This window comes from Pseudomonas sp. BGA-UO-ETr-WB11 (genome assembly GCF_059567785.1).
Genome location: NZ_JCAQOS010000004.1, coordinates 398,426 through 456,096, shown reverse-complemented (window position 1 = coordinate 456,096; position 57,671 = coordinate 398,426). Strand labels below are relative to the sequence as shown.

The following is a 57,671-nucleotide window of genomic DNA, read 5'->3' as shown; positions in this document are numbered from 1 at the left end:
TTCGGCAGGTGTCGCACGTCCAGCAAGCCGTCTAGGCCATTGGGGTGCAGCTGTCCTGTTTCGATCTGCTCAACGTTGAGATAGATGCGTTCTTCGAACTCACCTCGAGTCATCGGTTGCTGCATGGTCGTCAGTTTTGGAAACATGGTTAGTGCGCCTTATTCAGCTTTGCTTGGATACTTCCATTGACTCTCAGTATCCATTGCATGCGCCAGCCTGGAGGTAGTGTCAGCGCTTCGCGTTGGATGGCAAGCACCGAGATCTCGTGAGGGCGGCTCGCCCCAGGCGTTCGGACGGTGCTCCCATCTCTCCAGTGATATCTGACTGTTGCAGAGGCGGGGGCGTGCAGGAGCTCATGGAACTGCGGGTTGGCGATAGAAGGTGTGAGAGATCCGAAGTGCGCCAGTCCCGACTTCACACGACTGCAAACCGCGACTTGATCGCGTGGGACCGGTCGCGGCAGCTCGGTCGGCCTGAAGGTACCCAGCTCTACTGGATAAGGATCCCTCTGCCCGGGCGATAGCAGATGCGACGTAAGGTCTACCCTGACTATCTGTCGTCTGTGTTCGAGGTAGCCTTGGACGTCCAAGAACACTAAGTCAGCAGCCGAAGGGAGGAAGCGGGTGAAATCTCCTGAGGCAATGGCTTCGATCAGGCTAGCGATGAGCTGCCGTCCATCTGGCGGTTCGATGAGGGATTCTGGGTTGTGAATGCGCAGCACAGCTTCAATCTTGACCAACTGCTCGATCGACGCAGGTCCGAAGAGCGCGATATTGAGTGCAAACCGAAGCCTCGCAGCCCAACGATCCGGGATGATATTTGCATTCGCTTTGAATCTTGCTGCGGCCAAGGACTCCAGTTGCTGGACCTCATCGAAGGAGTGTTGTCCGCACAACTCTCTGAGAACCGATACGACCCTAATCCGAGCTGCCTCGTCCAAAACCCCAAAGCTCTGCAGTTCCCTCCAAGCCGCAGCCAGGCTTGAATGGACATGGGCAGCATGCAAGGTGTCTTCCGGCTGGACGATTGGGCTCTCACTTCTCAGTGCCTTGGCTCGAAGAGTCTTAACTGCGTCGGTGGCTGAAGCAATGCCTTTGGAGCTGGCGCGGTTAGCAATCCGTAGAAGCGTTACATATCTGCTTGCGTGTGCGCACCCCTGCGTTACTTCGCTAATGTCGATGAAGCGAAGGACACGCTCCCATAGAGTTGCTGCGTTCTCACGCGAAAGGACGTCCAAGACTGCCGCTGCAATATCAGCGCGGTTGCCGCTCTCCATTGAGAAGGCGAGGGGGGCTACTTTCTCCATCCATGTGTCATCGCTTCGCAGGAGCCAGAGCACCATTGCTGCGGCTGAGTCTCGTCGCTCCCAGCTCGGATGATCAAGTGCCCAAAGTAGGAGTTCCAAGAGGGCGTCTGACGCCGTTGCAGACGTTTTAGCACCGATGTAAGCGAATGCGTCCGAAGGCGCAGCCCCCACCATCTCGCGGACATGGTCGGTAGCCACTGAAAGCAGCTGTGTCCGCTGGGTGGCGTCGAGGTTCGGGCCGACAAGTTCCATGAGCTGGTAGGCTACCGACCAACTCTGGGCGTGCTGTTCACGTAGGGCTAATGGCCCGTAGAGGCGTGCTAGTTCATCTGCAGAGCGGACGTTATCTTGGATGAGGAGGTCCGCCATCCTGGCGGGGTGACCCTTTGACCAAATCGACCAGCCACCGTCTTGCACCGCCCTCAGAGCTGACATTGCATGCTCGACTGCCGCCGACGTGTTCCGGCGCTTCAGGTGCTTGCGTGCCTCTTCCATAGACTGCTCAGCCGCTCGCACCGAAACTCTCGTGCCAAAGGTGCCTCGCATCACCACGCGGTCCTCCAGGCTCTCCTCTTCTGTTGGGCTTGCGGTGGCTTCCGTCTTGGGCTCAGCGGCCGCTTGGGCCTTTGCTGGACTTGGCCCCATTGGTATTCCGGACCTGCGGCTCAATGTTTCGAGGTCATCCGGTTCGAAGGCATCGCGATAGCGCTCGAACAACGCCGAGAAGCTATCACGTGTGGTATCTGGCAACGCCTCGTTCAAGCAGCTAAGAAGCATCCACGCTCGTTCGTCGTTCATCGCTTGCGCGATGCTGCTGATTCGTTTTACGGCCCATTCCAAGTCGACGGAGCTAGGTGCAATTTCCTGAATAAGCTTTGCGTAGGCCCGACCCCAGTCCCTGAGATATCGCTCGTCTCCATGCTGGTAAACCTCTAAAAGCGCCCAGCGGACCCGCCAGTTTGCGGCGGTGCCAATATGCTCAAGCAGACTCACTAGGGATGCTTGCTCCTCCAAAGCTCCCCCCGGGAAACGCATGCCCACGAGCGGTGCGACGCGGTCTAGGCCACCGTGCGACGCCTGTGCGCACATCTCGTCAATGCTGCCGCAGGCCTGGTGCTGGAAGTAGCGAGCGGCGTCCGAGTACATGCCGCGTCGGCTCAGTTCGCCTATGAAGGTTGCCTTTTCCGAACGGACATACCGCTGGAACGTCATCTCCCCACTAGCGTGCTCTAGGTATGCAGCAATTTGCGCAAGCGCCGCGGGGGCGATCTCCGCAGTGGCCGGAAGTACCTCAAGCGTCTTAGACATGACGGCTAACTGGTCCTCTTTGTACCAACTGGGGCCCATCGAAACTGCGAGGACAGTTTGGTACGTTTGAAGGGCTTCTTCTTCCGACTCCATCCGGGCAAGTAGTGGCACTATGGACAAGAGCTCGGGAACAAGCTCATGCCTGTTCTCCACGTTGTCCCGGACGTAGTTCCTCCAACGGATCAACAAGTCGAACACCCTATCGGCGACATCTTCGGATACTTCGGTGTTGACGAGCCTCGGCACAACAGCTTGCATCACGTGTCGGAAGCCTTCGTTGTAAAGGCCGAGCTGCCCGTCGAAGGAGTCCTCAAGGATGGCAAGAAGGTCGGTAAGCGCTTCTGGCATGCAGTCGAGGTAAAGATTCGCCAAGTAGCCGTAGAGAAGCGGCACGATGTTCTCGGGGATAAAGTACGCCCCCTGCCAAGAAATGCGTGAAGCGAGGTCAAGCTGCAGACAAGGGAGCAGGTCCTCTTTCAGATACGTGCGCGCATCTGAAAGTGCCGTGTCATCGCTGGATGCACTGGCATGACGTGCCTTTGCGTCCACCCAGGCAACCGATGCGGCGAGCGTTTCAAGGTTGTCCTCCCAGTCGTAGGCCAGCAGAGCTTCTGGGGCGGGTTGGTATTCGTCTCGCCCCAGAAAGTACGCCGCTCTCAGCCGGTCGTAAGCTTCAAAAAATGCAGAGCTATCGGCGAGGGAGCGATGCTGTGTGAACAAGTGGAGGGCGCCTGCCTCCCATTCCAACCCGCTAGCGTAGGTCTCGACCAAGCTCGGGCTCGCGCCTGTCTCGATCAACAGGTCGACAAAGTCAAACTGCCTCTCTTCCGTATCTAGGGATGCATCGAGCTTGCTGCTAATGTCCTCAAGCAGCATTCCGACCTTGTCTCTTGGGAGTCGAACCTTGTAGCTCTGCGCATGGTTGTAGGCATGGCCAAGTATTGAAAGGAGCGAAAGCACCTGGAACTTGTTGGGTACGCCAGGAGACAGGGGAATCTGAGCGATAGGCTTGTAGGCATGGACTATGCACAAACTCGTGCCAAGCATGTTGCCGACCAGGTCTCTGAGGATGCGCTGAGCATTCTGCGGCGAAATTCTGTTCCTCGAGGCGGTCACGAGCCCCACCACATACTCAAGAAAATCTGCAGTGGGAGGTTCGGCTCCAGCCTGGTCGGCTAGAACCCAGCCCTGCAGTCTTATAGCTGCCGCGTTCAGAAACTCGCCGATCTTTACACCATTGCGTGTGAGGGTTGGCTGCAGGAGGTTATCGACCTTCTGAAGAACCTCAATTGCTTCTTTGGGGTGACCAGCTTCGATGAGCAGCCTGACGATGGAGAATGCCGAGCTGTGCTCCACGATGAGGTGCCCATGGCGGAGGATGTGGCGCAGCGCCTGGTCAGTCTTCCCGAGCGCGATGAGCGCCTCTGCAGCGAGGCTTGCCGACTGCGCAAAAAGCGTGTCGTATCGGAATTTGAGTCGCTGTGAAAGAAGCAGCAAACGAACAATCTCGGTCGCGGTTGCCAGGCGAGTGGCAGCCTCAAGCGAGTCCTCAATGTCGCCAAGTAGGACGTCTGGCTCAGCTCCAAGCAGAACGGATTGGTCTACCCATTGTTGCTGACAGTCGTTTATTGCGGCCAGCTGTCTTGTCTTGTCGGCAAGAAGGCCGTGGAAAACTCTGTTGAGTTCTCCGTAATTCCCGCTATCGGGAAGCTGGCAGTAGTCGGCGAGTCGACCTTGCACCCAAACGCTTTGGGCTGAAGTCTTGTGAACCACAAAGTCAGAGAACGAAGAGTGGTAGACCTCGGTGGTGTCTGGTGCAGTCAGCAGATGCCGGATGCGTGTAATGGTCGGAACGAAGGCAGCCGACTCAGGGGGGGTTAGCATGACCAGCAGGTCAGAGGTCGGGATCCCCCAACGCAGCCGTGCAATGATCCCAAGCAGATTGACAGCATCTGCATCCGTCAGAAGCTGTGCCCAAATGGTCTCGTAGTAGTCCTCGATTGCTCCGCTGAACGGCGGCAGCGATTCAAGGTCTTCCTCACCGGCCCCACCATTGACTATGTCGACGAGATAGCGGAGGTACAGAGGGTGGCCCTTCGCCCTCTCACAAAGGGCGGCGACCAGCGCCGGTGATACCTTGTCCTGGTCTAGCGTCGAAGTGCAGAGGCTGTACTGGATGCTGTCATCTAAGACAGGCAGGGTCAGGCGCTGCACGGGTTGGAAAATGGGAGCGAGCTTGCCTGCGATGGCATCCAGTCCAGCTCCCACAATCACGACTCGCAGTCCTTGCGGAATGGTTGTCGGTAAGAGCCCGATGAAGCGCTGCAGAGCGTCACCGCCGATGGTTGCAGCCTCATTCACGCCATCTATGAACAACACTCCAACCTTGCCGTCGTTTGCGCAGTGTTGAGCCAACGATTGGAGTGTCTGGTGCGTAGTCTGGACGAGCTGCGCATAGGTCGCTTGCGACAGCCGAGCCGGTCGGCCAGTGGCCAGTACCGACAGCAGCGATGTCAACCAATCAACGAATACCTCCGGTTGGGCCTGGAGGGCTGCTGTCGAGCCTCGACTGCGCTCGGAGAAGGCGTAGACACCCAGGACTTCGATGTCATTGGAGTCCGGCCTGAAGCTCTTGCAGTAAGTCGACTTGCCGATGCCATGGGAACCGTCCAGAAACAGGTACCTGCCACCTGTCTTGGAGAGGCTTGATTCAAATGTCTCGTCGAATGTGGGGCGCTCGGCAAATGGGGACGTGTCGTCCTCGGATGCACCTTCATTTGGGATGAGGTTGTTGTCGGAAAGGAAGCCGCGCAGAGCGGCCATGCTCACGGCTCCAAGAGAGTTGTCGACGCTGACGCGTAGCAAGCCTTGGCAGCCATCTGCAGTCATGAGCGCGGCACCGGACATGCCGCGGTAGTCCGACAGGGCTGTCTCTGCGCTTACCGACAGGTCGAGATCGATGCCATTGGCTAGCTCGCTCAATGCCTGCTGTACCGTTCCATCAAGAACTTGGCCTATCTGCAGCTTGGCAACAGGGTATCCGAAGGCGTTCCATCGTGTGCCTGGTCGAGGAGCGGAGACCGCAAGTGGCAGAGGTGCGGTGTCAGGAGATGCTGGAAGCCGTAGCACGCAAACGTCGAGGTTCGCGTCAAAGACTTCCAGTTTTGCCTTGTGCTTGACGGCAGACGGGCCGGCACCAAAGCTGACCTCAACTTCCGTTCCTAGGGTGACCGCCTCGCCGAGACAATGGTAGGCCGACAAAATTTGGTCGACCGAAATGAGCCAGCCTGTGCCTGCTTCGCTAGTGCCTATGACTTGGCAGGTTGCCTGCTTCACTTCACCTTCAGTCATTGTTCGTCTCCCTAGACATGGATCCAGCCGTCTTGAACGACTTCCACGTTGAACTTGGCGCCAGACCTTGACGCGTGTGCCCGAAGGCGAGTCGATGCAGGGGTCTCGTAGTTGAAGTAAAGCGTTCGCTCAAACGTCGCAGGCCTGTCGACGATTTCGGCGAGCACTTCAAAGTCTGGGTGGTTGTGCGCCGACCCATTCGACGAGACCAGGAAAACAGGAGCGTCGATGAGCGACAGGAGATCCACGCTTGTGTTGTGAATGCTGCCGTGATGGGACACCTTGATGGCGTCGAACATCTGTAGAGCATCGCTCTTGTGTATCCGTTTGAGCTCTGCAGCAACGTCCTGGGCCCAAGCATCGCCGAGGAAGAGCAGTCGCTTGCCTTCCGCCACGATGACGGCGGCGATGGAGCTGCCATTGGTAGGTGATACGTCAGGGACGTACAGTTCAGCGAGCCTTTTGGACCCTCCGGCCGAGATGGTCTTGACCGTCGCCGGCATTGGTTCGCGAGTGGACGCGCATAGCATCTCGTAGGCGTCTTCCAGCAGAGCATCGACCGCTGCTCCGCCTCTGTAGGAGAGCTTTCGCATCTGCGCAAGCCACCAAGAGCGCAATTCCTGCAGCCTGGTCACCGGCGGCCCGATCAACTGGATCTGAATGCCGTTTGGCAATGTATGCGTCGGCCGTCCGCTGGTCATGCACGTGGTGCCATCACCAGAGTTCCAGAGGTAGCCTTGTTCCTTGAGAAGCTTTGCTAGCGAGCTTCCTTGCTTAGCGCTGATGGGGTTGACCACCGGCCCCGGGGGCGGCGGCAGGAGAAATCCTCGCCTCTGTACCGCCTCCAAAAGCTGGCAGTCTGACAAGGTGTCGGGGGCGCCGGGCGTTGAGGGTAGCGATCTGAGGCTGTTGTGCCAGACCTCTGTGACCTCAATGATGCTTCGAGCTCCTTGAGGGCCGTTCGAGGAGAGAAACTCGAGAAGCCCGCCGATGTGATCTTTGTCAATGTGTGTGCAGATGAGCAGATCTAGCGCGTCACCGGCGCTGGCCACCTGTCGAAGGTCGTCCAGAATGTAGTCGTTGAAGGTGCTCGCGTAGCCTGCGTCTATAAGGATGTGTGTACTTGAGGCTTGGACGAGAAAGGCATCGCCGTTCTTTGCAGCGTACATCTTCAGTTTTGGCATGCGCTGTTTTGTCCTTAGTGGAAGTCGCACGCTAGTCCTGACCTGCTGTGCGTTCTCAGCCGAGCTAACCATAGCGCTCGAGTATTTGCATCAACACGGCATTCGTACGCCTGAAGTTCTCGCGCCGGTCTCGAAGCTAGTGGGCCCACTTTGCGTCATAGAGGTGATTGCTGCGCATGGGAAAAGGGGACCGATTTATTTATTGGCTGATTGTCCGCTTCTGGCCGGTTGTCGCCATTGTTGCTCATCCTCCAGGTATCAGTCGCGAGTTCGTCAACCACGCCGTAACGCACCCTGGATACCTACCCACATCGGGTATTTGTCGCTACAGTGCTGGCGGCCGCAGTCTGTGGCAACAATCACCGGCCTAAGGGCCTGCATCCGTCCCGAAAAGTTAGTTCTCGGTTGATCTGATCAAACAGGTGCGGCCCGTGTCCATAGCTGTTTTTGGCTCTGTCTGCCCTTCACTGGAGAGCTACTCGTCGTAACGACGCACTAATCACCAACTCGTAGTAACAAAGAAAACGCATGGAAGCCATCGCCGACAAAATTCGCCATTACCGCAAAACGTTTCGCCCTCCAGTCTTTTACGCACTCGGCTCGTTGGCCCTATGGCTGTCTCTTGGGCTAGCAACGCTCATTCTGGGGCTGTTGTTCTTGGACCTGTACCTGCGTATCGCCCAAAACACATACCTGTTGGGCACGTCTGATCAGGCATGGCTGATGGTGTACGAAGTGCCCATGTTGTTCGGCCTGATGCAGGTCTATTTTCAAGGCGTCGAGCGCCGATTTCGCATGCTTTATCCAACCCTCAGGCGTGTCCACTTCAGGACACCGCATGACACCTTGGCGAAAGAAAAGCACGCCTATCTCCGTGCTACCTTCGCTCACGAGGGTGATCTACGCACATTGGCCAAGCACCTCATTGAGGAGTGGGAGTGGCGGCGTGAGCTTAAGGTCAGGGCCCAGGAGCCTTTGCTACACCTCGCCGCAGGTTTCTTCAAGCTACCGTCACCTGGTAACTTCGCAGCGTATCTGACAGGCCTTATGGCGGTCTTGGCCGGCATCGTCATCACTACGCTTTCCAGAGAGGCACTCTTTGCCGATCTGGAGCAATTTCTAGTGGATGCTTGGGATTTGATCGTTCAAATGTGGCTCGCTATCGTGCTGCCATTCGCCGTTTGCGTGCTACCTGGCGCTGTGATCCTCGTTGGGATCAAGCAGATTGGTGAGACGCTCCTTGAGCGGGTGAACGACCAGTTCCTCAGCCACACGGCGTTCTACCGCTTCATCTCGGAACTGCTGGAGTTGCATGATAGGGACGAGCGCCTACTGTTGCGCAAGACAAGAGCATGGGCATATTGGACGGTCCGGCTGACCATGGCGCCGCTCAAGGACGTTCCACTAGTATGGCGGCGTATCAGACGGGCCAAGGCCTTGGCACGACGTAACGCCAGATCTCGGCATTCTGTCTTGCAACGATGAGGCTACATAGGGGCTTGGCTCTCCTCCCGCAGGTGCTCTAGTGTTTAGGTACTGGCCTGGATGGCCGCTCTCAGAAGGGACTCTACATGCACTACTTCAACTACCTACTCATCGCCATCACCTCGGCCTTGTGCGCCAGTTACTCCGTACTGTGGCTGACCAAGCCTTGGTCTTTTGAAAACACCACAATTCCTCCGCTTATCATCAATGAACAGCAGGGGGAAATTGCGGTGTGGGGCGGATGGAAGACGGTTGAGGGCTATCAAAGTCCAGGCACTAATGCGGTAGAAATTCGCTGCAGTCGTAAGCTAGATACCTGTAATGAGGCCTTCGCTACGATCCTGCACCACACGACCGGTGAAGACTTAGAGGCTCAAGTCTTCAGTTATCAGATCACTCACTGGGACGAAGCCCGTATTGAAGCTGTCGCCGCGCACTTTACGGGACTTTGCTTGGAGCGGCGTATCGTGATCCACCTACAGGATAAAACCGCAGTTTTGAGCTGGTCCCCCCCGGCTGGGTGCGAGGCTGATAAAGGTCGGGCGGTTCTGGTAGGTGACCCACTGTAAAACTACCGCAACCAAAGAGCGTGCCCATGAATTTCTGCAAAGCTCGAATGTTCCGATTTTGCTTGGCTGCTTTAGCAGCGTTAGCACTTTTCCCACAGATGGCTATGGCTGCGAATACTCCTTGCTCAGGCAGTAAAGGGGGAATCTCTGGCTGTGATGGTGATTTATTCCTATGCAATGACGGGTCTATTAGTGGTTCAAAGAGAAGCTGCTTGGCTTACATGGGCAAGGGCGCAACTCCATCGGATGCACGTCCGCAGCAGATCCTCGACGACAGAAACGGTTGCCTATGTGGTAGCAGCACCTTCTGCACCGGCCCACGCGATGGTGTGTACTGCGTGACACCTGCCGGGAAGAAGAGCTATAGCAGGCAGTGATGTTTATTCCGCATACGGCCAAAGCAGACCATGGACATGCTGCGGTCCCGTCAGTAATTGGCCGAAAGCGGGCACCTCACTCAAGCCTATCGTTCAGATCAACCAACGGCTGGGACGGGGCACTTTACGCATTGGACGAGTGCCGGCGAAGCCTGCTTGGACGATGTGTCGGGAGATGATGAGCCAGAGATAGACCTACTGCTTTGAACTCGGTTGTCAGTTCTGATGCTCTTGCTAGGTGCATCGCTTCGACAGCAAATTTGTCGGATAGAACCCCAGTTAGCAGCGTGCCTGCGCCACCACCGATGACGTTGGCGAAGAAGTACAAGGCGGCCATAGCAAGTCCTCTCTGTGAAGCACCCACAACATCCGGAATGGTTGGGTAAACCGTTACGAAGTTTATGAAATAGAGCGATCAGCCGGTTCAGAAGAGGCTGTTGCTCCTGCCGTATCTCACCTGCCGCTATCAAGTGGACAACACAGCTGTTCGGGGCTGTTGATGTCGTCGACGTGAACTACGGAAGCTGAAATCATGAACCAGAATCTCACGGCCGCAGGAGAACCACGATGAGGAAAAAAGGGGAAGCGACGAGGGCGCGCATTCGCCTGGTACACAAGCAGCGTGTGGATGCCGATATGGCGGCGCACCTGTGCATCACCATGTTCTATGCGAAAGAAATGGGGATGGAGTTGGGGTGGAGCGTGGAACAACGCTACATGCAGATACTCAAGACGAAAATGATGATCGCGGGAGGACACTCAAAGATGTATGTCGCCGATGATCCGAGCGGGATTCCAATCGGCATGATCATTGTGACCAAGACGAGCAAGCCGAAAATTCGGCGTATGGAGGCAATTACTGTTTTCTCGCCGCACCGCAGAATGGGGGTGGCGAGAAGCCTTATGGCGGAGGGCCGAGCAGGCGGAGAGCTTCACTCATACGCAGCGCCCAGTGCAGTGCAATGGCACTTGGCCAATGGGTTCCGGCAGCTGGGAGAGCAAGACGAAGAGGGAACAATTGAGATGTTCACGGGAAACTATAAGCCCGAGTACAAATTTGATTTCGCGGCGCCCATTCCTACACCACAGCACATGCGTGCGATGAGAGAACTAGGGGCTATGGAAGAGCAACACAGGCCTTGGTAGGCGATGCGCTGGAAGGAGCAAAGGAGACAGGGATTTGAGTTGCCCACACCGGTGCTACTCACGGGCTGCTAACGGCCGAAGCAGCCGTTGGTTTAGCTCCCCGTATTAGGGCAACAAATAGGCTAAACAGTTTCCAGGAAAACCGGGGCGATTCATAGGTTACGGTCGAGCATGATCTAGTCTGCGCACTTGCCGATACTGAGGCTGCCGATGCAGTCATCACGCTAGGCCGCGTGGGCGGCATCAATGGTGTAGCTAACACAAAGGCCACGACATTGGTCGTGGCCTTTGTGTTTACACAGTGTGGTTTAGAAAACCCCGCGCACCTTGAGCGAAGCACCCTGGCCGGTGAGTAGTCGTCCTTGTACTCCGGTTCAAAGAGTGTGAACAGACTCTTAGAACAACCACTGTGCGGCAACTTGACCGCTAAAGCCGCTGCGAGCAGTGGCTTGTTCAGTGTCCAGCTGCAGGCTGAAGGAGCTGCCGCTGGCTTGCTGCAGGGTGAGGCCGACACCGGCAATGTAGCTATCTTCAGCCAGTTTCTGGCCGGTGCTAACAAAGCTGCCACCGCCGCCAATAAAGGCTGCTGTGGTATCGATACCGTCGTTGTCGAATTGATGAACCCAGCGAGCATGAGTCGACGGGTAGAGTGTGGCGCCATGCTCAAGGTCAACGGCCATTTCCAGGCGTGCGCCGAGGTTGCTGGCAGTGCGCTCGGTATGTTCGCCTTTGATTTGCAGGGCTTGTGCGCCGGCGTCTTTCTCGTGGTAGCTGTCAAGTTCTAGACGGTTCCATTCCAGGCCAGCCAGCGGAGTCAAGGTCAGTTGTTGGGTCAGGGCAATCGGATAGCCCGCTTCGACCTTGGCCAGCAATTGCTCGCCGTCAAATTCCCCTTTGGCGATGCCGGCGCCTGTCGTGTTGCGCTTGGTGTCGTACTGCTGCTGGGCATAACCGAGCATGCCATCTAGGTACCACAGGCCAAAGTCACGGCTGGTGTAGGCGGTCAGTTGGTAGGTGTCGATATCGCTGCTGTCGCCATCGAGATAGTCCTGCTGGTTGACATCGGTGCGACCGTAGCTGAAGGCACTCCCTACTACCCAGTCGCTGGCCACCAGGGCGTCCGCGCCAATGGTCATGCCGTTGGTGTCGGCATCAAAGCCGGCGTAGTTGGCATGCAGGTCTTGTTTGTTTTTGCTGCCGAAGGCTTGCACCCAGAGACCGTATTGTCCGCTACCCGCCAGTTCGCCAAGGCCAGCGCCAGCATTGGGGCTGTTATCGGCCAGCATCAGGCTGGTATCAAGTGACTGTTGTGCAAGGGCCGGCCCCAGGCCACGCTGGTTCTGCGTGCGGTGCAGGCGATTTCCGATGCTGTTGTACACGTTGCGGTTGAAATCGTTAACCGCAGTCTCGTTGGCGCTGTTGGTTTGTAACTGCTGTTGCTCTTGGGGGGCAGAGCAGGCTGACAAGACTGAACTGAGCACGAAACAAGACAGCACCATCTGGCTGCCGGCGCCATTATCCGCGGTCAAGGTGAAAACGCTCGTGCCATTGGGCGCCGTGGCGGTGGCTTTGAACAGGTTGAAGTCCTGAAGTCCGGCCTGGCCTACTAAATTCTGACTGAAGTCCAGTGCGGAACTGGAGTTGAAATATATGTTGTTGAAGTCAGCCAAGGTAAAATTGCCATTGCCCGCAGACGCGCCGCTGACCGTGACATTAAGGACCGAGAGATTGGCAAAGCTGGCGTTAAACGCGCCGGCTAGGCTGCCGGTGGCGCTATCACTGGTGGTAAACGAGCCGACAGCAGTTGCTGCGCCTGGCAGGCCGAAGCGGAAGTTGAAGGTGTCGGCGATGGCGCTTTGTCCGCACGCGAGGCTGAAAGCTATCGCTAAGGGTAGGCGAGCGAGTTTGCAGTGTTTCATCTGGCGTCCGGTTTTAGAAATGATCGCAAGATGCTAACCGAGGAGACCGCCTCTGAAACTGAGCAAATCTGAGCGCGGAGCTGGCCGTCATGCCTGAATGCGGGCATCTGCGAAGAAGCAGTAACCAGCATTGCGCAGGGTCTTGATCGGCAGGGGCTGGCCGCTGGCGGCCTCGATGTTGCGGCGCAGTCGGCGCATCTGAGTGTCGAGGCGGCGTTGGTCGTAGTCGAGGAAGTCTTCGCCCAGAGCCTCGACGATGCGCTGTCGGCTGACGCTGGTGCCGGCCTCTTGCATCAGGCAGTGCAGCACCAGCAGATCCTGTTGTGACAGGCGCACCGGCCCGGCGCCGGGCACCAGCAGGCGCCTCGGGCCGAGTTCGAGCAGCCAGGGATGTTCGGTGCGGACCAGGTCTAGGCGGCGCTTGAGGGCATCCAGTACCGCCGCCAGCTCATCCAGGTCGCAGCCTTTACCCAGGTAGTGGTCGGCACCTTCGCCGAGGCCAGCGATCTTGTCGGGCGTGGTATCGCGGGCGGTGAGCACCACGATACCCAGGCTATGACCGGCCTGGCGCAGGCGGCGGATCAGTTGCAAGCCATCGCCGTCGGGCAGGCCCAGATCGATCACCGCCAGATGATGCTGCTGTGGGGCAAACTGCTGTTCGAAGGCAGCGATACTGCCCGTGGTGATGGTACGGTAACCGCACTCGTCAAGGAACTCGCCGAGTTCTTGGGCTAGGATGGGTTCGTCTTCAAGCAGGATCAGATTGGTCATGGTGGGCAAGCTTAACCAATTGCTGAGGAGCCTTCACTGAGCGTTTCTGAGCACTAGCAGCCGGGGCTGAACGGACGTGCTAAGGTGCGCCGCCATGAAAAAGCCCATCCTCATTTTGCTAACGATGCTGTGCTGCGTGTTCATCACCCAAGGGCAGGCGGACGTGCTGAAGCTTGTTGTGCAGGCACAGCCGCTCAGCGGCAAAGGCTATCTGCAACGCCTAGATGATCCGGCCGCTGCGCTGAGCCCACAGCAGGCCGCGCAGGCGTCGGCTTGGTATCCGCTGCCGGCCAGCCTGAGTGCCGGTTACACCGCCGATACCACCTGGCTACAGGTACAGGTAGTGACGCAGGGCGGGGGTGAACAGGATTGGCTGCTGCGCCTGAGTAATGCCCTGCTCGACGATGTGCGTCTGTATCAGCGTGATGCCCTGGGCACCTGGCAGGAGCAGCGCGCCGGTGAGGATCTGCCACGCAGCCAGTGGCCGAGTGACTACCGCGCGGCGCTGTTCCCTCTGCACTTGCCTGCGGGCGAGCCGCAGCTGCTGTTGCTGCGCTTGCAGACCAAGAATGCCATGTCGGTTAGCCTGGACTTTGCCCCGCGCCAGGCCTTTACCGAGTCGATTCGTCGCGAGTACCTGTTCTACGGCCTGTACTTCGGCATCTATCTGATGCTTATCGGCTTTCACACGGTGTTCTGGCGGATGACCAGCAGCCCGGAAAGTGGCTGGTACCTGGGTTATGTCAGCGGCTGTATGTGGATCGAGGCCCTGACTATCGGTCTGCCGCAGCAACTGCTCAATATTCCGGTGAACTTCAGCGATCCCTTGCTGGGGGTAGCGCTGGCCCTGAGTGTCCCTGTTGGGGTGATTTTTGCCGGGCGACAGCTGGGTCTGCCGCAGGTCTATCCACGGCTACTGCGTGGCCTGGCGCAAGGCTGTTGGCTGGTCGGTGGTGCAGCGGCGTTGATGACCCTGGCCGGGCACTATAGCGATGCCATGCTGCTGGTGCAGGGTTGCATCCTGTTGCTGGTGCCTTTGTTTATCGGCCTGGCGCTATGGCTCCTGGTGCGGGGGCATCGCCCGGCGCGCTTCTACCTGCTGGCTTTCGGCATTTACTACGGCGGGGTGATTGTCAGTTTCCTGCGCAATTTAGGCTACCTGCCGGCCAATATGTGGACCGATAACGCTGCGGCGCTCGGCACTATGATTCATATGGGCCTGATGAGCTTGCGCATCATCACCCACTACAACCTCCTCAAGCGAGACAAGGAACAGGCGCAAGCCGTGGCGGCTGCGCTGACTTTGCAGCAGAAGGCAAGCCTGGAGTCGCTGGTGGTGATCCGCACCCGTGAACTGAGTGCGGAAATCCAGCGCCGGGCGCAACTCGAACAGGAGCTACGCGTTGCACTTGAGCAGGAGCAGCGGATCCGGGCCGAGCAGAACGACTTCGTGGCAATGGTCTCCCATGAGTTCCGCACGCCGCTGGCGATTATCAACACCTCGGCGCAGCAGCTGGCCAAGCACCTCGATGCACCTGTGGAGAAGAGCCAGCGTCGCTGTCAGAACATCCGCGACGCGGGCTCCCGCCTGCTGGCGCTGGTGGACGACTACCTGACACATGACCGCATGGCTGATCGGCACCCGATGTCCCGATTCGGCGCTTGTGACCTGGCAGTACTGCTGGGCGCGCTGGTCACGGAGTTCGCCCCAGGACGCATTGTTTTCGACTATCGCCTGCCTGAGCAGTCCTGGCTCTGCGATGCCGGCCTGCTGCATGTGGCCGTGCGCAATCTGTTGGCCAATGCCGATAGGCATGCGCCTGCCGAGGTCTGCATCTTCTTCGAGGTGATGATGGTGAAGGGTTATATCTACCTGAGCATTCGCCATCCCGGTCCCCTGATCGCCGAGGATGAGCGCCTGCGGCTGTTCCACAAATACTACCGGGGCCGTCAGGCACAACTGAGTGCTGGTGCCGGCCTGGGGCTCTATATGGTGCGGCGGATTAGCCAATTGCATGACGGCGACGTGCAACTGCTGGGGTTCGGTGGGCAGGAGGATGTCTGCTTCCGTATGCAATTGCAGCTGCACCGAGCGCATCCTGCTCTGGCGGTTAGCATTTCATGTGCTCCTTTGGTCGAGAACTAGCGGGCCAATTTAGGGTTTTGGCCTTCGTAGGTTGTTGCTGGGCGCAAACCGCTTCGCCAGGCGATCCAGCGGATTAATCGGGTGGATTTGCCGGGACAGGGGAGTGTCAGGCATCCGCTGATGGGACACTGGTGGCGAGCTCTGCAAGGTGTTTTCAGCGAGTGGTCAACTATGTTCTGGCTCTGATTATCCTGAGTCAGATCGCGGTACGTATGCCAAAGAGTGGTCGTATCGCGCGGTTGTTCCTGCATATCCATGATCGTCGGGATTACTACGCAAAACGTTGATGGCAGGTGCTGGGGATTTTTCAAGCCAGGGGTGTGGAGCAGTGGCTGATGACGCGAAACCTCTGATAACTGCAAACGGCCCGGCTGCACCTATCGGTCAGTTCGAACACGGCAGTGACGGGCGGTTAATCTCCCCTGAAAGCCTGACAGGCACCGGTGTTGATTGGAGCAACAAGGGCCTGCTGGCCAGAGAGGGGGCGACAGGCTGCTTTGGGGTATGAATTCAAACCGGTCGCGACCTGCTGCAACCGGACATAAGGCGATCGGTTGAATCCACAACCAGAAGACGCCCCTCAGATGTGTTGACCTGAAACAGAGCGATTCAGATCACCCTATGTCTGGTAGCGAAAATATCAAAAATCAATGATTAATCATTCATGGTATTTATCGGCAAGCCGCAAAGCTATACCCACTCGTTGATTGTGGATATTGTAAATATGTATAACTTTCCGAAAAAAAATTTAATAGTGAGTTTTATGGCGAACAAAAAAAAATCCGCGAGCTCACTGGAGGTCCATGCGTTAGGTTATTTCTCATTAAGTTTGGCGCCGCTTACAGAAAAAATTCAGGCCATAAACATCAAGATGCATCAGTATTCTGATGCTGAACTGTTGCCTCGATTGGAAAGCAGCGATTTATTGCTATGCACTCTGGACTGGCTGGAGACGCTTACAGAGGTGCAGCAAACATTCGTGTTGAACAAAGTTAACGACTGTAAAGACTGGATCGTTATCACGGACGATCAAAACAGCCTCAATCAGCAGTTCTACTGGCTTGGGCGTGGTGTCCGCCAGTTCATCCACCGCAGCAGTTCGATTGAGCAACTGATCGAAACGTTTAGTCGCAATAAAGCACAAGTAACTGCCGCGCCTCGCGTGCTGCTTCTTTCGGATGCACCGCATGCAAATCAGCTGAGTGAGGCACTGCGTGGTGAGGAGCTAGAAGTTATTTTGAGTGGTGAAGCTGACCATTCGCTAAAAATATTGGAGCAGACAAAGCCTGACATATTAGTTGTCGAACTGGAAGATGCTTTCGAGCAGGTATTTAATATTATTCAGATTGCAAGACAATGGCCAGCGACAAAGAGCCTTCCAGTACTTGCACTGCTCAGTGAAAATTGTGCACATCAACTTCGCCAAGCCAATGTACTTAATGCGATTGACTGGATCCCCATGCCTCTCGCAGCCGATCTAATCGCAGGAATTGTTAAACAGCGTATTAATTCGATGCAGATTAGAGAGCAAAGCATTCTAGCACTGGTACAAGAAAGAGATAGATCTAGAGACCGGTTGAAATCTTTTCGCAGCGCAATTGATCAACACGCAATCGTAAGTGTGGCCGACGTTCAAGGGAAAATTCTTCATGTAAACCAGCTCTTCTGCAAAATCAGTGGTTATAGCCGCAGCGAATTGATTGGTAATAATCATCGAATTTTAAAGTCGGATGTACACCCGCCTGAGTTCTATAAAAAATTATGGACGAGCATTCGAAATGGTGAACCTTGGCGCGGTGAAGTGTGTAATCGCCGAAAAGACGGGGATTTGTATTGGGTTGATGCCAGTATTGTGCCGTTTCTAGATGAGCGGGGTAACCCTCATCAGTACATTTCAATACGTACCGATATAACCCAACACAAAGCCAGTGAAAGAGCTTTACGCATCAGCCATAAGCGCCTTCAGTTAAGCCAAATTGCCGGTCGAGTGGGAACTTGGGAGTTTGACTTTGATACGCGCACGGTACAACTCTCGGAGTCGATTGCAGGCTTACTTGGCTACGCAGAACCGCTTTCCAATGCCAGTTATGAATTTTTTCTGACTCTTATACATCCCAATGATTTACCACTAGTACCAAGCAGCACTGAGGGCTTGCTCTCGCTGGGCACAAGTTTTGAAGTCGAGCATCGGGTGATTTGGCCAGACGGGACGTCACACTGGCTCTTACAGCGAGGACTATCGGAGTGCGACGCCAGTGGGCGAGTTGTTCGCATACTCGGAATTACTCAGGATATTCACTCGCGGAAAATTTCCGAGCAAAAACTGGAGGAAAGTGAAGAGCGCTTTCGTAGCGCGTTCGATACCTCTGGAATTGGTATGGCTTTGATAGGTCTTGATGGCCACTGGTTGCGTGTCAACCACGCCTTATGCGAGACACTCGGATTTAGTAACGAAGAGCTACTAGGGCTCAACTTCCAGGCGATGACTCACCCTGATGATTTGGCGAATGATATAAATTTAATTAACCAATTTCTTCGCAATGAGTTTAGCAGTCAGCAGTTCGAGAAACGCTATATATCAAAAGATGGCCGCACAATTATCGCATCGCTGAACGTATCCCTGGTACGTAATATCGACCTGCAACCATTACACTTCGTCTGCCAAATCCAAGACATCACGCAGCGCAAAACTACGGAGCAGCGACTAACACTTTTCGGTAAAATTTTCGAATCTAGTGAGCAGTGCATCAGTGTTGCAGACGAACAAGGCCACCTGATTTATCAAAATACCGCTCAGCGCAATGAGCTTGGCTATACCGATACCGATTGCATTGGTAAAGCGTTTAACATGCTGATGGCAGACGATGATGCAAAATACTCAACCATGCTCTGGCAAAACATTGCTCAAGGTAAAAACTGGCAAGGCTATCTACCATTAAGGCGCAAGAATGGCACGGAGTTTATTTCCAGTAGCTTCGTCGGGCTAGTAAAAAATGAGCACAGCCAAGCGCAATATCTCTTCAATATTTTTACCGACTTCAGTACAGAGATAGCCCGTCGTAGTGAGCTTGATCGAGCCAGGGCGGCTGCTGATTTGGCCAATCAAGCTAAATCTGACTTTATCTCAAGCATGAGCCATGAGTTGCGCACACCAATGAATGCCATTCTGGGCTTCGCCCAAATACTTGAGTGCGACGATGGTCTGGATGCAGATCAACTCGATAATGTGAAGGAGATCCTCAAGGGAGGGCAGCACCTGCTAGAGCTGATCAATGAAATTCTTGATTTGGCCACAATTGAATCTGGCAGACTTAGCCTATCTATAGAGCCCGTGTCCTTAGAGGGGATTCTCGCGGAGTGCTGGAAATTAGTTCAACCCTTGGCACAGACTCGACACCTGTCGAGTATTTTTTCCGTGCCAGACAATGCCATTGTTCAAGCTGACCGTATGCGCTTGAAGCAGGTGCTGCTCAACCTACTATCTAATGCAGTTAAATATAACCAAGATGGTGGGCGTATAAGCGTAACGGTTAATTGTCACGAAATTGGTAAATGGCGTATTGAAGTTACTGATAACGGAATGGGGATACCTAGCGCACGCATTGATGAGCTTTTCCAGCCTTTTAGTCGACTTGATGCGAAATACAGTGATATTGAAGGAACCGGCATTGGCTTAACTATCGCTCGACGGCTAGCAGGATTAATGGGCGGTAGCATTGGTGTCAGAAGCACAGAAGGTCAAGGCAGTACTTTCTGGCTTGATTTATCGGCCATTAAAGTAAACGCACCTACCATCGAAGCGCCGACAGAAAAAATCATACACACCGGCAATCTTGCTGCACAGTGTGTACTGTGCGTAGATGACAACCCAATAAATCTAAAGCTGATCAATAACTATCTAGAAAAAAACTCTAACATTAAATTGATCACTGCTAGTTCGGCAGAACTCGGGTTGGAAAGCGCTATGGCCCAGCATCCCGATGTGATCCTGCTTGATATAAATATGCCGGGCATGGATGGTTATCAATTACTGAATATTCTTAAAGCCGACCCGCGAACTTGCAAAGTTCCAATTATTGCCGTTACGGCTAATGCGATGCCGGCAGACCTTGAGCGAGCGCAGCGGGCAGGATTCAATGACTACATCACTAAGCCTATAGATTTTCACCGGCTTTTTGTAATCTTAGATAACTACCTTAACCCGACAGCCAAGGAGTTTTAATGGTACATCCACATTTTTCGCAGGCGCGTATTTTGGTCGTGGATGACGAGCCTGCCAATCTCAAGTTATTGAAGAAAATACTAGCTCAACAGGGCTACGCCACCCCAGTACTAATCCAGGATTCACGACAAGTTATTTCCAGCTACCTAGAGATGCGCCCAGATCTAATTTTACTGGATCTCAACATGCCGCATCTCGACGGCTATCAAGTGCTCGAACAACTAAAGATGCTTAATGACCCGTTACTGCCGCCAGTAGTCATTCTTACGGCGCAGAATGGTAAAGATGAGATGTTACAGGCCCTTGCCGCAGGTGCGCGCGACTTCGTGAGTAAACCATTCTCCCGCGCAGAGCTATTGATGCGCGTCCGCAACTTGCTTGATGCACAAATAGCCCTTCGACTTCTATATGATAATCACGCAATGCTTGAGCAGTTAGTTCAAGAGCGTACGCAGAAGCTTAATGAGGCGCATATTCAGGCAGTACAATGTTTGGGGCGCGCAGCCGAATATCGTGACAATGAAACTGGGCTGCATATTGTGCGAATGAGCCAATACAGCGCCTTAATAGCTAAGTATTTAGGCTGGCCTCACAGCCAGTGCGATCTTCTACTCTATGCTAGCCCTATGCACGACATTGGCAAGATCGGTATCCCCGACTCCATTTTATTAAAGCCTGGAAAGTTGAATTCCGATGAGTGGGCTATTATGCAAGCGCACCCAAGCATTGGCGGTAAAATTCTTGAGCATGGAGATTCGCCACTAATTTGCATGGCGCGAACTATTGCCCTGACCCACCATGAAAAGTGGGATGGCAGTGGCTATCCGCAGTCACTAGCTGGGGAGGACATACCCATCGAGGGGCGTATTGTAGCGGTAGCGGATGTATTTGATGCGCTCACTTCTAGCCGTCCCTACAAGGCAGCATGGAAATTCGATGATGCTGTACAGTTAATCAGAGAGAGTGCAGGCACTCATTTTGATCCGGTAGTAGTTAGTATTTTTTTAGGGCACCTAGATGAAATTCTAGACATTCACGTTAAGAACTCCTAGTTATATCTTAAAATAAATAAAATAAAACCCCCAATAACTCAAAAAATAATATCGAGACTAGATAAAATCCATGCGGCATAACTCACCCGTAACCGGAATAAATATTGAACTGCCTCAAGGGGCAAATATTCTTTCCACCACAGACGCGCAAAGCTTTATCACTTATGTTAATCCAGACTTCATTAAAATAAGTGGATTTAGTGAGGCTGAGCTAATCGGGCAACCCCATAATATTGTCAGGCACCCTGATATCCCGCCGGCTGCTTTCGAACATATGTGGTCGACCTTGAAGTCTGGAAAATCATGGATGGGGCTTATCAAAAATCGGTGTAAGAACGGGGATCATTACTGGGTCAACGCATATGTCACTCCTATAAGAAAAAATGGCAATATTAGCGAATATCAGTCAGTTCGAACCAAGCCTGAGCATGATCAGATCAAAGCGGCTGAAAAGCTATATACCCACCTACGCGCCGGCCATCCCCCAAGAACACAGTCTAATTTAGGACTAGCCACGAAGTTGTCTGCTTTTGTTTGCTTTATTATTGCACTGAGCTTTCTCGGCGCATACAGTATTTTCAATACGAATCTAGGCTCAGTCCTGCTCGCTATAGGGCTCGGATGTACGTTTAGCTCAATAGCTATAAATATGTTTCTAGCACCTCTTAGCATGCTAGCAACAAAAGCTCGCAAAATCGCCAATAACCCAATAAGCCAGATTTTATTCAGTGGGCGTAACGATGAGTTCGGCCAAATTGACTTTGCTTTACGCATGGAGCAGGCCGCAACTGGTGGTGTTATTGGCCGCATAGGGGATGCCGCAAATCAACTTGGAGCATATACCAATAGTCTGCTTAGCGAGATTGACTCCAGCAATGAAATAACAAGAGAGCAACAAGCTGAAACTGAGCAAATAGCCACAGCTGTTAATCAGATGGCTGCCAGTATCCAAGAGGTGGCCAGCAATGCGCAGAACGCTGCTAACGCAGCAGGAAAAGCCGACAATGAAACCCGTTCAGGGCAAAATTTAGTCGCTCACACCAGGGATTCTATGCAGGCGCTGGCTAGCGATATTCAGCAAGCGACGAACGTTATTCATCAACTGGAAAGCAACACTAGCGAGATATCTACGGTCTTGGATGTCATTCGCAGTATAGCCGACCAAACTAACTTGCTGGCACTCAATGCCGCCATTGAGGCCGCCCGCGCGGGAGAGCAAGGCCGAGGTTTTGCTGTTGTAGCCGATGAAGTGCGTAGTCTTGCCGCGCGCACTCAGAAATCCACAACGGATATTCAGCAAATGATTACCGCCTTGCAAGAATCTGCTCGCTCTGCAGTGAGCGTTATGGAGCAAAGTCGAGAACAAGCTCAATCGAATGTTAGCCATGCCCAACAGGCCGCTAGTGCGCTTGACGGCATTGGCCAGCGAGTGAATGAAATCACGGAAATGAATATGCAAATTGCTGCAGCCGTTGAACAGCAGAGCGCAGTAAGCGAGAGCATCAGCCGGAGCATTATTAGCATCCGTGATGCTGCTGACAAAAATGTTAACACTGGCGAAAATAACTCTATTAGTGCAAGTAAGGTCGCACAGTTAACCGGTGACATGCATAAACTATCTCAGCATTTTTGGGAAGAGCGGGCTGTATAACTTATGCTCGCGGATTTAGCCTGGAAAAAAACATGATATATATTTCTACCCCTGACGCGGACTAGACATACCCTCTAGGGAGGGACTGAATTAGCCATGTATTTCTGGCTGACCTCAGCCCTTGCCGATTTAAAAGGCTATGTCCCAGTTACGTGTTGCATGGGTCGGCCAACTACCTCCTGCAAGCAGTAACTGGGCTGGATTGTCTGCCCGTAGCGCTCAAGTATGCGGCGCCAACCCAGATAGTTGACGAGATGCTTGCGCCACACCATGGAAACGCACGAGCCCAATAAGGGGATCTTGGTCATCGACATCCATAGCGACCCTCAGAAAGGAACTGATACGCAAGGCAAGCCCCCCCTTGATTACTGGCAAGTCGAGGTAAACGAGGTGTAGAAAGTGTTCCTCCGATTGGGTTCGTGATAACGGCTAAGAAAGTGTTTTTACACACTCTGGGCCGAGAGCCGCACGTCGTGATAGGCGGTTTTCGGCCAATTTCGACCCAAAGCTCCCCTTCGCGTGTATCTATGAAACTAGCCGCGATTCAGTTTGCCCACTGGAAGCTGCTGCTTTGCTGCGCGCTGGCATTGACTGTCACGCTCGTACGAAGTTGCGCTGACAGCACTGCCACCTTTTTCAACAACTGCGGAAAAGTCTTATGTTCGGTATCGAACGGATAACCCGTTTTGTTGGCGCTACAGTGAACTTTCAGATCCCCGCTACCTAGCTAGAGATATTGAGATGGCTTTCACGCCGCAGCAAAACCACCTGCTAGCAGCCCTATCAGAGGCGACTCAGAAGCGTCTATTTAGGCTCATGGAGTCGGTGGTGTTGCCGCAGGGGGAAACTCTCTACGAGACAGGCGAAATTATCAGTTATGTTTATTTCCCTGTTGACTCAATCATTTCGCTGCTCCACGTGATGGGAAACGGTGATTCAGCGGAAGTATCGGTAATAGGTAATGAAGGGCTAGCCGGTATTTCTCTAATTATGGGAGTCGAAAGCACAATCAGTCGTGCAGTCGTACAGAGTGCTGGTCAAGCGTATCGGATGCGGGGAAAGCTGCTTCAGGATGAGTTCTACCGCCACGGTGAGCTGCAAATGCTGATACTGCGCTACGCCCAGACACTCATTATCCAGATTTCAAATACATCATTGTGCTATCGCTATCACTCCATTCTCCAACAGCTGTGCCGCTGCTTGCTGTTATCGCTGGATCGATTGCCGGGAAATCGGCTGGCTCTGACCCAGAGGCGCATAGCCAATAATCTCGGGGTTCGTCGTGAGGGTGTAACTGAGGCTGCGGGTACACTGCGAAGGTTAGGTGTTATCGAATACTGTCGCGGGGTTATCACGGTGCTTAATCGAAATATGCTCGAACAACTGAGCTGTGAATGCTATGCCAAGGTCAAGCAGGAAACTGAACGATTAATCCCAGGGTACAGACCTGCTTTGGCCGAAGGAGATGGGCCCGAACTGGCTACTGCCGAGTAATAGTGACCAGTAAGAATCGTCTAAAACCGGTAGTCATCGCTGGCGATTGGTAACGCTTGAGTGTTCACTCAGTCGTTGCAATTGTGCTTACTTGACGGAGTACCTTTACCTCGGATTTGGCTTGTTCAGTCACAACCCCCTAGCGCCAAAAGCAGGGTAATCCCTCTCTGATGCAGGCTAAAGGCCATTACTGGAGCTACACTAAAAACTTATTCTAGTGCTCTAGTAAAGTCATGGTGGTGTATGCCTTGCGAACCAGACGTGACTCTACCCAGCCGTGATCAGCTTGTGGCAATCATCCGTATCCAGACCGAGATGGCAAAGCACGGGCTGGATTTGGCGCAGGTCATGTCTGTTGTCGTTGACCGCGCACTTGATCTGGTCAAAGCCGATGGTGCGGTTATTGAATTGACTGAAAATGATGAGATGGTCTATCGCGCCGTTTCTGGTGTCGCCTCAGGTCAATTAGGGCTGCGTTTGAAGCGTACCAGCAGCCTGTCAGGCTTGTGCGTCCTGAGTGGTGAGATCACGCGTTGTATCGATACAGAAACCGATAATCGAGTTGATCGTGTGGCATGCCGGCGAATGCACATCCGCTCAATGGTGGCTTTTCCTTTGGTGCATTCAGGCATGACTGTCGGTGTACTGAAGGTGATGTCTAGAGTTGTTGGCACCTTTGATTCTGTGGACGAAGCCGTTTTGGGCTTGCTCACCGAGGTGCTCAGCGCCGATATGTTTTTCGCAGCAAAATATGCAATAGATGATCTTTACTATCGCGCCACGCATGACGAAATGACAGGCCTAGGCAACCGAGCATTGTTCTTTGACAGGATCAGAAATGAGTTAGCGCGTGTGGAGCGAGAGGGCATTGAATTCGGACTGCTAATGCTCGATATGGACGGCCTAAAAGCGATCAATGACAGTTACGGTCATCGCGCAGGAGATGCTGCTATTTGTGAAGTGGCCAAGCGGGCAAGTCACACCCTTCGCAAGTCGGACACTATCGCTCGCCTGGGCGGTGATGAGTTTGGAGTCATCTTGCAACCCACCAACGGCATGCTCTTTTTGGCTGAGGGTGTTGAAAGACTCCAGAAAGCGATCTGTCAACCGTTCCAATACGAATCACGTCAGTTGATGTTGGGCGTCAGTATTGGTTATGCAGTCGCTATCAAAGACGGCCTCGATCTTGATGCCCTGCTTGAGCATGCAGACCAAGCTATGTACCAGAATAAACGTGAGCGTAAACGGCTTGGGAGCGCTAAGTGAGGCGTTTTTGCATGACCGCTCTTGGCCGACTCCAGCCTGAAGCTTCTGGCAGAAGTCGGCCTAAAGCAGGCAGTGAAGGTCAAAAACTCGCTTATGGCTTGGTAATTGGAGCTTGTGTAGGGCTGCTGGGAGCCGTGGTTCGAGCTTTTGAGTCGAGGTTCACTAGAGGCGCGGGTGCCGCTGGTGTTGTGGCTCAATGATTCTGGACACCCCGATAGGGCGTTAAGCTTCGCCCAGCAATGAGGTGTTTACGTGACCAGAAGATCATTCAGTACAGATTTCAAACTCGAAGCGGCAGGCTTGGTTCTGGATCAAGGCTATTCAATCCCCGAGGCCGGTAAGTCGATGGGCGCTCTCCAATCGACCGAACTATCAGCTCACAACACGCGCCTTGCGCGTGGCCTTTGAGTCGCGTGGTTGCCCACAGCAGTTGATGTTTCACTCCGATCAAGGCCCATTACACCAGCATCGAGTTTCGCCAAATGCTGTGGCGCTACGTGACGGGTAATGCAACCTGCATGATTGACCGGGCGGGCGGTACACTCTAATGTTCCCCCTGTCAGAGTATCCAGTGAGATGCAAACCATGGCCTCACCAAGGTTTGCGAATAAGAAAACCGCCCCTCAGGGCGGTTTTTTGGGCTAAGGCCTTGTTACGTGTTGCAACGAGTCAGTCCTGAAGCCTCTGAGATGAATCTTGTAGCCCTGCAGGATTGCCAGTGCACTCTCGCTCGCTTCGCGGGTGAGTCCGTGATTGGCCTGTGCATACAGCACAGGTATCAAGGCGAATTTCCTCTTGCGAAATTTAGGTCACTCGCAACGCATCACTAGGGGAGATCCTTTAATTAGCCCAGTTGTACCTTTAAGAAAATTGCTTGCTCCCTCAAGAAGCATTGCACTCCCAGCACGCAGTGACGAGTTAAGCGCTGGGAGCACGAAACGATACTGGATGCATGGTCACTTCAGAAATTGTGCTTCTAGTGAATACAGCTAATGGGCTTAGCTAGCTATAGTTAATTTGGCGCTATGAATTGAATTTCATAACTCTTTACCATATATAGATCATTGCAATCACCACAAAGGTAAAACCTAATGTCTCGTCTCGCCGAATTCCGTCAACTTGAACAACAACTTGCAGCTCAGCTCGCCGAGCTAGAAGCCATGAAAAACGATGGTGCCCTTAAAAAAGAGATTGAGTTCGAGAGAAAGCTGCGCGATTTGATGGCAGAGTACAATGTCAATCTGGGCGGTGTGATCAACATTCTAGACCCGAAATCATCTCGTCGTGCCCCCGCTGCAGTTGCGGTTGGCCAGCGCAAAGAGCGCGACGTAAAAATTTATGTTCATCCTGAGTCTGGCGAGCGCGTCGAAACCAAGGGTGGTAACCAGAAAACCTTGAAAGCCTGGAAAGCAGAGCGTGGCTCGGATGTTGTAGAGAGCTGGCGTATCCAATAATGCCTGTCATACAGTATTGAGTTGAATATAGGGTCCGTAAGGGCCCTTTTTATTACCACCGGAAAGTAGCGCATGGACGACGGGTAGAGTATGGAAAGTGAAGCAGGCTAAGGCGGCTCTTACGCACAGCACTTACGGAGAGGGACTTCCAAGTGTCGTATCTATAGAAGGCCGTAGGCTGGCCCCCGCGAATGCGAGCGCTTCGGTACCGATGCCCTGACTGCGTGTGCCGTATTTGCACTCGGCTGTGGCGGCACAAGGGTCTCTCAGTGCTTGATACAGCTTTTTTCGACTTCAGTGATCATCTCGGAAGCTGAGATGTTGAGCGCGGTAGCCAACTTGAAGATCGTCGTGATTGTAGGTTGATTGACTCCACGCTCCATGAGACTGACGTAATTCCGCTGCAGGTCAGCTTCTTGACCGAGCTGTTCCTGTGTTAGCCCGGCAGCCAAACGTAGCCGTCGCAGCACTCTTCCGAACTCAAGACTTACTTCCACGCCGCCTCCCATGCCAGCAGGCGACTGTCGGCTATGGATGGCGGCTCGTCTTCACAGTATAGTGTGAATATTTACGTGCTTTTGAGTGGTAATTACCCCCGCTGCCAGCTTCACATCCTGGCCTAGGGTATAGAGCATCTCTCGGACATAGGCGCTTGCAGTGATACAAACCGCTTCCCAATAGATTTTTCACGCCGTTGTCTGGATATACGTTTGAAACGGCGAGTTGTGCCCTAAGGAATTTCCTGTGGCTGGCAAGAACGAGAGGGCAAAGGTGCGAAATATAATCACGACTAGCACGCAGGTACTTACAGAAATGCTATGTGATCGGTGCGGACTAACAGCAAACCATTTTGACCGAGAGTTCTACGAGTTCAGAAGCGTCGAATTCACGGGCGGTTATGACTCGTTGTTTGGTGATGGTGCCAATGTGGCTATTGATTTGTGCCAGTACTGCCTGCAATCGCAGCTAGGTCGGTGGATTAGAACATCCAATGCATCGCAAGTCAGTGAGCGCAAACGTTATCAACACGCGAACTACATCGAGACTATGTGGATGGCGCTGAGTGGTTGGTGGAGCCGTTTGCATGAGATGCCTGATGAAGACCTCAGCATTTTTTTATTGAGAGCGACAAAAATACTTTCTCGATGGGGCTGCTCTCCTCACGAGGTCAACTTGCTTTTACCAGACCTAGACCGTTGCGAAGAAATTAGCTCAATGGCACGTTGCGAGTTAATCATTCGCGCTGGTAGGTACAGTTATATATCCGAGATATTGAAAAGCCTTTCACTCGATAGCCCGAATGACACGGTGTCTTGGTTGCGTCGACCGAGCAGTAATCCAGCATGTTCAGGGCAGTCTGCCCTACAGGTCATGCTCAGAGGGGGGCTTGAGGATATTTTTGAAATTGAGGGCATGCTGCAAACAATGGTTGAGGCTTCCGCAGTTTCATTGATTCACCCGCCAGTTGGCCATTGATAATGAGCTTGAGTCGGGCACGATCTAGGCGGTTTAGGGCCTTGGCTTAGTTCACGAGGGCTCCTTGGTTTTTGTACTGATCTTCTGCACTAACGCACTTAACCAGCGACATAAGAGACATTGCATGAGTCCAACAAAGATGTTCACGCCAAACGAAATTCCTCTGGTATGGGGTGATGCTGGCTGGCAGCTCAACCCGATTACTTACCCTGAGGGCGTACCGATTTTCGTATACCTGGAGACGCACCACAGTCGCTATGAAGAACTCGATCCTCGCCAAACCGCATTTCAGATGGTGGCCGACGCCTATGCATCCCTGAAAGCATGTGACAGTGAGTTCGATGCATCGCGGAACTATGTCGCTGGCGCTAGCCCCGGAGAGTGCCTGGGTGCGTACATCGATGATTACTACGACCACCCGGAGTGCTGGGGGGCCTCGCATGTTGAAGCGAAGATGCTCGAGATTATGAGTGTGTTTGTAGCCAGCACCCCTGAATGGTTAAACATGGGGCCACTTTCAAAATGCCGCGGCGCCCACTTCCTACTCATCTTCGGCGATTGGGATGAATTAGGGTCACATGAGATTCGATACGCTTTCACAGAGCAGGCTAATCCACTCAGTAAGGACGACCTCACAGATTTGCGCATGGAAATTATTTTGAACGCTCGGGAGGAGCGAACCTAACCTAAAGTCGGCCAGCTCCATGAAAAATGGCTGTTAGCGGCCTATGCAGAGTTCCGTGCCAACTTGACGGCACCCACTGTAACGTCACCGTAGGTAAAAATCTTGTGGCGCTCGCCGAGATACTGAGGAAGTGAATCATGACCATGGCAAACGAACGTACACGAGCTGTAATTCATACCCGTGAGTTTCTGGAGGAGCTTTCACGAGATACAGCCCAAACGGAGTCAATCCGTAAAACCGCCGTAGCCCTCTTGCGACACTACCCAAGCGACAGCGATATTTTGCTCGTAGGTAAGATCCAAGAGCGGTATGCAGCAATGTCGATTATCACACCGATTTTCAGCTCTACAATTGAATAATATCCTCAAACCCAACATCCCCGAATGGCCATGGGGGAGGGGGCGATTATTAATTTTAATTAAACTATTAGCCGAGATAATATATAAATACCTAATTACTCCGCCAGATTCTAGCAACAAGGCACTTCACTTTAATTTGCAGCGATCATCCTAGATGACAATCTTACCGATCACGTTTTTCGTCAGAAAACGCCCACCTGATACAGCTCACGAATAGACAACGTAACTGGAGCGTTACATGGTGATTAAAAAAAGCACCTCCGCCACATCAGATGCTGAGCATACTGTTCGACTGGAGGAGGTTGCACGCATGGCAGAGGGTATATTTGAGAGCAAAAAAATCGCATTGAGTTGGATGATGTTGGAGAACATTGCATTGGGCAATGCCAAGCCAATCGAGCTGTGCGATACCGATGAGGGGGCTGCTCAGGTGCGTCGCGTGCTGAGCGCTATTGAATATGGTAACTTAGTATGACTCCGACATACTGCATCTACTTGAGGGCTGACTATGTCGAACAAATCGGAAAAGAAACAGCTCACTGAAAAACAGATATCTGCACAAGAGTTGCATATTCCGAAAATTGCATCTCGTGCATTTAGAAACGCCTACCAAATCGCGATAGAGAGTGGAGCAACCGTCTTAGTCGTTACGGACGGTCAGTTGCTCAAGGTCTCAAAGACAGAAAGAGTCGCCATACGCTCAATTGAGCCTTACGGCACTTTAAAATTAGGGACTCATATGAAAATCACCAAGAAGACTCTGCTCCACTTCCCGGAGGGCGAAGCTACAAGTTAATAACTTGTATGACGATAATCAGGCGCGATGCACCCAAGTCAATCTCAGGAGTTATTTTCTCATTTTGAGCCCCTTAACTGATCGAGCTCTTTGTTCGTCCAAACTGTTGTAATAGGTGTTTTGTGTTGTGCTTAGGCTGTTATGACGAAGATCCGCTTGGAGGTCTTTCATGTCGCGAAGCGGTGCATCGAACGTCGCGGCTGTGTGCCTTAACCAATGGAGTGAGGCAGAGCGGAGATGGTCAATCTCATCCTCACTCCAACCTTCAATCTGCATGCGTTGCAACGCCCGATCAAACACTATCTGAAGAAGTGTCCGTACATGCCGATCCGACAATCCACCGCGACCTTTGAGCGTGGTGAGCAATGGCGTTTTTTCTTGGGGTGAGGGCAGGGAGGACAGTTGTAAGGACTTACGATATCGGACGAGGTAGCGCTCAATGTACTCGTCTCTTACGCTAATTTTGGCAGCTTTGTTGCCTTTACCGACAACGTGGAACCACCAGTTACCCGTTGTATCCCGCCGAAAATCCCCCATGGTTGGCCGCCAATTAGCACGCCCGACCAAATCAGACACTCGGAGGTACATCGCAAAGAGCGTCGCCACGACAAACAGCGTGCGCTCCTGGGCCGGATCATCGTCAGCCATCTGTTCCGCAGTATCAATTACGAAACTCCATTGCAACTCAGTCAAGGACCGAGACGCGACGTCCATAGTGTTTCGCTGCTTGTAGATGGACTTCTGCTTAATGGCGCGGAACGGATTCGCTTCCGTAAGGCCTTCATCCATCGCATGCTGAAAGAAGCTACCGCAGACAGCGAAGACCTGAGCCACAGATCCTTGGGCCATATGGTAAGTACGTGAGGAGAGACTGCTCATCGTCTCCGCCGCCATCTTGCGCTCACGTTTAGAAACGGTGCAACTGAATGGCATCCAATCTGGATTCACTACGTACTCGTCCGATTTAAGTCGCTTGCGCCCACCGATGCGTTTGAACCGAGATTTGACCATGGGGCCGACCCAGTCTGCGGGCGGGTTAAGACAGAACTCCATAAATTGCTCAGCATCAGAACGGCGCAGATCCAGGAGAGGTTTACGAGCCACAATCAGTGCCCAGAGCAGCAAGCGTTCGACGTGCGTTCTGAAGGAGTTGAAGGTTGACTGGTTGCCGGCGTACGACTTCAAGAAACCCCGCACAACCAAGTAGCTGTCAACGGCGCGACAGCCGTCCTCGAAACTCTTGAGATATTGATGGACAGCGGGACGCTCGTTGCTGAACTTAAGAAAATTGAGCTCGTGGAAGCACTCAAAGGTATCGAACAGCGGCTGAGGGATGCGTGACATGATGGACCACTAGGGCACTGGAATGGCACCAGCTTGCGTGTCCAAGGCCAGTTATGCAATATCCGGGTCTGACAGTTATCGGATATTACATGTGCAAATCAGTGTGCTGTTGGCTACGGCTAAACCTTTCTTGGTTTGTGCCGTAGCCGTGATAAGTAGCTTATGCCGGCGTACCTGCCGGACTAAACCCATACTGCTGTTGGTCCTGGATCAGTGCTTCTGTAGCCTTTTTGGTGAGTGGGGCACGAGTTTTACAGTCCTCGTACAAGCTGACCAGCGCCAGAATCGATTGAGTGTTGTAGACCTGGCCACTTGAGCTTGTACTGGTCATCTGGGTCGCGACCGCTTCCGGCGATATGCCTGCCTCAATCAAAGCGGCCACACGTTCAACGGTATTGCCCGCGCGGGATGCAGGGGTGTGAACTTTGTCGAGTAGGTCCACGACCTGCGATGGAAGTAGGTTTTCAAGAGACATTAGGCTTCCCTCAGCTGTAGGCACGAAGCAGTGCCATAGTCTTATTAGGGCAGATAACGTCAAGTTTCAAGTGAAAGTGATTAGGCTTTCATCCGCAGCGAAACGGCCATTCAAGTTCTTTCTGCAAAGCTAAGATTCCACATGCGATGATTAAGAGCACGGCCCGAGGGATAACAGAGCAAAATCACGATTTCCGGAAGAGCTGATTTTGCAAAAAGCCGCTGTCAGCTGCGCTGGAACTAATCAGCGGATAGCGCGGCTGCTTAACAGGTAATGACTTGATACAGCGACAGTAAAGTGAAGGACTCTGTAGAAGATCGAAGTAATCAATAGATAACGCTTAGAAACCGGCTATCACGCAGTTCCTTCCGAATTTAACTAAAGATTTCCTTCGGCGTTCTCGGATAGTGGATTGCCTTGGTTGCAGCAGCTTACTCGGGTTTGAGCACGCATCCCTTAGCAATACGTAATTTAACATAATATACATTATGCGAACCTATTAGCCACAAACCCAAACCTGAATTAGGCTGCACGTAGCGCCTTTCATCAGGCCGTTCCTCAGCAACTCGCCCAGTAATGACCTGCCGGAAATTTCAATGACGTCCAAATCATCGGTCTTCAAGCGTGTTCATCAGTTCTGGAACTCCGCAGATCTTGGCTTGGTCCATCAACGCCGCGAACGGCGCATGCGGATGTTGGCCAGCCTGGTAATGCTAATCATGGGTGTGATCTGGGCAGCCGTTTTTGCGCTGCGTGGCGCCTGGATGATCGTCACCCTGGACATAGCGCTGATTATCTCCGGACTGACCGTCTTTAGCTTGTCATGGCGCCACCATGTGCGCAGTGCCAACCTGGTGCTCTTTGCTGTGCTGCTGGTCGTTATCAGCGGCATGGCAGCCATAATGGATGTGCCAAATGCCGCCGCTCCGCGCGCCACCCATCTATACCTTTTGCCGCTGGGCGTCGCGGCATTGATGGCGTTTCGCGACGAAAGCATTTGGCTGCGCTACGGCGTGACCTTGCTTTGCCTGCTGATTTTCACCTTGCTGGCCTCCACATCATGGACACCCTTGCCAGGTTATACCCTGCCCGATGATATTCGCGTTCCAGGGACCTGGGTTCAAACCTGTGCGGCAATGCTGATGCTCTTTGCCTTGTTACATGTCTTGCAGACTGACGCAGTTGATCGTTCTGAGCTCGAGATCGAATTGCAAAATGCGCTGACGCACAAACAATTCGAGCTGCATTACCAGCCGCAACTGGATAGCACCGGCAAGGTTATCGGTGCAGAAGCCCTGCTGCGCTGGGCACATCCGGAGCGCGGGCTGATCGCCCCTGCCGAATTCATCGACCATGCAGAGCAAACCGGACTGATCATTCCGATTGGTCAATGGGTGCTGGAGACCGCCTGCGCGCAGCTGCGGGCGTGGGCAGCTATACCGTGGCATCGCGAGCTATGCCTGGCGGTCAACATCAGTCAAAAACAGTTTTGCCAACATACATTTGTGGCTGAGGTGCTAGCACTGATCAAACGCTATGGGATCGACGCCAGTCTTTTACAACTAGAGCTGACCGAGACCATGGTGGTCCATGACTTGGAGGATCTGACGCGAAAAATGTCGATATTGGTCGATCATGGGGTGACATTCGCGCTGGATGATTTCGGCACCGGCTACTCCTCCCTCAGTCACCTCAAGCGACTGCCACTGAGCAAGCTGAAGATTGATCGCTCATTCGTCTCTGACGTGCTGACGGACACCAGCAGTGAAACCATCGTTCGCACGGTGATTGGCCTTGGGCAAAGCATGGGCTTAAGTGTGATTGCCGAAGGTGTAGAAACCCATGCCCAGCACCAGTTTCTGCTCGACAACGGCTGCCTGCAATTTCAGGGTTATCTACTAGGCAGGCCTCTGACGCGTGAAGCTTTCAGCGCGTTCACACAGGCACACAATGGTTGATGGCCGCTCGTCAGCCCTGCTTGAAGCGCTGCAGCTGCATCTCTTGCAGACGGCTTAGGGTGCGGCGGAAGGCGAAGGACAGATAGCCTTCGGTGTACAGCTTATCCAGGGCCACCTGGGCCTCCAGATACAGCGGCACACGGCGGTCGTAGCATTCGTCCACCAAGGCGATAAAGCGCCGCACGCTGTCGTCATGCACCGACAACGCCGGTAACTGCCGGTCGCCGGCGGCCACCCGCTCGGCGCCATCTTCAGTGCCGCGGGCGATCCGCCCCGGGCGCTGGCTGGCGCTCAGGCACGGCACGTCGCTGAGAAACACCGCGCTGAAACGGTCGCATAAATCGATGAAGTCCAGGGCCGACAACGGCACATCGCACAGTTCGGCAAAGCGGCACCAGAGCAGCTGTTCGCTGCGTTGCACAACCTGAATGGCCCGGTGCCCCAACTCAATCGGCGCAGCGCTGCACACTTGCCCAGCACTCAAACGCAGGAACTCCGCAGCCAGGGCACTACTGCCCTCCTCCTTGACCCAATAGCGTGGCTGGGCGACGCCTGGGTGCAAACGATGGTCCTGGCCACCATCGACGCCGACCACCTGCATATGCTGCTCGATGGCAGCAATCGCTGGAGCAAACCGCTCACGGTTGAAACCATCGGCGTACAGCTGCTGCGGCGGGTGGTTGGAGGTGCAGACCAGCAGCACGCCCTCCTCGAACATCACCTGCAGCAGGTTGCCGAGGATAATGGCATCGCCAATGTCGTTGACGAACAGTTCGTCAAAACACAGCACTCGCACCTCGGCCGCAAGCTCACGGGCCAGGGCGCGCAATGGCTCGGGCGTGCCCGTGAGCTGGAACAGGCGGATGTGCACCCAGCGCATAAAGTGATGGAAATGCTGGCGCCGGGCTGGCACCCGCAGGCTTTGGTAAAAGCGGTCCATCAGCCAGGTCTTGCCCCGCCCCACCGGCCCCCAGAGGTAGACGCCACGGGCGTGGGTTTCGGCGTCGGGGTTATGCAAGGCATCGAAGCAGGCTTGCAAGCACTCGGCAGCCTGCTGCTGGGCCGCATCAGCAGTAAAGCCTTGCTGAGCAAGGGCCTGCTGGTAGGCGGCAAGGGGTGAGGCGGCAGTCATGCAATAGCTTCTTCAGCGGCGAGGCGCCCATTGTACGGCCTCGCACCGCCGCTGTGGCTTACAACACGTAGCGCCAGATAGCGACAAAGTGCAGCAGGCTGCCGGCCATCACGAACAGGTGCCAGATGCCGTGCCAGTGACGAAAACGGCTGTCGTAGGCGAAGAAGATGATGCCGATGGTGTACAGCACGCCGCCGCTGGCCAGCCAGGCAAAGCCATCACGTCCCAGCGCCGCGAGCAGCGGTTGGACGGCAACGAGGACGATCCAGCCCATCACGGCATAGATCACCAGCGACAGCACGCGTGCCTCGGAGCGCGGTTTGATTTCCTGCAGCATGCCGATCAGCGCCAAGCACCAGACCGTGGCGAACAGCGACCAGCCCCAGGGGCCGCGCAGGCTGACCAGGCAAAACGGCGTGTAGCTGCCAGCGATCAGCAGGTAGATCGACAGGTGATCGAGCTTTTGCATCAGCCGTTTCGCCGGCCCCTGCACGCTGTGATAGAGGGTCGAGGTGCTATAGAGCAACACCAGGGTGACGCCGTAGATGGCGACGCTGACCTGCTTCCAGCTGTCGCCGCTGGCACTGGCCAGCAGCAACAGCCAGACCGCGCCTACCAGAGCCAGCACGGCGCCAACCAGATGGGTCCAGGCGTTGAATCGTTCCCCGTGATACATAAGCCGTAGGCTCCAACCAGGGCGGCCAGGCGCCGCCGTGACTGATTATTGCACTGGCGGGCTGCTCTCGGCCGGGGTTTGTAGCTGAGCACTGTCCCAGCCACCGCCGAGGGCAGCAATCAGTTGCACGCTGGCGGTCAGGCGGGTGCCCAACAGGCTGAGGGCGCTGCGCTGATTGCTGAGGGCGCTGGTTTGCACGCTGACCACGCTGTTGTAGTCGACGATCCCGGCCCGGTACTGGTTTTCCAGCGAGCGCAACGACTCCACGGCGGCATCCACGGCCTGTTGTTGGGCGCCGGCTTCTTGCTCAAGCACGCGCAGTTGCACCAGGTAGTCCTCCACTTCGCGGAAGCTGTCGAGCACCGTTTGCCGGTAAGTGGCCACCGTCTGCTGGTGGCTGGCGCTGGCGCTGTCGACCTGGGCCCGGCGGGCGCCGCCGTCGAACAGAGTCAGGGCCAGTTGCGGGCCGATGGACCAGACCCGGTTGGGCAGGCTGACCCAATCATCGAAGCTGCCGCCGTTGTAGCCACCGCTGGCACTCAGACTGAGGTCCGGGTACCAGGCGGCCTCGGCCACGCCGATCTCGGCATTGGCGGCGATCATCTTGCGCTCGGCGCTGGCGATGTCCGGGCGGCGCTCCAGCAGTTGCGATGGCAACGCCAGCGGCACCGCAGGCAGCGCCGGCACACTGTCGCGCACGGCAATGCTCAGTTCGCTGGGGGCCACGCCGATCAACACGGCGATGGCATGTTCGCGCTGGGCGCGCTGCCACTCCAGGTCAATGGCCTGGGCACGGGTGCTGTGCAGCTGGGTGCGCGCCTGACTGACATCGGATTTCGGCACGATGCCGGCCTGGTACTGGTTTTCCGTCAATTGCAGCGAACGTGCATAGGCGGCCACGGTGGCGTTGAGCAAACGCAGTTGCTCATCCAGCACACGCAGTTGCAGGTAGCTCTGGGCCAGTTCCGATTGCAGGCTCAGGCGCATGGCGGCCAGATCGGCGGCGCTGGCCTCGAAGCTGGCGTTGCTCGATTCCAGGCCACGGCGCAGTTTGCCCCACACATCCAGCTCCCAGGCTGCATTCAGGCTGAGGTCATAGCTCTTGGAGATTTGCGCGGCGTTGGCACCACTGACGCTGATGCCATCGCTGGTGCTCAGGGTGCTGCTACCACCGCCCTGCCCCGAGCGCTTGACGCCGGCACTGCTCGACAAGGTCGGATAGAACGCCGCCCGAGCGCTGCCGAGCAAGGCGCGGGCCCGGCGATACTGCGCCTCGGCAGCCGCCAGATTCTGGTTGGAAACGTTCAGCTTGCCGATCAGCTGATTCAGCTCGGCGTCGCCATACAGCTGCCACCAGGCATCGCCCAGTTGCTGATCGCTTGGCGCGGCAGTTTTCCAGCCGGAGGCTTCCTTGAACTGCGCCGAAACAGCCGTGCTCGGGCGCTCATAATCGGGGCCGACGGCGCAAGCGCCGAGCAGCAATGCGGCGCTGAGCAGGCTCAGGCGGCCAAGGGACAGGCAAGTCATTGCAGAATTTCCATAGTTACGCCTGCTCCAGCGGCAAGGGTTGGGCGCGGCCATGCCAGCGGCGCAGCGCCCAGTGACGCAGGCGGTCGAGGTACAGGTACACCACGGGCGTGGTGTAAAGGGTCAGCAACTGGCTGCCGATCAGGCCACCGACGATGGTAATGCCCAACGGACGGCGCAGCTCAGCATCGCCGCCGACGCCAAACAGCAATGGCAAGGCGCCGAGCAAGGCCGCAAGGCTGGTCATCATGATTGGCCGGAAGCGCATGATGCAGGCCTCCAAAATCGCCTCGCGCGGGCTCATGCCGAGGTTGCGCTCGGCATCCAGAGCGAAGTCGATCATCAGGATGGCGTTCTTCTTGACGATACCGATCAGCAAAATGATGCCGATCAGCGCGATCAACGACAGCTCGGTGCGGCACAGCAGCAAGGCCAGCAAGGCGCCGACCCCGGCCGATGGCAACGTCGAGATGATGGTCAGCGGGTGCACATAGCTCTCGTAGAGGATGCCAAGGACGATATACACCGCCAACAGAGCCGCCAGAATCATCAACGGCATGTCGTTCTGGGTAGCCTGTGCCGCGCCGGCATTGCCGGGAAAGCTGGCTTGCACCGCGATGGGCAGGTGCAGCGGCTGCAAGGCGGCGAGAATACTGGCCTGGGCGGTGGCCAGGGGCACATCCGGGGCCAGGTTGAAGCTGAAGGTGGTGGCGGCGAACTGCCCCTCGTGGTTGACCGTCAGCGGCGCGTTGCTTGGCTCGACGCGGGCGAACACCGACAGCGGCACCCGCGCGCCATCGGCGGCGATCACATACACCTGTTTGAGAATTTCCGGGCCGCTCTGGTACGCCTGGCCCACTTCCATCACCACCCGGTACTGATTGAGCGGGTTGTAGATGGTCGACACCTGGCGCTGGCCGAAGGAGTTGTTCAGCACCGCACTGATCATCTCGATATCGACGCCATAGCGGGCGGCGGTTTCGCGGTCGATTACCAGGCGGCTTTGCAGGCCTTTGTTCTGCTCATCGCCGTTGACGTCCTTTAGCTCCGGCAACTGCCGCAGCGCCGCCTCGACCCGCGGCGTGGCGGCGCGCAGTTGGTCGAGGTCATCACTCTTCAGGCTGAACTGGTACTGGGCGTTGCTATCACGGCCGCCCAGGCGCAGGTCTTGGCCAGGGTTGAGGTACAGATTGGCACCCGGCACCTGAGCCAGGGACTTGCGCAGGCGGGTCATGACCACGGTCATCGACTCGCGCTCACCAATCGGCTTGAGAGTGACGAAGAAGAAACCACTGTTGGCCCCACCGCCCGGCCCACGGCCACCGCCGGTAAAGCCGGCGACGCTGGCCACGGCCGGGTCGGCGCCGAGGATCTGGCGGAATTGGCCGAGTTTTTCCTGCAGGGCCTGGAAGGAAATGCTCTGGTCGGCCACCGCCATGCCGCGCAGGCGGCCACTGTCCTGCTGGGGGAACAGGGTTTTGGGCACGATGATGAACAGGTAGACATTCAGGGCAATGGTCGCCAGCAGAATCACCATCATCAACCGTGAGTGATTCAGCGCCCACTCCAGACTGGCCCGGTAGTGCTGCAAAAAACTCGCGTACAGGCGCTGACTGCGGCTCTCGACCTTTTCCTCGGGCTCCGCTGGGCGCTGGCGGAGCAGCTTGGCGCAGAGCATCGGCGTCAGGGTCAGGGACACCAATAAAGAGATCAGCACCGCCGCCGACAGGGTCACGGCGAACTCGCGGAACAGGCGACCGGGAATCCCGCCCAGCAGCAGCAAGGGAATAAACACCGCCACCAGCGACAGGCTCATCGACAGCACGGTAAAGCCCACCTCGCGGGCGCCCTTGAGGGCGGCCGGCAATGGTGCCTCGCCGGCCTCGATGCGCCGGGCGATGTTCTCCAGCATGACGATGGCGTCGTCGACGACAAAGCCGGTGGCAATGATCAGCGCCATCAACGACAGGTTGTTGAGGCTGAAATTGCACAGGTACATAACCACGAAGGTGCCGATCAGCGACACCGGCACCGCCACGCTGGGGATCAGGGTGGCGCGGGCGTTACGCAAGAACAGGAACACCACCAGGATGACGAGCGCCACCGAGATCATCAGGGTGAACTCGGCCTCGTGCAGCGAGGCACGGATGTTCGGGCTGCGGTCGTCCATCACCCGGATCGCCGCACGCGTGCCGAGGGTTTCGCGCAACTCCGGCAACAAGGCATGAATGGCGTCGGTAGCTTCGATGATATTGGCCGCCGGCTGGCGGGTAATCACCAGCACCACAGCCGGCTGATTGCCGGAGAAGCCGGCGTTGCGCACGTTCTCTACCGAGTCGGTGACTTCGGCCACATCGCCGAGACGCACCACCTGGCCGCTGCTGTGGCGGACGATCAACGGGATAAATTCAGCGGCCGTGCGCAGTTGGTCGTTGCCATCCACCTGCCAATGCTGGGCACCCTGCTCCACCGCCCCTTTTGGCCCTTCGCTGTTGGCCGCACTGATGGCGCTACGCACCTCGTCGAGGGCTAGGCCGTAGTGATTCAAGGCATCCGGATTAAGATCGACACGCACCGCCGGCAGCGAACTACCGGCCACGCTGACCTGGCCAATGCCGTTGACCTGGGCAATCTTCTGCGCCAGTACGGTCGAGGCCAGGTCATACAGCTCACCACGGCCGAGGGTCTCGGAGGTCAGGGCGAGAATCATGATCGGCATGTCGGCCGGGTTGGCCTTGCGGTAGCTGGGGTTGCTTGGCATGCCAGTGGGCAGCAGGGTCATGGCGGCGTTGATGGCCGCCTGCACCTCGCGGGCGGCACCGTCGATGTCGCGCTCCAGATCAAACTGCAAGACCACCTGGGTGCTGCCGAGACTGCTCGACGAGGTCATCTCGACGATCCCGGAAATCCGCCCGAGAGCCCGTTCCAACGGTGTGGCCACCGAACTGGCCATGGTTTCCGGGCTGGCGCCGGGCATACCGGCGCTGACCACGATATAGGGGAAGTCGACCTGTGGCAGCGGCGCCACCGGCAGCAGGTTGAACGACAAACCACCGGCCAACAACAAAGCCAGGGTCAGCAGCAAAGTGGCCACTGGGCGACGGATAAAAGCGGCGGAGAAGTTCATCGGCCGCGCCCCATACGTATGGCGACGATCATGCCGACACCTGCGCCGCACGCGGGCCGCTGACGCGCTGGGCCAGACGGTCGAAGGCCAGGTAGATCACCGGCGTAGTGAACAACGTCAGCACCTGGCTAAGCAGCAAGCCGCCGACCAGGGTGATGCCCAGGGGCTGGCGCAACTCGGCGCCGGAGCCGGAGGCAAACATCAGCGGCAAGGCGCCGAGCAGCGCCGCCAGGGTGGTCATAAGAATCGGCCGGAAGCGTTGCAAGCACGCCTGATAAATCGCCTCTTCAGCGCTTTTGCCACCCTGACGCTGGGCTTCGAGGGCGAAGTCGATGATCAGAATGGCGTTCTTCTTGACGATGCCGATCAGCAAGATGATGCCGATCACCGCCACCATGCCCAGCTCCTGCCCCGCAAGCATCAAGGCCAGCAAGGCGCCGACCCCGGCCGAGGGCAAGGTCGAGAGAATGGTGATCGGGTGGATAAAGCTCTCGTAGAGAATGCCCAGAACGATGTACATGGTCACGATCGCCGCCAGGATCAGCAGCAAGGTGTTGCTCAGCGAGGCCTCGAAGGCCAGGGCTGCGCCGCGAAAGCGTGATTGCATGCTCGGCGGCAACTGCAGCTCATCCTGCACCGCACGGATAGCGCTAACCGCCTCACTCAACGAGGTGTCCGGCGCCAGGTTGAACGACAAGGTGGCAGCCGGGAACTGGTCGCTGTGGTTGATCGCCAGCAAGGTTGAGCGCTGTTCGACCTTGGCCAAGGTCGACAGGCGCACCTGACTGCCGTCAGCGCTCGGCACATACAGCTGCTCCAGGGACTGCGGGCCGAGCTGGAACGGCGCCGCCACTTCCAACACCACCCGGTACTGGCTGGACTGGGTGAAAATGGTCGAGATCAGCCGTTGGCCGAAGGCGTTGTACAGCGCGCTGTCGATGCTCGCCAGGCTCACACCGAGGCGCGCGGCCTGGTCGCGGTCGATCTGCAGGTAGGCTTGCAAGCCCTGGTCCTGCAGGTCGCTGGCCACATCGGCAAGCTCGGGCAACTGCTGCAGGCGCTCTAGCAGTTTTGGCGCCCAGACGCGCAAGGTGTCCATATCCGGGTCTTGCAGGCTGAGCTGGTACTGGGTGCGGGTGATGCGGTCTTCCAGGCTGAGATCCTGCACGGCCTGCAAATACAGGCGACTGCCAGGCAACTGGGCAACTTGCGGCTGCAGGCGACGGATCACCTCCTGGGCCGAAACATCGCGTTCTTTATGGGGCTTGAGGTTGATCAGCAGGCGCCCGGTATTGAGCGTCGGGTTGCTGCCATCCACGCCAATAAACGACGACAGACTGGCCACCGCCGGGTCGCGCAGCACCAGGTCGGCCAATTGTTGCTGGCGCTCGGCCATGGCGGCGAAGGAGATCGATTGCGGTCCCTCGCTGATGCCCTGAATCACCCCGGTGTCCTGCTCGGGGAACAAGCCCTTGGGCATCAGCATGTACAGCAACACGGTGAGGGCCAGAGTGGCCACGGCCACCCACAGGGTCAGGGTCTGATGGCGCAACACCACCTGCAGGGCACCGGCATAGCGGGCGATCATGGCCTCGATAAACTGCCCGGCGCAGCGGGCAAACCGGCCCTGCTCGGCTTCCGGTTGATGGCGCAGCAGTTTGGCGCAGAGCATCGGCGTCAGGGTCAGCGACACTACTGCGGAAATCAGGATGGCCACCGCCAGGGTGATGGCGAATTCGCGGAACAGCCGCCCCGCTACATCGCTCATAAACAGCAATGGAATCAGCACGGCGATCAGCGAGAAGGTCAGGGAGATGATGGTAAAGCCGATCTGCCGCGAACCTTTCAGGGCGGCGGTCAGTGGCGAGTCACCCTCCTCCAGGTAACGGGCGATGTTTTCCAGCATGACGATGGCGTCATCAACCACAAAGCCGGTGGCAATGGTCAGTGCCATCAGCGTCAGGTTGTTGATCGAGAAACCGGCCAGGTACATCACCCCGAACGTGCCAATCAGCGATAACGGCACCGCCAGGCTGGGGATCAGGGTGGCGCGGGCATTGCGCAGGAACAGGAAGGTGACCATCACCACCAGGGAAATCGACAGCATCAGCTCGAACTTCACATCGCGAATGGCGCTGCTGATGCTGGTGGTGCGGTCGGTCAGCACCTGTACTTGCAGGTTACCCGGCAGGCTCTCCTGCAACTGCGGCAGCAAGGCGTTGATGCGTTCGACCACGGCCAGCACGTTGGCACCCGGCTGGCGCTGGATATTAAGGATCACCGCTGGGGTGCGGTTAGCCCAGGCAGCCAGGCGCACGTTCTCGGCATCGTTATCGACACTGGCGACATCCTGAACCCGTACCGGCGCGCCGTTAACGTAGGCGATGATCAGTTGGCGATAGTCTTCGGGGCTTTCCAGTTGGTCATTGGCGTCCAGGCTGGAAGCGCGCTTGGGGCCGTCGAAGCTGCCCTTGGGGGCATTCATGTTGTTGCGCGTCACCGCGCTGCGCAGGTCTTCCAGGCTCAGGTTGTGGGCCGCCAGAGCCACCGGATTGGCGCGAATACGCACAGCTGGGCGCTGGCCGCCGCCAATGCTGACCAGACCAACACCAGAGATCTGCGAGATTTTCTGTGCCATGCGCGTGTCGACCAGATCCTGAATCTTCGCCAGAGGCAGGCTGTCGGAGAGGATCGCCAGACTCATGATCGGTGCATCGGCGGGGTTGACCTTGCTGAACACCGGCGGTGTCGGCAAGTCATTGGGCAACAGGCTGGAGGCGACGTTGATCGCCGCCTGCACGTCCTGTTCAGCCACATCGAGATCGGTGGTCAGGTTGAAGCGCAGGGTCAACAGCGAGGCGCCGCCGGAGCTGCTGGAACTCATTTCGGTGAGGCCGGCAATCTGGCCGAACTGGCTTTCCAGCGGTGCAGTCACCGATGAGGTGATGATTTCCGGGCTGGCGCCGGGGTACAGAGTGACCACTTGAATGGTCGGGTAATCGACTTCCGGCAGGGCCGCCACCGGCAATACCCGGTAAGCGATCAAGCCCGACAGCAGGATGGCGATCATCAACAGCGTGGTGGCAACCGGGCGCAGCACAAACAGGCGTGACGGGTTCATGCCCCCGCTCCGCCGGCGCTTTTAGTCACTGCAGGTTTGGCTGCCGGCTTGGCAGCGGCTTTGTCACTTTCAGCCCCGGCCACCTTGACCTGCATGCCATCGCGCAAACGGTCGACGCCTTCGGTCACCACCCGCTCACCGGCCGTAAGGCCACTGAGCACCTGCAGACGCTCCTCGGCCGTGACGCCGAGGGTAACGGTGCGCATGCTCACCCGATTGTCAGCATCCAGCACATACACAAACACGCCCTGACTGCCGCGCTGCACAGCATTGGCGGGGATCACCAGCACCTGTGACAAGGTCTGGGCCAGCAGGCGCACATTGACGAACTGGTTGGGAAACAGGGCTTCGTCACGGTTGTCGAAACGCGCCTTGAGCTTGAGGGTGCCAGTGGTGATATCGATCTGATTGTCGATGCTCGCCAGGGCGCCGGTTGCCAACGCCAGTTGCTGGTTGCGGTCGAAGGCCTCAACCGGCAGCGGCTTGCCAGTGGCCAGCTGCTGGCGAATCAGCGGCAGTTGCGGCTCCGGCAGGCTGAACACCACGTTGATCGGTTGCACCTGGGTAATCACCACCAGGCCAGTGGTGTCACCAGCGCTGATCTGGTTGCCGACATCCACCTGCCGCAATCCCAGGCGCCCGCCGATGGGTGCACGGATCTGGCTGAACTGCAGGTTGAGTTTGGCCTGGTCGACGCTGGCCTGGTTGGCTTTCAGGGTGCCGCGGTACTGGTTGACCAGGGCTTGCTGGGTGTCCAGGGTCTGCCGGGCAATGGAGTCCTGGGCCAGCAAGTCTTGGTAGCGCTGCAGGTCAATCTCGGCATTGCGCAGTTGTGCCTGGTTCTGTTGCAGGGTGCCTTCGGCTTCGTCCAGGGCCGCGCGGTAACTGCGTGGATCAATCACTGCCAGTAGATCGCCTGCCTTGACCCGCTGACCTTCCTCGAACAGCACCTTGACCAGCTCGCCGTCAATGCGGCTGCGCACCACCACGGTATTGAAGGCCGTTACGGTGCCTAGGGCGTTGTAGTGCACCGGCAGGTCGACGCGCTCGACGGCACTGGCGCTGACCAGAAAATCTTCACTGACCGCTCCACGCCGGCCGCCTTCGGGACGTTCCGGGCCGCTGGGTTTGGCCAATTGCTGAACCAGCAGCACCAACGCCAACAAAGCGACGGCGCTGATCAGCCAAGGACGGAGGGTGATAAACAGCGAAGATTTCGAAGAACTAGCAGACATGATCGTCACAGCCGGGAAATGTGGGCTGAACGATAAGCACTCCCAAGCCCGGAGCAAAGCCTCTTTACCGGCTTTTTACCTTACCGGACATTTCTATCGAGTCGAATGGCTTGGCGGCTGTGATGAATGTGGGAGCGGTCTTGACCGCGAAACTGTTAACCACTGTCCGTCTAATCACTGCCGATCAGTGGATGACGATCTTGCCGCAGTCCGGCAATTGCTCCACCAACTGCCAACCCAGCAGCTGCGCCGGGGTGTAGTAGCCACCGGCCGGTTTCTCGGCCAACAGGGCTTGCACCACATGCAGGGCCGAATGCACGGTCAGGGCGTAGCCATTGCTGGTTTGCAGCTGGCCAACCTTGACCGCGCCGGCCGCGTTGCGCACCTCGCCCCAGACCTGGGTGTGCAAACTGGCACGCTGCTCAGCGGTCGGCCCCTTGACCCAACGCTCGACCAGCGCCACCAGCGCCCGTTGCAACCAGGCGGCACCGAGCAGCGGGCGCAGCCAATCGAGGCCACGCAGCACGCGGATCATCGGCTTGGGCGCCGGCACGAAGACGCTGATGTTGGCGATGCCGGTGCTGTAGGCCGCTGTGACCACATCCCCCCAGGGAATGCTCATGGCCCACTGCGGCTCGCTGCCGAAGTCGCATTCACGCATCTGGTACGCATTGGGCACGCTGCGCAACTGGCCGCCTTCGCGCACTTTGCCACCGTCGGCGAGGGTTTCGATCAGGGTCTTGCAGGTGCCGGGGCTAAGGCCGCTGGCGGTTGCAAAACCAAGGTGCAATTGCACTGCGTCAGGCATGGCGGCATGCAGGGCCATGGCCAGGCAGTCGGTGGGCACCACGTCAAAACCCACGCCTGGGCAAATCACGACGCCCTCGCGACAGGCCGCCTGGTGCTGGCTGTGGGCATGCTCGAAGACCCGGTACTCGCCCGTGATATCCAGATAATGGGCACCGGCATTCAGGCAGGCAGCAATCATCGGTGCAGCGGTAGCGGAAAACGGCCCGGCGCAGTTGAGCACCAGTTGCACATCGGTAAGGGCCGCCGCGGTAGCACGCGGGTCGGCCAGATCAAACTGGCGCACCGGCAAACCGGTTTCGGCGCCAATGCGATGAATATCCAAGCTGCGCCCAGCCAAAATCGGCTGCAACCCCAAGCGTTTGGCCTGCAAAGCAATCAGGCGACCGGTGTAGCCGTTGGCACCGTAGATCAGCCAATGTTTCATGCTCAGAACTCCAGCTACAGGGTTGCCAGGCCCGCGCAAGCGCGGACCTGGGTAATGGCGCGTGGGCGTTACTTCAGTACGGCAGTGGCAGCGGCATAATTCGGCTCGTCGCCAATCTCAGCCACCAGCTCGCTGTGCAGGACCTTGTCGTGCTCATCGAGCACGATCACCGCGCGTGCGGCAACGCCGGTCAGGGGGCCGTTGGCGATGGCTACGCCGTAATCCTTGAGAAAGTTCTGTCCACGCATGGTAGACAGATTGACCACATTGCTCAGGCCTTCCGCACCACAGAAGCGTGCCTGGGCAAACGGCAGGTCAGCGGAAATGCACAGCACCACGGTGTTGGCCAGGCTGCTGGTTTCGGCGTTGAACTTGCGCACCGAGGTGGCGCAGGTTGGGGTGTCGACACTCGGGAAGATATTCAGCACTTTGCGCTGCCCGGCGAACTTGCTCAGGGCCACATCAGCCAGGTCGTTAGCCACCAGGCTAAAAGGCTTAGCCGTCTCGCCGACTTGAGGGAAGTGGCCGTCTACTTTGATCGGATTGCCGTGCAGGGTAACTTGAGTCATGGGAGTTCCTTGTGGGTTGGGTTGAGGAGGTAACACGTTATAAATCAATAAGCCCCGGTTGGCGGGGCTTATTGCGTGAGCAGTTATTTCTTTGGCACTTCAGGCGCAGACCTTGGCCAGCACCTTCGGGTTCGGATGAAAGAGCACGTGCTCGATGATCGGTCCTACCGCCACCTCACCGACCTCTTCGTAGCCCAACCGCCGGTAGAACTCCAAGTAATGAGGGTTGCCGGTATCCAGCACCACGCCTTGAGAGCTGTCATCTTCGGCGCACCAGTTATGCAGGGCCTGCAACAGCTGCTCGCCAAGGTGCTGACCCTGAAACTCCGGGTGTATGCCCAGCAGCGGCAACATGTGGAAAGGCCCCGGTGGCAGGCACGCCTGCACGGCTTCGTGGTAGTCGAGATAACGGCGGGTGCAGCGGAAACCGGCGGTCAGCAGCATGCGCATCCGCCAGCTCCAGCTCTCGGTAATGCCCAGACGCCGCTGCGGTGGTGCAATCAACGCGATGCCCACCAAGCGGTCATCGACCAGCAGGCCAATGGCCGGTTGTTCTTCGGCAAAATGCTGATTGACCAGCTCACGTACAGTGGCGCGTACACGCTGGTCAAAGCCCGCGCGCTCTGATTCAAGCAGATAGGAGAAGGTCGGTTCATGGCGATAGGCGTGATACAGCAGCGAGCGAGCTTCACGCACGTAGCCACTGTCGAGCATTCTTACTTCGGCGGGCGATGTGGGCATGGGGGACGACCTCTGTGGGGTTCTCATTGTTATGACAGCAATAAACACTAAATGGCACGTTAGCAGTCGCCATCCGTGCTCGCCAGATTAGCGGCTGAGTGGCCATGCTGACTCGGCGCTGCCACCTTCAGGCTGCTAACATCGCCGCCCAAGCCCTCCTCCCGTAAGCCCAGGACTGCTCCGCCCATGAAGATTGTCTCGTTCAATATCAACGGCCTGCGCGCCCGCCCTCATCAGCTGGCCGCCCTGATCGACAAGCACCAGCCGGACGTCATCGGCCTGCAGGAAACCAAGGTTGCCGACGAGCAATTCCCTTTTGCCGACATCGAAGCCCTCGGCTATCACGTGCATTACCACGGCCAGAAGGGCCATTACGGTGTTGCCCTGCTCTCGCGCCAGGCGCCTTTAAGCCTGCACAAGGGCTTTGCCGGCGATGACGAAGATGCTCAACGGCGTTTTATCTGGGGCACTTTTGCCGATGCTAACGGCCAGCCAATCACCATCATGAATGGCTATTTCCCTCAGGGTGAAAGCCGTGACCATCCGACCAAGTTCCCGGCCAAGGCCAAGTTCTACGCCGACTTGCAGCAACTGCTGGAAACCCAGTTTCAACCGACTCAGCCGTTGATTGTGATGGGCGATATCAACATCTCACCCGAGGATTGCGATATCGGCATCGGCGCCGACAACGCCAAGCGCTGGCTACGCACCGGTAAATGCAGCTTCCTGCCGGAAGAACGTGAGTGGTTGCAGCGCCTTAAGGATTGGGGCTTACACGACAGTTTCCGGCAGCTGCACCCCGAGGTTAATGACCGCTTCAGCTGGTTCGACTACCGCAGCCGCGGCTTCGAGGACGAGCCCAAGCGCGGCCTGCGCATCGACGTGATCCTGGCCAGCAACGCCCTGCAGTCGCGACTCAAAGCCGCTGGCGTGGATTACGACCTGCGCGGGATGGACAAACCCTCCGACCATGCCCCGATCTGGCTGGAACTGAGCTAAGCCGAGGAGCGGCGGCAGCACCATTCGTCATAGCGTTGATATAGATCTACGTGCTGAACAGCACATTGGCCTATGCATAGGGTCCTATGCAGTGGGTCTTGGATTGAATCTTAACGAGATGAGGGAATGATCTGATGAGCATGATGAAAGCCGCCGTTTTTGTAGCCCCTGGCCGGATCGAACTGGTCGACAAGCCCATCCCCGAGGTGGGCCCCAACGACGCCCTGCTGCGCATTACCACCACCACGATCTGTGGCACCGACGTGCATATCCTCAAGGGCGAATACCCCGTGGCCACCGGCCTGACCATCGGCCATGAGCCCGTGGGGGTGATCGAGAAACTGGGCAGCAATGTCAGGGGCTACCAGGAAGGGCAACGCGTGATCGCCGGCGCCATCTGTCCAAGCTTCAACTCCTATGCCAGCCAGGATGGCCTGTCGTCCCAGGATGGCGGCTGCACCTGCCACGGCTACAAACCCCTGGGCGGCTGGCGCTTTGGCAACACCATCGACGGCACCCAGGCCGAATACGTGCTGGTGCCCGACGCCCAGGCCAACCTGGCACCGGTACCCGACGGCCTTAGCGATGAGCAGGTGCTGATGTGCCCGGACATCATGTCCACCGGCTTTGCCGGCGCGGAAGCCGCCAATATCAAGATCGGCGATGTGGTGGCGATCTTCGCCCAGGGGCCGATTGGCTTGTGCGCTACGGCCGGGGCCAAGTTACGCGGCGCCAGCACCATCATCGCCATCGACGGCGTTAACCAACGCCTGCAGATCGCCCGCCAACTCGGCGCCGATGTCACCCTTAACTTCAACGAAGTGGATGTGGTTGACGAAATTCTCAAGCTTACCGGCGGTCGTGGTGTGGATGCCGCTATCGAAGCGCTGGGCCAACAGTCGACCTTCGAAAGTGCCTTGCGCGTACTCAAGCCGGGCGGCACCTTGTCCAGCCTGGGGGTGTACTCCACCGACCTGGTGATCCCGCTGAATGCCTTTCACGCCGGCCTCGGTGACAACAAGATCGTCACCTCGCTGTGCCCCGGCGGCAAAGAACGCATGCGCCGTCTGCTCAACGTGGTGGCCTCCGGGCGTGTCGACCTGGGCCTGCTGGTCACCCATCAGTACAAACTGGACGATATTGTTGCGGCCTATGAGCTGTTCGGCCATCAGCGCGACGGCGTTCTCAAGGTCGCGATCAAACCCTTCTAACGTTGCGAGTGCCCGGTCGCCACACCCGACCGGGCAACACCGACAACCCTCGTTTTAGAAGCCTTGCGCCCTTGGCGGCTGTCATTTTTCGGTAACTTCTCTGACTTATTCTGCGCAGCACTTACTCCCCCCATAGAAGGTGCATGTCCGCATGCTGCGCAATTCGCCCGCCACCGATCGCGACACCTGGAGCCGCACGTGCGGCCTGCTGATTCTCGGGTTTGTCTGCTACGCCCTGCCCTGGCGTGTCTTTGCTGCGTTGCCGGTGCCAGCGGACAACACCCCGGCCCTGCAGATTCAGGGTTCCAACACCATCGGCGCCAAACTCGGTCCGGCCTTGGTCAAAGGCTTGCTGTTGCAGGAAGGTTTCACCGATGTGCGCATCGAAAGCAATGGCCAGCCCAATGAGCAACAAGTGATCGGCCAAAAGGCCAGCGGCGAACAGGTACGCATCGACGTTGCCGCCCATGGTTCAGGCACCGGCTTCGTAGCCCTGAAAGAAGGCAAGGTTGCTCTGGCGGCCTCCTCCCGGCCGATCAAAGCCAGCGAGGCGCAAAGCCTGGCCTCACTGGGCGACTTCACCAGCCCTGCGGCCGAACAGGTGATCGCCATCGATGGCCTGGCGGTGATTCTGCATCCGCAAAACGGCTTGAATGCCCTGACCACCAGCCAGTTGGCCCAGGTCTTTTCCGGTGAAGTGAAAACCTGGGAGGCCCTCGGTGGTCGCGGCGGTCCCATTCACCTGTATGCCCGCGATGACAACTCCGGCACCTACGACACCTTCAAGGAACTGGTACTGGTTAGCCACGGCAAGACCCTTGCCCCTGGCAGCCAGCGTTTTGAATCCAGTGAGCAGTTGTCCGATGCTGTCAGCCAGGACCCACAAGGCATCGGCTTTATCGGCCTGCCCTATATTCGCCAGGCCAAAGCCTTAGCCATTGCCGATGGTGAGTCGCAGCCGATGCTGCCCTCCACCACCCTGATTGCCACCGAGGACTATCCGCTGTCACGTCGCCTGTTCTTGTACAACGCCCCGCAAGAATCCAACCCTTGGGCCCAGGCCCTGGTGAAGTTTGCTCACAGCAGTGAGGGGCAGGCGCTGGTGGCCAAGACCGGCTTTATCGCCCAGAGCGTGCAGGCGGTGCAGGTCAAACCCAGCCCGAGCATGCCGGCTGAATACCAACAACTGGCCAATGATGCACGACGCCTGACTGTAAACTTCCGCTTCCAAGACGGCAGCGCCAGCCTGGATAACAAAGCCCTGCGCGATGTAAACCGCTTGCTGGAGTACCTGCGCAGCGAGGACAAGCTCAGCCACAAAGCCGTACTGGTCGGCTTTGGCGACCCCAAGAGCGACCCGGAGCGCGCCGAACTGCTGTCCAAGCTGCGGGCCATGGCTGTGCGCCGGGAACTGTCCAAGTCGCAAGTCTTGTTCGAGGAAATCATCGGCCTCGGCGCCGAATTGCCGGTAGCCAGCAACCAGGCTGACGACGGCCGGATCAAGAATCGCCGGGTCGAGGTTTGGGTTTACTAAGTGCTTCAACGTTTCGCCACTGGCCGTCATCACGTACCCTTGGGCATCAAGCAATTACGAGGATGTCCGGGGTGCCAGAGGTCGAGTTGCACTGTATTGAACGCCAAGGGCGGATGCTCTGGCGGGTGATCGCCGGCAAACGGGTGCTGACCTTCCACGAAGAGATGGCCGCCCGCACCTTCGCCGCCCAATTGCACCTGCGCCTGAACTGGCTACAGGCACAGCGCCAGGCGGAACAGCGCGCTGATTAAACGATGCTCACTTGAGCGTTGATCGTGCAGCTGAGCTTTTGTAGGAGCGGATTTATCCGCGATGCCGTTTGCCTTCAAAGCATCGCGGCTGAAGCCGCTCCTACAACGGCAAATTTACGCAGTAACAGACAAATAAAAAGCCGAGGCCCGCAGTTGCGGGCCTCGGCTTTTTTACACGCGGGCCTTAGTGGCTTTTGCGCATTGCATCACGGGGTACGTACTTACCGATCTCGTACTTGCCGATGGCCATGCGGTGCACTTCGTCCGGGCCGTCGGCCAGGCGCAGGGTGCGTTGCATGGCGTACATGTAGGCCAGCGGGAAGTCGTTGGAGACGCCGGCGCCACCGTGGATCTGGATCGCGCGGTCGATCACCTTGAGCGCCACATTCGGTGCCACCACCTTGATCTGGGCGATTTCACTGGCAGCAATCTTGTTGCCCACGGTGTCCATCATAAAGGCGGCATTCAGGGTCAGCAGGCGCGCCATGTTGATCTCGGTGCGCGAGTCGGCAATCTTGTCGATGTTGCCACCCAGGCGCGCCAGCGGCTTGCCAAAGGCGGTACGACTGACGGAACGCTTGCACATCAGCTCCAGTGCCCGCTCAGCCATGCCGATCGAACGCATGCAGTGGTGGATACGGCCTGGGCCAAGGCGACCCTGGGCGATCTCAAAACCACGGCCCTCGCCCAACAGCACGTTTTCGTAAGGTACGCGCACGTTCTCGAACAGCACTTCGGCGTGGCCGTGCGGCGCATCGTCGTAGCCAAATACCGGCAGCGGACGGACGATTTTCACCCCGGGGGTATCGGTGGGCACCAGAATCATCGAGTGCTGCTGGTGACGCGGCGCGTCCGGATTGGTCAGGCCCATGAAAATCATGATCTTGCAGCGCGGATCGCAAGCGCCGGAGGTCCACCACTTGCTGCCGTTAATCACCCACTCGTCACCCTCACGCACAGCTCGGGCTTCCATGTTGGTGGCGTCCGACGAGGCCACACCGGGTTCGGTCATGGCAAAGGCCGAGCGAATCTCGCCGCGCAGCAGCGGTTCCAGCCACTGCTTCTTCTGCCCTTCGTTGGCATAACGCACCAACACTTCCATGTTGCCGGTGTCCGGTGCCGAGCAGTTGAACGGCTCAGGGCCCAGCAGCGAGCGGCCCATGATTTCGGCCAGCGGCGCGTACTCCAGGTTGGTCAGACCGAAACCCTGCTCCGAATCCGGCAGAAACAGGTTCCACAGGCCTTCGGCTTTGGCCTTGGCTTTCAGCTCTTCCATGATCGCGGTCGGCTGCCAACGATCACCGGTGGCGACCTGCTGCTCGAACACCGGTTCAGCCGGATAGACGTAGGCATCCATAAACGCTGTGACGCGTTCACGCAGTTCCTGAACCTTGGGGGAGTAGGCGAAATCCATGACGAGGGCACCTTTGCACGAGGAAGATAAATGGGGCTGGTAAGGATGCTAGAACAGCGATTAAGATTTATCTAACCTATTTTCGCCGTGTATGAACATTCATAAGCCATATATGATCGGCTGATAGCCCACCGCCCCGGAGACCACTGCACATGAACCTGAGCAAAGTCGATCTGAACCTGTTCATCGTCTTCGATGCGATCTACACCGAGGCCAATTTGACCCGCGCCGGGCAGATCGTCGGCATCACTCAGCCGGCGGTCTCCAACGCGCTGTCTCGCCTGCGCGAGACCTTCAACGATCCGCTGTTCGTGCGTACTGCCCAAGGCATGGTGCCAACACCGATGGCGCAGAACATCATCGGCCCGGTGCGTAACGCCCTGCAGCTGCTGCGCGTATCGGTGCAGGAAAGCCGCATCTTCAACCCGCTACAGGCCAACAAAACCTTCCGTATCAGCATGACTGACCTTATCGAGGCGGTGATCCTGCCGCCGCTGTTCCAGCGCCTGCGCCGCCAGGCACCGGCGGTGCAAATTGAGAGTTTTTTGGCCAAACGTCGGGAAACCACCAAGGAACTGGCGGCCGGGCGCATCGATTTTGCCGTCGACGCGCCGCTCAACACCGACCCCCAGGTGCGCCACGTCAAGCTGCTGGAAGACCGCTACGTCTGTGCCATGCGCAAGGGCCATCCGCTGGCTAAGGACAAGATCAGCCTCGACGACTACCTGTCCCTGACCCATATCCACATCTCCAGCCGCCGCAGCGGTCTCGGCCTGGTGGACCTGGCCCTGGGCAAGATGGGCATCCAACGCAAGATCGCCTTGCGCTCCCAGCACTACCTGATGGCCTCTCAGGTTATGCAGCAGACGGACATGGCCATGACCGTGCCGGAGAGCTTCGCCCATCGCCACGGCCTGCATGCTGTCGACCTGCCGGTAAATGACGTACCCGCCCAGGAAACCCACCTGTACTGGCACGAAAGCACCGACCAGGATCCGGCCAACCGTTGGATGCGCGAACAGCTGATTGAGCTGTGCCAACAGGTCTGCGCCCAGGAAAAGAAGTTGTAAGCGAATGCTCCTCGCCGCGCTATCTCTTCAGTGCGGCTCTCAGCTTTGTTCGCCAAGCAGATGTTTTATAAGCCTTTAGGCTTGGCGAACAGAGTTGATTACGTGCACATACCTGCGCGCTCAAGCCCTCCTGTAAATGCTGCATGCGGCGGTCCAGGTTGACGTTAACGTCAACCTGCTTTACGTTAACGTAAAGATCAGCACCCGAGTCCGCCCCATGAGCAACACCTACAGCATTTCCGATCTGGCCCGCGAGCTGGATATCACGCCCCGCGCCATCCGCTTTTACGAAGAACAAGGCATGCTCAGCCCCGAACGGCGCGGCTTGGAGCGCATCTATTCGGCCCGCGACAAGGTCTCGCTGAAGCTGATTCTGCGCGGTAAACGCATCGGCTTTTCCCTGGCCGAGTGCAAGGAGTTGATCGAGCTGTATGACCCCGCCAGCGGCAACCGCAAGCAGCTGGAGACCTTTATGGGCAAGATCGCCGAACGCCGCCTGCAGCTCGAACAGCAGTTGCTGGACATCCAGCAGATGCAGTTGGAGCTCGATACCGCCGAAGAGCGCTGTCAGATCGCTATGAGCGAAACCCTTAAAAACCAATAACTTGCCGTTTAAACCTAATGATAAAAATTACAGGTGAAACCATGAGCTACCCGTCCCTGAACTTTGGCCTCGGCGAAACCATCGACATGCTCCGCGACGCGGTGCGCCAGTTTGCCCAGGGCGAATTGGCCCCGCGCGCGGCGCAGATCGACCGCGACAACGAGTTCCCCATGGACATGTGGCGCAAGTTCGGTGACATGGGCCTGCTCGGCATGACCGTCGCCGAAGAGTATGGCGGCACCAATATGGGCTACCTGGCCCACGTGGTGGCCATGGAAGAAATCAGCCGCGCCTCGGCCTCGGTCGGCCTGTCCTACGGCGCCCACTCCAACCTGTGCGTTAACCAGATCCACAAAAACGGCACCCACGAGCAGAAGGCCAAGTACCTGCCCAAGCTGTGTTCCGGCGAGCACATCGGCGCACTGGCCATGAGCGAACCGAATGCCGGCTCCGACGTGGTGTCGATGAAGCTGCGCGCCGACAAACGTGGCGACCACTATGTGCTTAACGGCAACAAGATGTGGATCACCAACGGCCCGGATGCCCACACCTACGTGATCTACGCCAAGACCGACGTCGCCGCCGGCTCCAAGGGTATGACCGCGTTTATCGTCGAGCGCGACCTCAAGGGTTTTTCCCGTCACCAGAAGCTGGACAAGCTGGGCATGCGCGGCTCCAACACCTGCGAACTGGTGTTCCAGGACTGCGAAGTGCCGGCAGAAAACATCCTCGGCGCCGAAGGCCGCGGCGTAGCCGTGCTGATGAGCGGCCTGGATTTTGAACGCACTGTGCTCTCCGGCGGCCCGACCGGGATCATGCAGGCCTGTATGGATGTGGTGGTGCCGTACGTGCACGAACGTCGCCAGTTCGGTCAGTCGATCGGCGAATTCCAGCTGATCCAGGGCAAGCTGGCTGACATGTACGCTGGTATGAACGCCTCCAAGTCCTACCTGTACAACGTCGCCAAGGCCTGCGACCGCGGCGAGGAATCGCGCAAAGACGCCGCAGCGGTGATCCTCTACACCGCCGAAATGGCCACCAAGATGGCCCTGGATACCATCCAGATTCTCGGCGGCAACGGCTACACCAACGAGTACCCGGCCGGCCGCCTGCTGCGCGACGCCAAGCTCTACGAGATCGGCGCCGGCACCAGCGAAATCCGCCGCATGCTGATCGGCCGCGAGCTGTTCAACGAAACCAAATAATGTACGGTCAGTTCCCTCTCCCACTTGTGGGAGAGGGTTAGGGAGAGGGGCTCTACGTCGCCTGCACCACCCTCTCCCCCGGCCCCTCTCCCGTGAACGGGAGAGGGGAGCTATTGCCCAAACTCGGAGTGAGCGCCCATGGCCATCCTGCACACCCAACTCAACACCCGTTCGCCGGAGTTCGCGGCCAATCGCGCGGTCATGCTCGAACAGGTGCTCAACCTGCGCGCCCTGCTCGCCCATGTGCACGCCGGCGGCGGCGCCAAGGCCCAGGAGCGTCATACCTCGCGGGGCAAGTTGCTGCCGCGCGAACGTATCAACGGCCTGCTCGATCCGGGTTCGGCCTTCCTCGAAGTCGCGCCCCTGGCCGCCTATGAGGTGTACGGCGAAGACGTACCGGCTGCCGGCGTAGTGGCTGGCATCGGTCGGGTCGAAGGCGTGGAATGCATGATCATCGCCAACGACGCTACGGTAAAAGGCGGCAGCTATTACCCGCTGACGGTGAAGAAACACCTGCGCGCCCAGACCATCGCTCAGGAAAACCGCCTGCCGTGCATCTACCTGGTCGACTCCGGCGGCGCCAACCTGCCGCGTCAGGATGAAGTGTTCCCGGACCGTGAGCACTTCGGCCGGATTTTCTTCAACCAGGCCAACATGAGCGCCATGGGCATCCCGCAAATCGCCGTCGTGATGGGTTCCTGCACCGCCGGTGGCGCCTATGTGCCGGCCATGAGCGACGAGACCATCATGGTCCGTAACCAGGCCACCATCTTCCTCGCCGGTCCGCCACTGGTGCGTGCTGCCACCGGTGAAGTGGTTAGTGCCGAAGACCTCGGCGGTGCGGATGTGCACTGCAAAACCTCCGGTGTGGCCGACCATTACGCCGAAGACGACGAGCACGCCCTGGCCATCGCCCGCCGCTGCATCAGCAATCTCAACTGGCGCAAGCTCGGTGAAGTCAACAGCCGCCCCGCCCAGCCGGCGCGCTACGCCAGCGACGAGCTGTACGGTGTGATCCCAGCCGACAGCAAGCAGCCGTTCGATGTGCGCGAGGTGATCGCGCGCCTGGTCGACGACTCACAGTTCGACGAATTCAAGGCGCTGTTCGGCGCCACCCTGGTCTGTGGCTTTGCTCATTTACACGGCTATCCGATGGCGATCCTCGCCAATAACGGAATCTTATTCGCCGAATCGGCGCAGAAAGGCGCGCACTTTATTGAGCTGGCCTGCCAGCGCGGCATCCCGCTACTGTTCCTGCAGAACATCACCGGTTTTATGGTCGGGCAGAAGTACGAGGCCGGCGGCATCGCCAAGCACGGCGCCAAGCTGGTCACCGCGGTGGCCTGCGCTAAAGTGCCGAAGTTCACCGTGATCATCGGCGGCAGCTTCGGCGCCGGTAACTACGGCATGTGCGGCCGTGCCTACGATCCGCGTTTCCTGTGGATGTGGCCCAACGCGCGCATTTCGGTGATGGGCGGCGAACAGGCCGCCGGGGTGCTGGTGCAGGTCAAGCGTGAGCAGGCCGAACGTGCCGGCCTGAGTTTCTCGGCCGAGGAAGAGGCGAAGATCAAGCAGCCGATCCTCGAACAGTACGAGCATCAGGGCCACCCCTACTACTCCAGCGCCCGCCTCTGGGATGACGGCGTCATCGACCCGGCACAAACCCGCGATGTTCTCGCCCTGGCGCTGTCGGCCAGCCTCAACGCCCCGATCGAGCCGACCCGTTTCGGCATCTTCCGCATGTAAGGCGCTGCACATGACTGACTATCAGAACATTCAGCTGGAAATCGACCCGCGCGGCATCGCCACCCTGTGGCTCAACCGTCCGGAAAAGAACAACGCCTTCAACAGCGCCACCATCCGCGAACTGCTGCTGGCCCTGGATGCCGTGGGCGGCAACCCGGACGTGCGCCTGCTGGTGTTGCGCGGGCGCGGCAAACACTTCTGCGCTGGCGGCGACCTGGGCTGGATGCAGCAAGCGGCCGAACTGGACTTCAACGGCAACCTGGAGGACGCCCGCGCCCTCGCCGAGCTGCTGTACAACCTCTACCAGCTGAAAAAGCCGACCCTGGCCGTGGTGCAAGGCGCGGTATTTGGCGGTGGCGTGGGCCTGGTCAGCTGCTGCGACATGGCCATTGGCGCCGACAACGCGCAGTTCAGCCTGTCGGAAGTGCGCATCGGCCTGGCCCCGGCGACCATCAGCCCGTTCGTGGTCAAGGCCATCGGC

The 57,671-nt window shown here is 57.1% G+C and carries 45 protein-coding genes and 2 pseudogenes (2 of these 47 running past the window's edge); 28 read left to right on the top strand and 19 right to left on the bottom strand.

Going from position 1 to position 57,671, the window contains the following annotated elements:
- The 3 genes in view from avs1c to avs1a are tightly spaced (at most 11 nt apart) and all read right to left on the bottom strand, a layout consistent with a single transcriptional unit that may run on beyond the window.
- Positions 1–146 carry the 5' portion of an AVAST type 1 anti-phage system protein Avs1c gene (gene avs1c / locus AC56DI_RS05230; protein ID WP_496345230.1) on the bottom strand. It extends 166 nt beyond the left edge of the window, so 146 of the gene's 312 nt are visible here — the first part of the coding sequence; its start codon is at positions 144–146; the stop codon falls past the left edge of the window.
- A gap of 2 nt (positions 147–148) precedes the next feature.
- Complete coding sequence (gene avs1b, locus AC56DI_RS05225) at positions 149–5,965, bottom strand: AVAST type 1 anti-phage system protease Avs1b (RefSeq protein ID WP_496345229.1); 5,817 nt, start codon at positions 5,963–5,965, stop codon at positions 149–151.
- Between the two features lie 11 nt (positions 5,966–5,976).
- Positions 5,977–7,149, bottom strand: a complete 1,173-nt coding sequence (gene avs1a, locus AC56DI_RS05220; protein WP_496345228.1) for an AVAST type 1 anti-phage system MBL fold metallo-hydrolase Avs1a — start codon at positions 7,147–7,149, stop codon at positions 5,977–5,979.
- Positions 7,150–7,677: 528 nt separating this feature from the next.
- Here avs1a and AC56DI_RS05215 point away from each other — a divergent pair.
- The 5 genes from AC56DI_RS05215 to AC56DI_RS05195 all read left to right on the top strand — a co-directional run bounded on the left by AC56DI_RS05215 (position 7,678) and on the right by AC56DI_RS05195 (position 10,726).
- The gene (locus AC56DI_RS05215; RefSeq protein ID WP_496345227.1) at positions 7,678–8,634 is read left to right on the top strand and encodes a hypothetical protein; all 957 of its coding nucleotides are present in this window, start codon (positions 7,678–7,680) and stop codon (positions 8,632–8,634) included.
- Between the two features lie 86 nt (positions 8,635–8,720).
- Positions 8,721–9,203, top strand: coding sequence for a hypothetical protein (locus AC56DI_RS05210; protein WP_496345226.1), 483 nt, complete (start codon positions 8,721–8,723; stop codon positions 9,201–9,203).
- Between the two features lie 47 nt (positions 9,204–9,250).
- On the top strand, positions 9,251–9,580 hold the full coding sequence (locus tag AC56DI_RS05205; RefSeq protein ID WP_496345266.1) for a YdcA family protein: 330 nt from the start codon (positions 9,251–9,253) through the stop codon (positions 9,578–9,580).
- Positions 9,549–9,773, top strand: coding sequence for a DUF4113 domain-containing protein (locus AC56DI_RS05200; protein ID WP_496345265.1), 225 nt, complete (start codon positions 9,549–9,551; stop codon positions 9,771–9,773). The genes AC56DI_RS05205 and AC56DI_RS05200 overlap by 32 nt, the downstream gene beginning before the upstream one ends.
- Positions 9,774–10,147: 374 nt before the next feature.
- A complete protein-coding gene (locus tag AC56DI_RS05195; RefSeq protein WP_496345225.1) occupies positions 10,148–10,726 on the top strand; it encodes a hypothetical protein in 579 nt (192 codons plus the stop codon).
- Between the two features lie 395 nt (positions 10,727–11,121).
- Here AC56DI_RS05195 and AC56DI_RS05190 read toward each other — a convergent pair whose 3' ends face one another.
- Positions 11,122–12,645, bottom strand: coding sequence for an autotransporter outer membrane beta-barrel domain-containing protein (locus tag AC56DI_RS05190; protein ID WP_496345224.1), 1,524 nt, complete (start codon positions 12,643–12,645; stop codon positions 11,122–11,124).
- A gap of 87 nt (positions 12,646–12,732) precedes the next feature.
- The gene (locus AC56DI_RS05185) at positions 12,733–13,416 is read right to left on the bottom strand and encodes a response regulator transcription factor (protein ID WP_496345223.1); all 684 of its coding nucleotides are present in this window, start codon (positions 13,414–13,416) and stop codon (positions 12,733–12,735) included.
- A 94-nt stretch (positions 13,417–13,510) separates the two neighbouring features.
- Here AC56DI_RS05185 and AC56DI_RS05180 point away from each other — a divergent pair, with 94 nt between their 5' ends.
- From AC56DI_RS05180 to AC56DI_RS05165, 4 genes are all read left to right on the top strand, one after another.
- Positions 13,511–15,562: a sensor histidine kinase gene (locus AC56DI_RS05180; RefSeq protein ID WP_496345222.1), complete on the top strand. Its 2,052-nt coding sequence runs from the start codon at positions 13,511–13,513 to the stop codon at positions 15,560–15,562.
- 664 nt (positions 15,563–16,226) lie between these two features.
- Positions 16,227–19,784, top strand: coding sequence for a PAS domain S-box protein (locus tag AC56DI_RS05175; RefSeq protein WP_496345221.1), 3,558 nt, complete (start codon positions 16,227–16,229; stop codon positions 19,782–19,784).
- Positions 19,784–20,836 carry an HD domain-containing phosphohydrolase gene (locus tag AC56DI_RS05170; RefSeq protein WP_496345220.1) on the top strand — a complete coding sequence of 351 codons (1,053 nt, stop codon included), beginning with the start codon at positions 19,784–19,786 and terminating at the stop codon, positions 20,834–20,836. The genes AC56DI_RS05175 and AC56DI_RS05170 overlap by 1 nt, the downstream gene beginning before the upstream one ends.
- A 70-nt stretch (positions 20,837–20,906) precedes the next feature.
- Complete coding sequence (locus AC56DI_RS05165; protein WP_496345219.1) at positions 20,907–22,487, top strand: methyl-accepting chemotaxis protein; 1,581 nt, start codon at positions 20,907–20,909, stop codon at positions 22,485–22,487.
- Positions 22,488–22,624: 137 nt separating this feature from the next.
- Here the strand turns inward: AC56DI_RS05165 and AC56DI_RS05160 are convergent.
- Positions 22,625–22,766 (bottom strand): annotated as a pseudogene (locus AC56DI_RS05160) (IS1595 family transposase); the annotation flags it as partial.
- Positions 22,767–23,228: 462 nt separating this feature from the next.
- Between AC56DI_RS05160 and AC56DI_RS05155 the strand changes: the two are divergent.
- The 4 genes and pseudogenes from AC56DI_RS05155 (at position 23,229) to AC56DI_RS05140 (ending at position 26,701) form a co-directional block, all read left to right on the top strand.
- Positions 23,229–23,981, top strand: coding sequence for a Crp/Fnr family transcriptional regulator (locus AC56DI_RS05155; RefSeq protein ID WP_496345218.1), 753 nt, complete (start codon positions 23,229–23,231; stop codon positions 23,979–23,981).
- A gap of 261 nt (positions 23,982–24,242) precedes the next feature.
- Positions 24,243–25,247 carry a diguanylate cyclase domain-containing protein gene (locus AC56DI_RS05150; protein ID WP_496345217.1) on the top strand — a complete coding sequence of 335 codons (1,005 nt, stop codon included), beginning with the start codon at positions 24,243–24,245 and terminating at the stop codon, positions 25,245–25,247.
- Positions 25,248–25,578: 331 nt separating this feature from the next.
- Positions 25,579–25,744, top strand: a pseudogene (locus tag AC56DI_RS05145) (DDE-type integrase/transposase/recombinase); the annotation flags it as partial.
- Positions 25,745–26,338: 594 nt separating this feature from the next.
- Positions 26,339–26,701 (top strand): histone-like nucleoid-structuring protein, MvaT/MvaU family, encoded by a 363-nt coding sequence (locus AC56DI_RS05140; protein WP_496345216.1) that lies wholly within the window; start codon positions 26,339–26,341, stop codon positions 26,699–26,701.
- 266 nt (positions 26,702–26,967) lie between these two features.
- Here the strand turns inward: AC56DI_RS05140 and AC56DI_RS05135 are convergent, their stop codons facing one another.
- Positions 26,968–27,198, bottom strand: a complete 231-nt coding sequence (locus AC56DI_RS05135) for a helix-turn-helix domain-containing protein (RefSeq protein ID WP_496345215.1) — start codon at positions 27,196–27,198, stop codon at positions 26,968–26,970.
- A 247-nt stretch (positions 27,199–27,445) separates the two neighbouring features.
- Between AC56DI_RS05135 and AC56DI_RS05130 the strand changes: the two genes are divergently transcribed.
- From AC56DI_RS05130 to AC56DI_RS05110, 5 genes are all read left to right on the top strand, one after another.
- Positions 27,446–28,177 carry a hypothetical protein gene (locus AC56DI_RS05130; RefSeq protein WP_496345214.1) on the top strand — a complete coding sequence of 244 codons (732 nt, stop codon included), beginning with the start codon at positions 27,446–27,448 and terminating at the stop codon, positions 28,175–28,177.
- 124 nt (positions 28,178–28,301) lie between these two features.
- Entirely contained in the window at positions 28,302–28,862 is a 561-nt protein-coding gene (locus AC56DI_RS05125; RefSeq protein ID WP_496345213.1) for a hypothetical protein, read from the top strand.
- Between the two features lie 137 nt (positions 28,863–28,999).
- Positions 29,000–29,221, top strand: a complete 222-nt coding sequence (locus AC56DI_RS05120) for a BPSL0761 family protein (protein WP_496345212.1) — start codon at positions 29,000–29,002, stop codon at positions 29,219–29,221.
- Positions 29,222–29,459: 238 nt separating this feature from the next.
- Complete coding sequence (locus AC56DI_RS05115) at positions 29,460–29,696, top strand: antitoxin Xre/MbcA/ParS toxin-binding domain-containing protein (RefSeq protein ID WP_496345211.1); 237 nt, start codon at positions 29,460–29,462, stop codon at positions 29,694–29,696.
- Between the two features lie 33 nt (positions 29,697–29,729).
- Positions 29,730–30,017: a hypothetical protein gene (locus AC56DI_RS05110; protein WP_496345210.1), complete on the top strand. Its 288-nt coding sequence runs from the start codon at positions 29,730–29,732 to the stop codon at positions 30,015–30,017.
- 51 nt (positions 30,018–30,068) lie between these two features.
- On the opposite strand, the gene AC56DI_RS05105 is transcribed toward AC56DI_RS05110, so the two are convergent.
- Positions 30,069–31,361 (bottom strand): tyrosine-type recombinase/integrase, encoded by a 1,293-nt coding sequence (locus tag AC56DI_RS05105; RefSeq protein WP_496345209.1) that lies wholly within the window; start codon positions 31,359–31,361, stop codon positions 30,069–30,071.
- 160 nt (positions 31,362–31,521) lie between these two features.
- Positions 31,522–31,836 carry a hypothetical protein gene (locus tag AC56DI_RS05100; RefSeq protein ID WP_496345208.1) on the bottom strand — a complete coding sequence of 105 codons (315 nt, stop codon included), beginning with the start codon at positions 31,834–31,836 and terminating at the stop codon, positions 31,522–31,524.
- Between the two features lie 596 nt (positions 31,837–32,432).
- On the opposite strand from AC56DI_RS05100, the gene AC56DI_RS05095 reads away from it, so the two are divergent.
- Positions 32,433–33,794, top strand: a complete 1,362-nt coding sequence (locus AC56DI_RS05095) for a putative bifunctional diguanylate cyclase/phosphodiesterase (RefSeq protein ID WP_496345207.1) — start codon at positions 32,433–32,435, stop codon at positions 33,792–33,794.
- 10 nt (positions 33,795–33,804) lie between these two features.
- Here the strand turns inward: AC56DI_RS05095 and zapE are convergent, their stop codons facing one another.
- From zapE to AC56DI_RS05050, 9 genes are all read right to left on the bottom strand, one after another.
- Positions 33,805–34,926: a cell division protein ZapE gene (gene zapE, locus AC56DI_RS05090; RefSeq protein ID WP_496345206.1), complete on the bottom strand. Its 1,122-nt coding sequence runs from the start codon at positions 34,924–34,926 to the stop codon at positions 33,805–33,807.
- 58 nt (positions 34,927–34,984) lie between these two features.
- Positions 34,985–35,602: a PAQR family membrane homeostasis protein TrhA gene (trhA, locus tag AC56DI_RS05085; protein WP_496345205.1), complete on the bottom strand. Its 618-nt coding sequence runs from the start codon at positions 35,600–35,602 to the stop codon at positions 34,985–34,987.
- A 45-nt stretch (positions 35,603–35,647) separates the two neighbouring features.
- Positions 35,648–37,129 carry an efflux transporter outer membrane subunit gene (locus AC56DI_RS05080; RefSeq protein WP_496345204.1) on the bottom strand — a complete coding sequence of 494 codons (1,482 nt, stop codon included), beginning with the start codon at positions 37,127–37,129 and terminating at the stop codon, positions 35,648–35,650.
- A gap of 16 nt (positions 37,130–37,145) precedes the next feature.
- Complete coding sequence (locus AC56DI_RS05075; protein ID WP_496345203.1) at positions 37,146–40,256, bottom strand: multidrug efflux RND transporter permease subunit; 3,111 nt, start codon at positions 40,254–40,256, stop codon at positions 37,146–37,148.
- Between the two features lie 28 nt (positions 40,257–40,284).
- Positions 40,285–43,377 (bottom strand): MdtB/MuxB family multidrug efflux RND transporter permease subunit, encoded by a 3,093-nt coding sequence (locus AC56DI_RS05070; RefSeq protein ID WP_496345202.1) that lies wholly within the window; start codon positions 43,375–43,377, stop codon positions 40,285–40,287.
- Complete coding sequence (locus tag AC56DI_RS05065) at positions 43,374–44,612, bottom strand: MdtA/MuxA family multidrug efflux RND transporter periplasmic adaptor subunit (protein WP_496345201.1); 1,239 nt, start codon at positions 44,610–44,612, stop codon at positions 43,374–43,376. The genes AC56DI_RS05070 and AC56DI_RS05065 overlap by 4 nt, the downstream gene beginning before the upstream one ends.
- A gap of 184 nt (positions 44,613–44,796) precedes the next feature.
- Positions 44,797–45,846, bottom strand: a complete 1,050-nt coding sequence (locus tag AC56DI_RS05060; protein WP_496345200.1) for a saccharopine dehydrogenase family protein — start codon at positions 45,844–45,846, stop codon at positions 44,797–44,799.
- Positions 45,847–45,914: 68 nt separating this feature from the next.
- Complete coding sequence (gene tpx, locus AC56DI_RS05055; RefSeq protein WP_496345199.1) at positions 45,915–46,415, bottom strand: thiol peroxidase; 501 nt, start codon at positions 46,413–46,415, stop codon at positions 45,915–45,917.
- A gap of 99 nt (positions 46,416–46,514) precedes the next feature.
- Positions 46,515–47,156, bottom strand: a complete 642-nt coding sequence (locus AC56DI_RS05050; RefSeq protein WP_496345198.1) for a GNAT family N-acetyltransferase — start codon at positions 47,154–47,156, stop codon at positions 46,515–46,517.
- A gap of 186 nt (positions 47,157–47,342) precedes the next feature.
- Between AC56DI_RS05050 and xthA the strand changes: the two genes are divergently transcribed.
- The 4 genes from xthA to AC56DI_RS05030 all read left to right on the top strand — a co-directional run bounded on the left by xthA (position 47,343) and on the right by AC56DI_RS05030 (position 51,151).
- Complete coding sequence (gene xthA, locus AC56DI_RS05045) at positions 47,343–48,155, top strand: exodeoxyribonuclease III (protein WP_496345197.1); 813 nt, start codon at positions 47,343–47,345, stop codon at positions 48,153–48,155.
- A gap of 131 nt (positions 48,156–48,286) precedes the next feature.
- Positions 48,287–49,366: an NAD(P)-dependent alcohol dehydrogenase gene (locus AC56DI_RS05040; RefSeq protein ID WP_496345264.1), complete on the top strand. Its 1,080-nt coding sequence runs from the start codon at positions 48,287–48,289 to the stop codon at positions 49,364–49,366.
- Between the two features lie 151 nt (positions 49,367–49,517).
- Complete coding sequence (locus AC56DI_RS05035; RefSeq protein WP_496345196.1) at positions 49,518–50,900, top strand: substrate-binding domain-containing protein; 1,383 nt, start codon at positions 49,518–49,520, stop codon at positions 50,898–50,900.
- A 62-nt stretch (positions 50,901–50,962) separates the two neighbouring features.
- A complete protein-coding gene (locus AC56DI_RS05030) occupies positions 50,963–51,151 on the top strand; it encodes a hypothetical protein (protein WP_496345195.1) in 189 nt (62 codons plus the stop codon).
- Positions 51,152–51,335: 184 nt separating this feature from the next.
- Here AC56DI_RS05030 and AC56DI_RS05025 read toward each other — a convergent pair whose 3' ends face one another.
- Entirely contained in the window at positions 51,336–52,565 is a 1,230-nt protein-coding gene (locus AC56DI_RS05025) for an acyl-CoA dehydrogenase (protein WP_422588876.1), read from the bottom strand.
- Positions 52,566–52,717: 152 nt separating this feature from the next.
- Here AC56DI_RS05025 and AC56DI_RS05020 point away from each other — a divergent pair, with 152 nt between their 5' ends.
- From AC56DI_RS05020 to AC56DI_RS05000, 5 genes are all read left to right on the top strand, one after another.
- Positions 52,718–53,635: a LysR family transcriptional regulator gene (locus AC56DI_RS05020; RefSeq protein WP_324520620.1), complete on the top strand. Its 918-nt coding sequence runs from the start codon at positions 52,718–52,720 to the stop codon at positions 53,633–53,635.
- A gap of 217 nt (positions 53,636–53,852) precedes the next feature.
- Positions 53,853–54,239, top strand: a complete 387-nt coding sequence (locus AC56DI_RS05015; RefSeq protein WP_496345194.1) for a MerR family transcriptional regulator — start codon at positions 53,853–53,855, stop codon at positions 54,237–54,239.
- Between the two features lie 41 nt (positions 54,240–54,280).
- On the top strand, positions 54,281–55,444 hold the full coding sequence (locus AC56DI_RS05010) for an isovaleryl-CoA dehydrogenase (protein WP_496345193.1): 1,164 nt from the start codon (positions 54,281–54,283) through the stop codon (positions 55,442–55,444).
- Positions 55,445–55,582: 138 nt separating this feature from the next.
- Positions 55,583–57,190 carry a carboxyl transferase domain-containing protein gene (locus AC56DI_RS05005; protein WP_496345192.1) on the top strand — a complete coding sequence of 536 codons (1,608 nt, stop codon included), beginning with the start codon at positions 55,583–55,585 and terminating at the stop codon, positions 57,188–57,190.
- Positions 57,191–57,200: 10 nt separating this feature from the next.
- On the top strand, positions 57,201–57,671 hold the 5' portion of the coding sequence (locus AC56DI_RS05000) for a gamma-carboxygeranoyl-CoA hydratase (RefSeq protein ID WP_496345191.1). 327 nt of this gene lie beyond the right edge of the window; the window shows 471 of its 798 coding nt (coding positions 1–471); its start codon is at positions 57,201–57,203; the stop codon falls past the right edge of the window.

Excerpts from the sequence above, each read along its gene's own strand:
- avs1b (WP_496345229.1), bottom strand. The coding sequence starts at position 5,965 with ATGACTGAAGGTGAAGTGAAGCAGGCAACCTGCCAAGTCATAGGCACT.
- avs1a (WP_496345228.1), bottom strand. The coding sequence starts at position 7,149 with ATGCCAAAACTGAAGATGTACGCTGCAAAGAACGGCGATGCCTTTCTC.
- AC56DI_RS05215 (WP_496345227.1), top strand. The coding sequence starts at position 7,678 with ATGGAAGCCATCGCCGACAAAATTCGCCATTACCGCAAAACGTTTCGC.
- AC56DI_RS05210 (WP_496345226.1), top strand. The coding sequence starts at position 8,721 with ATGCACTACTTCAACTACCTACTCATCGCCATCACCTCGGCCTTGTGC.
- AC56DI_RS05205 (WP_496345266.1), top strand. The coding sequence starts at position 9,251 with ATGTTCCGATTTTGCTTGGCTGCTTTAGCAGCGTTAGCACTTTTCCCA.
- AC56DI_RS05195 (WP_496345225.1), top strand. The coding sequence starts at position 10,148 with ATGAGGAAAAAAGGGGAAGCGACGAGGGCGCGCATTCGCCTGGTACAC.
- AC56DI_RS05190 (WP_496345224.1), bottom strand. The coding sequence starts at position 12,645 with ATGAAACACTGCAAACTCGCTCGCCTACCCTTAGCGATAGCTTTCAGC.
- AC56DI_RS05185 (WP_496345223.1), bottom strand. The coding sequence starts at position 13,416 with ATGACCAATCTGATCCTGCTTGAAGACGAACCCATCCTAGCCCAAGAA.
- AC56DI_RS05180 (WP_496345222.1), top strand. The coding sequence starts at position 13,511 with ATGAAAAAGCCCATCCTCATTTTGCTAACGATGCTGTGCTGCGTGTTC.
- AC56DI_RS05175 (WP_496345221.1), top strand. The coding sequence starts at position 16,227 with ATGGTATTTATCGGCAAGCCGCAAAGCTATACCCACTCGTTGATTGTG.
- AC56DI_RS05170 (WP_496345220.1), top strand. The coding sequence starts at position 19,784 with ATGGTACATCCACATTTTTCGCAGGCGCGTATTTTGGTCGTGGATGAC.
- AC56DI_RS05165 (WP_496345219.1), top strand. The coding sequence starts at position 20,907 with ATGCGGCATAACTCACCCGTAACCGGAATAAATATTGAACTGCCTCAA.
- AC56DI_RS05155 (WP_496345218.1), top strand. The coding sequence starts at position 23,229 with ATGGCTTTCACGCCGCAGCAAAACCACCTGCTAGCAGCCCTATCAGAG.
- AC56DI_RS05140 (WP_496345216.1), top strand. The coding sequence starts at position 26,339 with ATGTCTCGTCTCGCCGAATTCCGTCAACTTGAACAACAACTTGCAGCT.
- AC56DI_RS05125 (WP_496345213.1), top strand. The coding sequence starts at position 28,302 with ATGAGTCCAACAAAGATGTTCACGCCAAACGAAATTCCTCTGGTATGG.
- AC56DI_RS05120 (WP_496345212.1), top strand. The coding sequence starts at position 29,000 with ATGACCATGGCAAACGAACGTACACGAGCTGTAATTCATACCCGTGAG.
- AC56DI_RS05115 (WP_496345211.1), top strand. The coding sequence starts at position 29,460 with ATGGTGATTAAAAAAAGCACCTCCGCCACATCAGATGCTGAGCATACT.
- AC56DI_RS05110 (WP_496345210.1), top strand. The coding sequence starts at position 29,730 with ATGTCGAACAAATCGGAAAAGAAACAGCTCACTGAAAAACAGATATCT.
- AC56DI_RS05105 (WP_496345209.1), bottom strand. The coding sequence starts at position 31,361 with ATGTCACGCATCCCTCAGCCGCTGTTCGATACCTTTGAGTGCTTCCAC.
- AC56DI_RS05100 (WP_496345208.1), bottom strand. The coding sequence starts at position 31,836 with ATGTCTCTTGAAAACCTACTTCCATCGCAGGTCGTGGACCTACTCGAC.
- AC56DI_RS05095 (WP_496345207.1), top strand. The coding sequence starts at position 32,433 with ATGACGTCCAAATCATCGGTCTTCAAGCGTGTTCATCAGTTCTGGAAC.
- zapE (WP_496345206.1), bottom strand. The coding sequence starts at position 34,926 with ATGACTGCCGCCTCACCCCTTGCCGCCTACCAGCAGGCCCTTGCTCAG.
- trhA (WP_496345205.1), bottom strand. The coding sequence starts at position 35,602 with ATGTATCACGGGGAACGATTCAACGCCTGGACCCATCTGGTTGGCGCC.
- AC56DI_RS05080 (WP_496345204.1), bottom strand. The coding sequence starts at position 37,129 with ATGACTTGCCTGTCCCTTGGCCGCCTGAGCCTGCTCAGCGCCGCATTG.
- AC56DI_RS05075 (WP_496345203.1), bottom strand. The coding sequence starts at position 40,256 with ATGAACTTCTCCGCCGCTTTTATCCGTCGCCCAGTGGCCACTTTGCTG.
- AC56DI_RS05070 (WP_496345202.1), bottom strand. The coding sequence starts at position 43,377 with ATGAACCCGTCACGCCTGTTTGTGCTGCGCCCGGTTGCCACCACGCTG.
- AC56DI_RS05065 (WP_496345201.1), bottom strand. The coding sequence starts at position 44,612 with ATGTCTGCTAGTTCTTCGAAATCTTCGCTGTTTATCACCCTCCGTCCT.
- AC56DI_RS05060 (WP_496345200.1), bottom strand. The coding sequence starts at position 45,846 with ATGAAACATTGGCTGATCTACGGTGCCAACGGCTACACCGGTCGCCTG.
- tpx (WP_496345199.1), bottom strand. The coding sequence starts at position 46,415 with ATGACTCAAGTTACCCTGCACGGCAATCCGATCAAAGTAGACGGCCAC.
- AC56DI_RS05050 (WP_496345198.1), bottom strand. The coding sequence starts at position 47,156 with ATGCCCACATCGCCCGCCGAAGTAAGAATGCTCGACAGTGGCTACGTG.
- xthA (WP_496345197.1), top strand. The coding sequence starts at position 47,343 with ATGAAGATTGTCTCGTTCAATATCAACGGCCTGCGCGCCCGCCCTCAT.
- AC56DI_RS05035 (WP_496345196.1), top strand. The coding sequence starts at position 49,518 with ATGCTGCGCAATTCGCCCGCCACCGATCGCGACACCTGGAGCCGCACG.
- AC56DI_RS05030 (WP_496345195.1), top strand. The coding sequence starts at position 50,963 with ATGTCCGGGGTGCCAGAGGTCGAGTTGCACTGTATTGAACGCCAAGGG.
- AC56DI_RS05025 (WP_422588876.1), bottom strand. The coding sequence starts at position 52,565 with ATGGATTTCGCCTACTCCCCCAAGGTTCAGGAACTGCGTGAACGCGTC.
- AC56DI_RS05020 (WP_324520620.1), top strand. The coding sequence starts at position 52,718 with ATGAACCTGAGCAAAGTCGATCTGAACCTGTTCATCGTCTTCGATGCG.
- AC56DI_RS05015 (WP_496345194.1), top strand. The coding sequence starts at position 53,853 with ATGAGCAACACCTACAGCATTTCCGATCTGGCCCGCGAGCTGGATATC.
- AC56DI_RS05010 (WP_496345193.1), top strand. The coding sequence starts at position 54,281 with ATGAGCTACCCGTCCCTGAACTTTGGCCTCGGCGAAACCATCGACATG.
- AC56DI_RS05005 (WP_496345192.1), top strand. The coding sequence starts at position 55,583 with ATGGCCATCCTGCACACCCAACTCAACACCCGTTCGCCGGAGTTCGCG.